Here is a 57,671-nt window from a genome sequence, read left to right as displayed (position 1 = left end):
CATGCCGCGGGCGCCGAACCGGTCGACCGGGCCCTTCAGGACGGTGAACACGCCGGACTCGATCACCTCCCGCCAGTCCAGGGGTTCGACGGCGAGGCAGAAGTGGTGGACGTTGGACCCGCTGCGCGGAGCGTCCAGCAGGTCGATGATCGTGGACTCGTTGATCCGGACGGACGGGAAGCCGACCTTCCCCGCCCGCCATTCCTCGACCCGCTCCGCCCGGAGGCCGAGCGGGCCCGCGTAGAACTCCAGTGCCCGCTCGACGTCCCGCACGTTGAGCACCAGGTGGTCGATGGCCGTGACGCGCATCATGTCTCCTCCTCCAGGAACCTTTCAACGTTGAAATCTTCAACACTGAGGACTGTAGAACGAGTGATACCTTGACGTCAAATACTTCAACGTTGAGGAGTTCAGGTGACGCGTGACGCCGTCGACCTCGTCATCGAGCAGTGGGCCCGCGCCCGCCCGGACCTGGACGCGTCCCCGATGGGCGTGCTCGGACGCCTGTCCCGGGTGACGCGGCTCGCCGAGCGCGAGCTCAAGGCCCTCTTCGCCGAGTTCGGGCTGGAGCGGGGCGAGTTCGACGTCCTCGCCACCCTGCGGCGCGCGGGCTCGCCGGGCGGCATGACCGCGGGCGCGCTGGCGCGCTCCTCGATGGTGACCTCGGGAGCCGTCACCAACCGGCTCGACCGGCTCGTCGCGAAGGGCTACGTCACCCGCGACGTCGACCCCGCCAACCGGCGCACCGTCGTCGTCGCGCTCAGCCCCGCCGGCCGCGAGCTGATCGACCGCGCCGTCACCGCGCACCTGGAGAACGAGCGGCGCATCCTCGCCTCACTCGGCCCCCGCGAGCAGGAGGCCCTCGCCGGGCTGCTGCGCGCCCTCCTGCTCGGCCTCGGCGACGACGCCCCGGCGGCGGACGAGACATGAAAAAGGACGGGCCCGGCGATCCGGGCCCGTCCTTCCGAGCAGGCGTCAGCGGCGGTAGAGGTTGAGCTTCTCCTCGCCGATCTTCTCGCGGAGCGCCGGGTCGTCCACGCCCAGGCCCTCCTTCTCGGCGCCGCACAGGACGGCGACCTTGCCGATGTGCTGGTTCGTCTGGACGGCGCGGGTCGCCTCCCCCGCCTCCTCCAGCGGGAACGACTTCGACAGCGTCGGGTGGATCATGCCGAGGCCGATCAGCCGGTTCATCTCGACGGCCTCGTGGTAGTTGAAGCCGTGCGAGCCGATGATGCTCTTCAGCCGCATCCACAGGAACCGGTTGTCGTACTCGTGCTTGAAGCCGGTCGACGAGCCGCAGGTGACGATCTTGCCGCCGCGCTTGGCGACGTAGACGGACGAGCCGAACGTCTCGCGGCCCAGGTACTCGAACACGATGCCGGGGTCCTCGCCGACGAGGCCGCGGATCGCCTCGCCGAGGATCCGGCCGGCCTTCGGGTGGCGCAGGCCCTGCTCGCCGAGGTTCAGCTCGTTGCGGTTGATGACGTGCTCGCAGCCCTGCGACCGGACGATGTCGGCCTTCTCCTCCGACGACACGACGCCGACCGGGATGCCGCCGCCGTTCTTGACGAGCTGCGTCGCGAACGAGCCGAGCCCGCCGGTCGCGCCCCAGATCAGGACGACGTCGCCCTGCTTCATCCGGGCGCCGTGGGTGCCGACGAGCATCCGGTAGGCGGTCGCGGCGCACAGGGTGTTGGAGCCCGCCTCCTCCCAGGTGAGGTGCGCGGGCTTGCGGATGAGCTGGTTCGCCTTGACGATGCAGTACTCGCCGAGCGACCCGAAGTTCGTCTCGAAGCCCCAGGCGAGCTGCGTCTCCGACATCATGCCGTCGTCGTAGGAGCCGTGGTCCTCCTCGTCCACGTAGGACGGGGACAGGACGACCTTGTCGCCGACCTTCCAGTGCTTCACGCCGGCGCCCGTGCGGACGACGACGCCGGAGCCGTCGGAGCCGAGGATGTGGTACGGCAGGTCGTGCCGGGCGCCGTACCAGCCCTGCCGGCCGAACTTCTCCAGGAACGCGAACGTCGGGACCGGCTCGAAGATCGCCGACCAGACGGTGTTGAAGTTGATCGCCGCGGACATGACCGCGACCACGCACTCGTCGGGGGCCAGCTCGGGCATCTCGACCTCGCCGACGTGCATGGAGCGGCGCACGTCCTTGTCGGTCTGGCCCTCGAAGATGCCGACCTCGTCCTTGCGGGTGAACGCGGCGCGGAAGCGGGTCGGCAGGTCGATCTCCCGCAGCTCGGGGCCGCTCGCGCCGGAGCGTACGGCGTCGAGCAGGGCATGGGACGAGCCGGACTGGGCCATGGGTCTCCTCCGTGGAACGACGGGGTTCGAGGTGAGTCGGCCCTCAGCGGGCCGTTGTTGACGTGAGGACGGCGTCGCGCTCCCGCCGTCCCGCCAGCCTGCCCTCCAGGTGCGCGGCGAGAACCTCCACACCGGGCGGGTCGAGCAGGTTGAGGTGGTGCACCCCGGGGATCGTGACGATCTCCAGGTCGGAGCAGAGCCCGCCGAAACCGTTGGTCCCGTCGAGCACATAACGGGCATCCCGGACGGCCCAAGGGGTCTCCTCGGGCGCGTAGTAGAGGATGACACGTCCGTCGTACGGCTCGGGCTGGTACGCCTCCAGGGAGCGGGTGTCCTGGTGCGACGTGAGCTGGTGGGTGAGGGCCGCCGGGGGGATGTAGTCCACGAGCGGGGCCGCGCGCTCCATGACGAGCGCGAACTGGGCCTCCTCGTCCAGGCCGGACAGCTCCTCGTAGGTGAGCGTGACGTCCAGGCCGTACGTCTCGTTGATGTAGTCGGCGAACGCGGAGAAGCGGCGGGCGAGCGTGTCGGACTCGTCGTCCACCGGGAGCGGCAGGCCCGCGTCGAACAGCGCGACGAACTCGACCTCGCGCCCGGCCGCCTTCAGCTGCCGGGCCGTCTCGTAGGCGAGGACGCCGCCGAACGACCAGCCGCCCAGCCGGAACGCGCCCTCGGGCTGCGCTTCGAGGAGGTGCTGGACGTAGCGGGCGGCGCGCTCCTCGACCGGCGGCGCGTCCTCGAACCGCTCCAGCCCGTACACCGGCTGGTCGGCGCCGAGCAGGTCGACGAGCTGGCGGTAGCAGGCGGTGGTGCCGCCCGCCGGGTGCGCGATGAAGATCGGCCGCCGGTCGCCGTCATTGTGGGGGGACGACCCCCCACTCCCCCCGGAACGGCCTGGCCTCAGCGGACGGACGGTCTGCCGCGCCGCCTCCTCGTCCGCCGCCCGGATGTACTCGGCGACGTTCTCCGCCGTCGGGACCTCGAACAGCTCGCCCCGGGTGACCGCGGCGCCGAGCTCGGTGGAGACGAGCGCCACGATCTGGTCGGCCTGGTGCTCCTGTCCGCCGAGGTCGGCGAAGAAGTCGGCGGTGACGCCGACGCGGTCGAGGCCGAGGATGTCCTCGAAGATGCGGACCGCGAGCCGCTCGGCGGCGTCGCGCGGCATGACGTACCCGGACTCGGCGTTCGAGACGGCCGCGGGCGCCGGGGCGCCGGACAGGCCCAGCTCGCCCGCCGCCCACTCCTCGAACACGTTGACGCTCGCGCCCTGGAGCAGGACCGACGCGGGGACGGTCAGCCCGAGGTCGTGCTCGACGCCGCTCTTGATCCGGACGGCGACGAGCGAGTCGAGGCCGAGGTCGGTGAGCGGGACGGACGGGTCGAGGCGCTGCGGGTCGAAGCCGAGGACGGCCGCGATCCGGTGCCGGATCTGCGCGGCGATCAGCTTGCGGGCGGCGGCCGGGTCGAGGTCCTTGAGCGCCGCGACGCCCGGCCAGTCGCCGGCGTCGTCCGCGCCCAGCTCGTCCGCCGCCTCGGTCAGCGCGGCGAAGTACGGCATGTCGCGGATCTCGGGGAACAGCCCGACCGCCGTGGCCGGGTCGAAGCGCAGCACGCCCGTCGCCGGCAGGTCGTGCACGAGCAGCGCTTCGAGCGCTTCGGCGCCCTCCGCCGGGCTGATCGGGTCGATGACGGTCACCGCCGCGTCGGCGGCCCCGCCGACCTGCGACCAGGTGCCCCAGTCGATGGTGGTCCCGGGCCGCCCCTGCGCCCGCCGGGCGGCCATCAGCGCGTCGACGGCGGCGTTCGCGGCGGCGTAGGCGCCCTGGCCGGGCGAGCCGAGCAGCGCGGCGGCCGACGAGTGCGTGACGAACCAGTCGAGGTCGAGATCCCAGGTGGCCTCGCTGAGCCTCCGCGCGCCCTCGACCTTCGCCGTCCACACCCTGTGGAGATCGTCCGGGCCGAGGTCGGCGATCAGCCGGTCGTCGATGGCGCCCGCGCCGTGCACGACGCCGCACAGCCGCTCGCCGTCCTCCCGGGCGACCCGGACGAGCCGCTCGGCGGTGCCGGGCCGGGCGATGTCGCCGAGCACGACCCCGACGTCCACGCCGCTCTCCCGGAGCCTGGCGATCACCTTCTCGGCGTCGGCGCCGGGCCCGCCGCGCCCGGACAGGACGATGCGCCCCGCCCCGCGCTCGGCCAGCAGCTGCGCGGTGACCAGGCCGATCCCGCCGTACCCGCCGGTGATGACGTAGGCGCCGCCGCGCCGGACGACGCGCTTGCGCTTCGCCGGCGCCGCCGGCAGGGCGGCCTGCGCGAGCCGCGCGGCGTACCGCGTCCCGCCGCGCCAGGCGACCTCGCGCGCGTCGGCGCCGGCGAGGAGCTCGGCGACGAGATCCGCCGGACGGTCGACGTCCACGTGGGTGGCGCGCTGGACGGTCCGCTCGAACGCCAGCACACGCGTGAGCGCGCTGACGAACCCGTGGCCCGGCAGCCCCTCCGCGCCGTGCAGCGGGAGGGCGTCGCGGGTCGCGACGTAGAGCCGCGGCCCGTCCGGCAGTGACCGGCTCACGCCGACGACGGCGAGCACGAGTTCCTCATCGACGAGATCGGCCGACGGAACGAGCACGACGCCCTCGACCGGCTCCTTCATCGCCGGGTGGTCGTCCGGCGGGCGGTTCGTCGCCCGATGCCGGATGACGGTCTTCCCGCGCTCCTCCAGACCCGCGGCGGTCGCGGTGGCGAGCGCGTCGTCCTCGTCGGACAGCACCAGCCAGGTGCCGCCGTCCGGGACCTCCGTGCCGGGCAGCGGGGCCTCGTCCCACACCAGCTCGACGAGCTTGTCGGCGAGGGGGACGGGGACGTCGGGCCGCCCGATCCGGCGCAGGACGATGCCGGTCGCTTCGGCGAGGAGGCCGCCGTCCGCGGACAGGAGGGCGACCGTGCCGGTCACGCCGTCGTCGTCCTGGACGACCGCCGCGCGGACGTGGCCGCCGCGATGCGTCGGTCCGTACACGCGGAGGCTGCCGATGGTCTCGGCGAGCCACACGCCGCCCTCGCCGCCGTCCACCGAGCCGGCGGCCTCGTCCGACAGCACGGACAGGCAGCGGTCGAAGACCTCGGGGTGCAGCCGGTAGTGCCGGCTGCCGCGCTCGGCGGCGGCGACCTCGGTGGCCGCGCCGGGCTCGGACGCCGCGGGGGCGCGGTGGTCCTCGCCGACGTCCGCGCTGGCCAGCCGCGCCCACGTGCCGGCGGGCGTCAGCGCGTGGATCTCCACCCGCTGCTCGGCCTCGGCGAACGTCGTGGTCACGGTCGTGTGGTCGGCGAGGGCGAGCGGACGCTCGATCCACAGCGTGTTGACGCGGACGTCGCCGGTGCCGAGCGCGGTCGCGCCCGCGGCGAGCGCCATCTCCGCGAACGCGGCGACCGGCAGGGCGTGCAGCCCGTGGACGGCCAGGCCCTTCAGCCACGGCTGGGCGGCGAGGCCGACGTCGGCGCGCCAGGCGTGCCGGTCCTCGCCGGGGAGCTCGACGTGCGCGCCGAGCAGCGGATGCTCGTCGTTCTTCGCCGCCGCGCGGGACGACAGGTCGACCCAGTGCCGCTCGTGCCGCCACGGCGACTGCGGGACGTCGACGATGCGCCCGTCCGAGGGGACGGCGACCCGGTGGCCGTGCGCGGCGAGGGTCGCGAGCTGCGCGTGGAACGTGAGCGTGTCGTCGGTCTCCTCGCCCTTCCGCGCGCGCTTGAGCGTGTGGGTGACGAGCGCGCCCGTCCCGTCGAGGGTCTCGCCGACCGCGTGGGCGAGGATCGGGTGCGCGTTGACCTCGACGAACGTCCGGAACCCGTCCTCGGACGCGGCCGAGACCGCGTCGGTGAGCCGCACCGCGTTGCGCAGGTTCGCGGCCCAGTGCTCGACGCCGAGCACCGCGTCCGAGCCGAGGTAGGCGCGCGGGTCGTCGAGGGCGGTCGTGTACAGCGCGATGCCGTCGGCGAGCGGGGTGCCGCGCTCGGCGCCGACGTCGGCGAGGAGTTCGCGCAGCTCGGGGAGCAGCGGGTCGACCTGCGGGGAGTGCCCGGCGCCCTCGGCCTGCACCATCCGGGCGAGCCGCCCCTCGGCCTCGGCGCGCTTCACCACTTCGGCGACCTGGTCGGCGTCGCCGGTCACCACCGTCTGCCTCGGGGAGGAGTGCACCGCCGCGTACACCTCGGGCAGCCCGTCCGCGAGGCGCGCGACCTCGTCGGCGGACGCGCCGAGCACGGCCATCGCGCCGCCGCCGACGAGCCGCGTCAGCAGGCGGGACCGGCGGCAGATGACGCGGACGCCGTCCTCGGCCGTGAGCGCGCCGGCGACGACGGCCGCCGCGACCTCGCCCATCGAGTGGCCGACGACCGCGCCGGGCGTGACGCCGTACGACTTCCACATGCGGGCCAGGCCGACCTGGATGGCGAACAGCACCGGCATGGCGTCGGCGGGGCCGTCCGGCTTGCGGCCCTCTTCGAGCAGCGCCCACAGCCCGGGGCCGCCCTCCTCGGCGAACAGGCCGTCCAGGTCGTCGATGGCCTCGGCGAAGGCGGGCTCCTCTTCGAGGAGGCGCTGCGCCATGCCCGCACGCTGGGCGCCGTACCCGGAGAAGACCCATACCGGACGGCCCGGAGCGCCGAGCGCGGAACCCGTCACCACACCCGGGTGGGGACGGCCTTCGGCGAGGGCGGTGAGCCCTTCCACGAACCCGGCACGGTCCCTGGCGGAGACGGCGGCGCGGGACCGCCCGCGGCCGGCGCGCCCGTGCAGGGTGCGGGCGACGTCGGCGAGCTTCACGTCGTCCTGGTTCGGGAGCCACTCCGCGAGAAGGGCCGCGTGGTCGCGGATGCGGTCGTCGCTCGTGTCGGACAGCGGGAACGTCCTGACGACGGTCGGCTTGACGGTCGTCTCCTGCGCCGGGGCCTCTTCCAGGACGACGTGCGCGTTGGTCCCGCCGAAGCCGAACCCGGACACGCCCGCACGCGCCGGGTGCCCCCGGTCGGGCCACGGGATCTCCTCCGCGACGACCGCGAGGTGCAGCTCCTCGAACGGGATGTGCGGGTTGGGTTCCTTGTAGTGCGCGCTGGGCGGGATTGCCCGGTGGTGCAGCGCGAGGACGGCCTTGATGAGACCGGCTATGCCCGCCGCCGACTCCATGTGGCCGAGGTTCGACTTCGCCGAGCCGAGCAGCAGGGGCGCGTCGTCGTCGCGTCCCGCGCCGAGGATCTCGCCGACCGCCTTGGCCTCGATCGGGTCGCCCAGGAACGTCCCCGTCCCGTGGGCCTCGACGTAGTCGACCTCGCGCGTGTCGATGCCCGCGGTCGCGTAGACGTCGCGGAGCAGGGCGCGCTGCGCGTCGGAGTTCGGGGCGACGAGCCCGTTCGAGCGGCCGTCGGAGTTGACGCCGGAGCCCTTGACGACGGCGAGGATCCGGTCGCCGTCGCGCTGCGCGTCCGACAGGCGCTTCAGGACGACGGCGCCGCAGCCCTCCGCGCGGACCATGCCGTCGGCGGACGCGTCGAACGCCTTGCAGTGCCCGTCCGCCGCCGTCCCGCCCGCGAGGTCGAACGTCATCGTGACGGTCGGCGACAGCAGCAGGTTCACGCCGCCCGCGAGCGCCACGTCGGCCTCGCCGCTGCGCAGCGCCTGGACGGCGAGGTGCGTGGACACCAGCGACGACGAGCACGCCGTGTCGACGATCATGCTGGGGCCGCGCAGGTCGAGCAGGTACGACAGGCGGTTCGCGATGATGCTGAGCGCGGCGCCGGTCGCCGTGAACGGCTCCAGGGACGCGAGGTCGGACGCGGTGAACGCCGCGTACTCCGGCGCCGACACGCCGACGAACACGCCGGTGCGGCTGCCGCGCAGCGACGCCGGGCCGATGCCGGCGTGCTCGAACGCCTGCCACGCCACTTCGAGGACGAGCCGCTGCTGCGGGTCCATCACCGCGGCCTCGCGCGGCGTGATGCCGAAGAACTGCGCGTCGAACGCGGCGACGTCCTCCAAGAACCCGCCGAGCCGCGTCGTCCTGCCGAGCAGGTCGCGGACCTCGGGGGAGCCGTCGTCGAACGGCTCCCAGCGGCCGTCCGGCACCTCGCGGACCGCGTCGCCGCGCCCGGTCAGGAAGCGCCAGTAGTCGGCGGGGCCGGTCAGGTCGCGGTCGCCGCCGGGGAAGCGGCAGCCGATGCCGACGACGGCGATCGGCTCGTCGTTCGCGGCCGCGCGGGCGGGCTCCGGCTCCGGCTGCTCGCGGGCGGCGGCGCCGCCGCCCGCCAGCGCGACGGAGAGCTTGTTGATCGTGGGGTGCTCCCAGACGAGCGTCGCGGGCAGGGAGCGTCCGAGCATCTGCTCCAGCTCGCCGGCGATCGCGACCGCGTCCCGGGAGGCGAGCCCGAACTCCTCCAGCGGACGGTCGGGGTCGACGTCGGCGGCGGTGGTCCTGGAGCGGCGCGCGATCTGCTCGATCAGGTGCCGACGGATCGAATCCTCAGAGATCCGAGTCTCGTCCCGCGGGGTGGACTCCCGCACGGCTCCGGAACGATCATTGCTCTGCATGCGCTGGGTTCCCCCCATGAAACCGGGATCGTTCATCGAAGCGGAGGGACCACTTTGTCCTACACTGACCGGCTCACGATGCGCATCCAGACCACTTTTCTCAGCGACGTCTTGTCACGGTGATGACAAGACTCGGCAGTAACCAATGTGGCCTGATGGGATAGTTGGGGCGGCCCTGCGAAGAGTCAGGGCTGAGTAACGAGACGCCAACCAATAGTAACAATAGCGACTACTGCTTTTAGGGGGAAGCGGCGGATTTCCCGGTGCGGGACCCTCGCCGTACGGACTCTTGACCCGGGGCCGATACCGATGGGCGCTGGCGGTCGTGGCCGTCAGCGCGTTCATGACCACCATGGACAACACGGTGGTCTTCACGGCCCTGCCCACGATCATGGCCGACCTCGACATGTCGTCCTCGGCCAAGGACTGGGTCGCCACCGGCTACATCCTGATGTTCTCCTGCCTGATGATCACGGGCGGGCGGCTCAGCGACGTCTACGGCTGCCGCGTCACCTTCACCACCGGCATGGTCGTGTTCACCGCGGCGTCCGCCGTCTGCGGGCTCGCGGAGACCTCCGAGGTGCTGATCGTCGCCCGCATCGTGCAGGGCGCCGGGTCCGCGCTCGTGCTCCCCGCCACGCAGGTGATGGTCACCGTCGGGCGCAACGACAAGCAGCGCTCGATCGGCAACATCGCCTTCATCGGCGCCGCGTCCGCCGCGACCGCGCTCGGCCCCGCCATCGGCGGGTTCATCGTCGAGCACTGGCACTGGGGCTGGATCTTCCTGATCAACATCCTGCCCGGCATCCTGGTGACCGTCCTCGGCCTGTTCGTCCTCACCTCGCGCGGCGAGAACAAGCACGCCCGCATCGACCTGCCCGGCGTGCTGATCTCCGCGACGATGCTGTTCGCGTTCATCTACGGGCTGGAGTCCGGCAACAAGCACGGCTGGGCCGACCCGTCGGTGCTCAGCGTCTTCGCCCTCGGCGTGATCGCGCTGGTCTGCTTCGTCGTGGTGGAGAACTGGGCCCCCGACCCGATGATCGACCTGCGGTTCTTCCGCAACCGGGTGTTCACCGGCGGGCTGCTGTCGCAGATGCTGTACGGCATCGGCTTCAACGGCATGATGTTCTACTCGCAGCCGTTCCTGCAGCGCTTCCTCGGCTTCTCGCCGTCCGAGGCGGGCCTGGTCATGCTGCCCCCGGCCATCGCGATCATCGTGCTGACCCCGGTGGCGTTCTTGATGGCCGCCAAGATCGGCCCCCGCCCGGCGATCGGCGCCGGGATGGCGCTGATGGGCCTCGGCATGGTGCTGTTCTCCATGCTGAAGGTCGGCGACGGCTACGCCGACCTCATGCCCGGCGTCATGCTCGTCGGCGTCGGCGCCGCCCTCGGCATGCCGCTGGTGATGTACGTGCTCAAGGCCGTCCCGGAGAAGCGGGCCGGGGTCGCGAGCGGCGTCATCAACGTGATCCGCGAGGCGTCCGGCGCGTTCGGCATCGCCATCGTCGGGCTGCTCATCCACCACATCCCGGACGACGGCGCGAGCACCGCCGAACTGGAGACGTTCCGCGCCGGCACCTCCTCCGGCCTCATCCTGGGCGCCGTCCTCGTCCTCATCGGCGGCCTGGTCAGCGGCATCACCCTGCCCAGCCGCCGGGGCTGGCTCGGCCCGAAGCACGGCAAGACGTCCCCCATCGTGCCGGACGCGCCGAAGTTCGACCCGTCCGCGACACCGCGCGACCCGATCCCGGTCCTGGTCGCGCCCGCCGCCGCGGCCGAGCCCGAACCCCTCGCCGCCCCCGTCGCCACGGCGAGCGCCGCACCGCCGAACGTGCCCCTCCCGCTTCCCCTCACCTGGGAGGACGAACCCATGCCGGACGAATCCGTCTCCGCCTCCACACCCGGGCCCCACTGGTGGACCGACGACCTCAAGCCCGCGGACGACGCCTACACCTGGCAGGACGACGGGCGCGTCGCCCCGACGCCGTGGCCCGCGCCCCCCGCCGAGCCGCCCGCGCCGCGCGACGGCGAGGAGGAGGGCGGCCCGGCTCCCGAGGACGGCCCGGCTCCCGAGGCCGCGCTTCCGACCGCTCCGATCCCGGTGGTCCCCCCGCACCCCGCCCCGGACGCCGCACTCCCGGGTGGCACGGACACCGCCCCGTCCGGCGGCGCTCAGCCGACCCCGGCCGCCGCGTGGAATTCCGGCACTTCAGAACCGGAGTCCACGCCTGACCAGAGCAGTTCCGTGCCAGAGCCGCGGACGCCGTCGCCCGCTGAGGCGACGCCGAACTCCGGCGACTCGGGGCAGGCCCCCGAGGCCGGTTCGGAAACTCGTCCGGAAAAGGGAGATGGCCCGGCCGTCCTGCGGGCTTCGTGGAATGCCGAGGCCGCGGAACGCGAAGCCGCGGTCAACCCGCCGGGCGGGCCCGGCGCGGGGGACACCGCGGGCGGGGCACTGCCCGCCGGAGAGGACGGGGAGCGCCCGACGCCGCCGGAGGGCTGGTACCAGCCCTATGTCCCGGAGGCGGAACCGGCGGAGGATCCGCAGGTCACCCCGCGCAGCGACGCCTGGTAGGAGGCACCCGTGAGCAGAATCGTGATCTTCGCGGCCGGGTCGCGGGGGGACATCCAGCCCTGCGTGGCGCTCGGGCTCGCGCTGCGGGCGCGCGGCGACGAGGTGCGGCTCGTGGCGAGCGCGCGGTACGCGCCGATGGCCGTCGCGGCGGGGCTGGAACTCGCGCCCCTGACGGCCGACCCGACCGAGATCCTCGAATCCGACGCCGGGCAGGAGCTGCTCGCGGGCGGGCGAAATCCGGTGAAGTTCCTCGGCGGATTCCGGCGCATCCTCGGCCCGATGGCAGAACGGCTGCTGGCCGAGTGTTTCGACGCCTGTAAGGGCGCGGACCTCATCTTGGGACCGACACTCGGATTCCTTCCCGTGCACATTGGTGAACATCTCGGAGTTCCGTGGGCGCTGATTCATTTTCAGCCGAGCGAGCCTACGGGCGCGTTCCCGCATCCGTTCGTCCCGCAGGCGCGGGCGCTCGGGCCGTGGGCGCGGCGGGCGAGCTTCCGGGCCGTCGACCAGATCGCGTGGCAGCTGTCGCGCCCCTTCATCAACCCCTGGCGGGACGAGACGCTGCGGCTGCCGCGCCTCCCGCTGCGGGGGCGGCGGCCGGACGGCCCGGTGCTGGCGTGCTTCAGCCCGGTGGTCGTCCCGCGCCCGGCCGACTGGGGCCGCAACGTCCACCTCACCGGGTACTGGTTCCTCGACGAGCCGGAGTGGCAGCCGCCCGCCGAGCTCGCGGAGTTCCTCGCGGCGGGCCCCGCGCCGGTCTACGTCGGGTTCGGGAGCATGGTCCCGAAGGATTCCGAGATGACCGACCTGACCGTGCGGACGGCGTTGAAGCTCGCCGGGGTGCGCGGCATCGTGCAGGGCGACCCGGGCAGTTCGGACGAGCAGGTCCTCGCGGTCCGGGACGTCCCGCACGCGTGGCTGTTCCCGCGGACGGCGGCGGTCGTCCACCACGGCGGCGCCGGGACGACCGCCGCCGGGCTGCGGGCCGGCGTGCCGACCGTCGTGTGCCCGTTCTTCGGCGACCAGCCCTACTGGGGCGAGCGCGTGGCGGCGCTGGGCGCGGGACCGGCCCCGCTGCCGTTCCGCGCGATGACGGCGCCGCGGCTCGCGTCGAAGATCCGGCAGGCCGTCGAGGACCCGGAGACCGCCGACCGCGCGGACGCCCTCGGGCGGCGGATCCGCGCCGAGGACGGCGCCGGCCGCGCCCGGGAGATCATCGACTCGCTGCTGCGCTGAACGCGCCGCTCAGCGATCGTCCGCCACGTCGCTCCAGCGCCAGCCGGACCCGTCCGGGGCGGGGACGATCGCCCGCCGGGTGCGCGGGTCGCGCCGCGGCCTCGGCTGCGGCGGGCCGTCCGCCCAGGGCTGCCACGGCGCGCCGCCTGCGGGGGCGTGCCCGTTGTCCGCCTCGGCGCCGTCCGGCGTCCGGAAGACGAGCCGGGGCGGCTCGGTCGGCCCCGGCAGCGGCGCGGCGGGCCGGAACCCGTCCTGCGACTGCGGTACGGCCGACCTCTCGTGCGCGAGCGGCGGCTCCGCCGGCCGGAACGCCGCCCGGCCGCCGCGCGGAGCGGCGGCACGCGACGGAACAGGCGGTACTGGCGGAACGGGCGGAACAGGCGGAACGGGCGCGGGCGGCGGGGGCGGCGGCGCCTGGAAGGCTTCGCCGGCGGCCACGCGCTGCGGAGCGGAGGGCTCCGTGCCCGCCTCCTCCCAGTGCAGCGCGTACGGGTACGGCTGCTCGTCCGGGAGGCGCGGCGGCGCGGCGGTCGCGCCCGCCGGGACCATGGCGGTGTGCTCGCGCAGGTCCATGCGGGCGTGCAGGCCCGCGAGGAAGGGCGGCAGCCACCAGTTCGCCGCGCCCATGAACCGCATCGTCGCCGGGACGAGCAGCGAGCGGACGAGGGCCGCGTCCACCACGACCGCGACGAACATGCCGACGCCGATCAGCTTGACGACCGTGATGCCCGCCATGCTGAACGCCGCGACGACGACGAGGAACAGCAGCGCGGCGCTCGTGATGATGCCGCCGGTGTGCTGCATGCCGGACGCGACCGCGACGCGGTTGTCATGGGTGCGGTCCCATTCCTCCCGGATGCGGCTGAGCAGGAAGACCTCGTAGTCCATCGAGAGGCCGAACACGACGGCGAGGATGAGGATCATGCTGGTGGCCTCGACGCCGCCGGTCGGGGTGAAGTCGAGGACGCCGGCGAGATGCCCGTACTGGAAGCCCCACACGATCGCGCCGAACGACGCGCCGATCGACAGGACGTTCATCACGATCGCCTTCAGCGGCAGCACGATCGACCCGAAGAACATGAAGAGCAGGATGAACGTGGCGACGCCGACGAACAGCGCCATCTTCGGCAGGGTGCGCATCAGGCTGGACATCAGGTCCATCTGCGCGGCCGTGCTGCCGCCGACGTCGATGTGCATCGGGTAGCCGTCCTTGGACAGACTCATCCCGCGGATCCGGGTCACGAGGTCCTGGGCGTGCTCGTCCATCGGCTCGTACTTGTGCGTGACGGAGATGCGCACGCCCCCGTACGAGCCCGAGTAGCCGGTGAACTGGGCCTCCGTGACGCCGGGGAGCTTGCCCAGGCGCTGCCGGAACTCCTCCAGGTACGGCGGGATGGGGTCGTCCTTCTTGGCGGGCTTCCAGTCGCGGGGGATGAGGTCACCGGAGATGACCACGTCGATGGGTTCGACGGAACCGTTCGGGAAGTCCTTCTTGATGGTCTCGACCACGGCGCGGGTGGGGCTGTCCTTGGGCAGGACGCGTGCGTCCACACTGCCGAACTGGACGTTCAGGAACGGCACGAACATCACGCCCAGGATGGCGAGCACGACCGCGAAGTACGGCAGCGGGTGCTTCATCACGCTGTGGCCCAGGCGGTACCAGAAGCCGCTCTCCGGGTCGCGCTGCGCGCGCTTGGCCGTGGGCCGCCGCCACGGCATGCGTCCGAGTTCGACGCGCGGCCCCAGGAGCGCCAGGAGCGTCGGCAGGAGCACCGTGGCGCCGAAGACCGCGACCATGACGGTGGCTATGCCGGCGAGCCCGATCGTCCGGAGGAACATCTGCGGGAACAGCAGCAGGCCCGCCAGAGCGGCCGACACGGTGATGCCGCTGACCAGGATGGTGCGGCCCGCGGTCGCCATGGTGGCGGCCAGGGCCGACTCCCGCAGCGGCTTCAGGTCCGCCTTGTACGCCTTCTTGGCGGCCTTGCGCGAAGCCTTGTCCCGCTCACGCTTCCAGGGTTTGCCCGGTGGCACCCCTTGCGCGGACATACCTCGCTCCAGTTCCTCACGGAACCGGCTGATGATGAACAGCGAGTAGTCGATCGACAGGCCGACGCCCATCATCGTGACGACTTCCAAGGCGAACGACGTCACGTCCGCCGCGTACGTCACCACGTGCAGGACGGCCAGGCCGCCGATCGTCGAGAAGATCGCCACGATCATCGGCAGCTGGGCCGCCATCCACGCGCCGAAGAGGATCATCAGCAGGATGAACAGCGGCAGCGCCGTGATCAGCTCGGCGCGCACGATGTCGGTGACGACCTGCTGGCCGAACTCCTCGCCCAGCGGGATGGCGCCGCCGTACTGGACGCGGAGCCCCGGCGCCACCAGCCCGTCCTTGACCGCGTGGTAGTTCTCGGTCATGGTCGCGCCGGTCTCGCCCCGCAGCTTCACCGCGACGAACGTCGAGCGCCGGTCGTGGGACGTGAACGACTCCGCCGCCTTACCGTCGAACGACCAGTAGGAGATGATCTCCTCGACCTGCGCCTTCGGGAGCCGCGCCACGGTCGACACGACGCTCGCCTCGTAGCGCGGGTCGTCCACCGTCATCGTGTCGCTCGTGTAGAGGACGAGGACGTCGGGGTTGGTGCTGCCGAAGTAGGTCGCGCCCAGCTTCGCGACGAGCGTCGAGGACGCGTCCGGGTCCTCGAAGCCGCCCTCCTTGAACTTGGCGAACACGCCGAGGCCCCAGCCGCCCGCGACCACGGTCATCAGCAGGATCAGCACAAGGCTGGTCCACCGTCGCCGGTGGATGAGACGCCCCAGCCCCGAAAGCATGATCCTCCTGTTTCGCCGCGGGCGGCGGGCCGCCCCGGATCCGAGCTACTCGCGCGAAGCCCTACCTGCGGGACGCGAGGCGCGCCGCCGTCGTCGGCAGTCCGCCGTCAAGGTAGCGCTGCCGCGTCGCCGCACGTGCGATCTTTCCGCTGGACGTGCGCGACACGCCACCCGGTTCGATCAACACGAAGTCGTGGACGCTCATCTCGTGCTCGACGTTGACGGCGCCGCGCACCGCCGCCTCGACCTCGTCGAGGTCCAGCCGTCCGAGGGGGACCCGGCGGTTGCGCTCGGCGACGATCACCAGCCGCTCGGTCTCGTCCCCGGTGAGGGCGAACGCCGCGACGTAGTCGGGACGGATCGCGGGGTGCGCCTCCTGCGTCGTGACCTCGATGTCCTGCGGGTAGTGGTTGCGGCCGTCCACGATGATGAGGTCCTTGATGCGGCCCGTGACGTACAGCTCGCCCTCGTGGACGACACCGTAGTCGCCGGTCTTCATCCAAGGCCCGGCGGGCAGCTCGCCGGGTTCGCTCAGCTCGCCGCCGAACGTGTCCTGGCTCCGCTCGGAGTTGCGCCAGTAGCCGGGCGCCGTGTTGGGCCCGTGCACCCAGATCTCGCCGACCCGGCCGTCCGGCTGCTCCACGCGGGTGTCCGGGTCGACGATCGCGACGAGCTGCCCGCACGGGCGGCCGCACGACACGAGCTCGGACCCGCCCTCGCCCAGCCGCAGGTCGCCCCGGGTGAGGGCCTCCCGGTCCACCGAGATGATCTTCGGCGGGACGTCCTCGGCGGCCGCGGTCACGAACACCGTCGCCTCCGCCAGCCCGTAGCCCGGCGCCTGCGCGCCCGGCCGCAGCCCCGCCGGCGCCAGCGCCTCCGCGAACGTCGCCAGCGTCGACGTGCGGATCGGCTCCGCGCCGTTCAGGCAGGTCGTCAGCCCGGACAGGTCCAGGCCGGCGAGCTTCTCCGGCGACGCCGTCGACGCGACGTACTCGTAGGCGAAGTTCGGCCCCGCCGTGTAGACGTTCTTGCCCGGCCGGTCCGCGATCAGCCGCAGCCAGCGCATCGGGTTCATGATGAACGAGACCGGGTCGGTGTAGATGGCGTGGTCGCCGTTCACCAGCGGCAGCGCCATCGTCGCGATCAGGCCCATGTCGTGGAACAGCGGCAGCCAGCTGACCAGCTCGGGGTTCGGCTTCTCCGGCGCCCACCCGGCCCACAGCTGCGCCGCGTTCGCCGTGACGTTCCCGTGCGTGATCTCGACGCCCGCCGGGCGCCGCGTCGACCCCGAGGTGTACTGCAGGTACGCGAGGTCGTCGAACGCGATGGGCTCGTCCTCCCACCTGTCCGCGAGCGCGAGGTCGACCTCCTCGGCGAAGAGGATCTCCTTCGGCTGCGGGACGTCGTGGTCGGCGAGGAACTTCTCCACGTGCGGCAGCGCGTTCCGCGTCGTGACGATCACCGCGGGCTCGGCGTCGGTGTAGGCGCCGATCAGCCGGTCGGCGTGCCCCGGAAGGTCGGGCGAGAACAGCGGCACCGCGATGACGTGCGCGTACATGGCGCCGAGCATGGTCATCATGTATTCGAGCGTCTGCGGCAGCAGCAGCGCCGCCCGCTCTCCCGGCCCGGTGACCTGCCGCAGCGTCGTCGCGACCGCACGGGCGCGCCGGTCGGCCTCGGCCCAGTCCACCGTGATGTGCGCGCCCGCCGGGTCGGCCGAGTAGTCGACGAAGGTGAAGGCCGGGGCGTCCGGCTTCTCCTCCGCCCACCTCGCGACGCGTTCGATCAGCGGTGTGCGGCCGGAGCCGCCGGGCAGCAGATCGGGAAGCAGCGAGCCCAATGCCATGGATCATTCTCCCGGGAGGACGGGCCGGACGGGCCCGGTGCGGTACGGGTGGGCGCCATCGGCGGGGTGTGGCCGCGTCGGCCGGACGGCGGTGTCTGGACGCCCTCGGCGACCGGCGATGATCGTCAAGCTACCGGATGGTAGTCAGTGCGCGATATTAGCTCGCGGTCACATTCGCCGCAGGCCGGTTTGTCACCGCCGTGACAACGGGATTCGCCTGGGCGTCCGCACGGTCACCGACCGTGCCGGAGCCCGCTCACCCGCCTGAGAAGATCCGCTCCACGATGCCCCGGCGGTGCCGCCCCTGGTAGGCCGTCTCCGGGTTCACCTCGTCCGGGAGCTCCGCGAGGTAGCGGCTCTCGGCGTCGATCAGCTGCTCCAGTTCGCCGCGGTCGAGGAACACGCCCTTGCACCCCGGGCACTCCTCGATCACCACCCCGTGGCGCTCGTGGGTGTCGAGCTCGGAATCGCACTTCGGACATCGCAGCGTCGCGTCTGACATACCGGATCCCCTGTCCGTCACGACAGCGTTTACTATCAGCCGGTCAGCCTACTGTCACCGGTCCCGATTTGGGATGCAATGCCCTTCAATACGTCTGTCGCAGAGCGGCCGGTGGTCACCCGTCGCCACCGCGGTCACCCGTCGGACGCCGCCCGGTCCAGCGCCAGCCGCCTCCTCAGCAACCCGACGCAGGCGATCCCCCACAGCAGCCCGATCTCGGCCACGAGCGCGATCCCGATGACGACCGCCCAGTCGGTCTCGTCCGCCTCCTCCATCCCGGCGGGCGACATCAACGTCATCCGGCTCTGCCCGAGCGCCACCTGCGGCGCCGCCGGCGCGTTCACCGGCGGCAGCACCACCGCCCCGGGCGGCGAGACGGTGGGCAGGTCCGGCACGGCGAACGTCCCCGCCGACGGCTCCCCCACCACAGCGGGCCCCCCTCCCGGCGAGTGGCCCCCCGCAGAGGCCCCCGCCCCGGGCTCGTCGTCCGAAGGCGGCTCGGCCACAGAGGGCTCCACGCCGGGGCACGACACCCCATCGGCACTCGCCGCACCGCCCCCGCACTGACCAGATTTAGGCGCCGTCCCTCCACTGCCGGACGGTCGCGGCTCAACGCCCGACGGCTTCACCGTGAAGCACGGCCTCCCGGCAACGCTCGCCTTGCCACCCGTACACGGCGCGCCCGACGACGAGTGTCCGCCACCCGCAGTCGGCTTCACACCCGAGGAATGCACGGACGGGCTCGGCTTATCGCCGGACGGCTTCACCGTGGAGCAGGGCCTGCCTGCGACGCTCGCCTTGCTGCTCGCACAGGGCGTCCTTGGCGGCGCGTGGCCGTCACCTGCGGACGGCTTCACCGTGGAACAGGGCCTGCCTGCGACGCTCGCCTTGCTGCTCGCACACGGCGTCCTTGGCGGCGCGTGGCCGTCACCCGCAGTCGGCTTCACCGTGGAACACGGCCTGCCTGCGACGCTCGCCTTGCTGCTCGCACACGGCGTCCTTGGCGGCGCGTGGCCGTCACCTGCGGACGGCTTCACCGTGGAACAGGGCCTGCCTGCGACGCTCGCCTTGCTGCTCGCACACGGCGTCCTTGGCGGCGCGTGGCCGTCTTCTGGGGGCGGGCACGGCTCGGTGTTGTCGCTTGTCGTGCGGGGCGGGCAGTGGCCGGTCGCAGGGCCGCTCGGACGTGTGGGGTGCGGGGACGGGCACGGTTTGCTGGTCGTCCCACCGGAGGTGCAGGGCGCGGGAGTCGTCGAACCGGGGTCGTTGCTTGGAGGCGGCTTCGGGGCGGGGAGGGCGAATACCGCGCGGGTCGAGCGGCTGGGGGCGTTCGCGGCCCTCGCCACCGCGAGGACGGTCAGGTTCGCGGACGTCGCCGAGGCCGGGATCCGGACGGTGGCCGTCCGTTCACTCGGCGCCTCGGCCAGGTCGCCCAAGGCGCAGCGGAGTTCGCGGTGACCGGACGGGACGCAGCCGGCGGAATGGCGCGTCCACGAGAGGGGGCGGTCCGCGGTGAGGCGCAGGGTGGCGTCGTGGGCGACGCCGCCTTCCGCGTGGACGCGGACCGTGTAGGTCAGGGCGTGAACGCGTCCGGTGGTGACGCCCCGTGAGGTCGTCATGTCCATGATCAGGCGGGCCGCGGGCTGGGCCGCGTCCGGCACGGCCCCGGCGGAAGGGCTCGCCGCCATCGCCACGGCCAGCGTCGTGCCGGCCGTGACCGCGCCCCAGCGTGTCCCTCGGCGCACCGTTCCCCCCAGCGGTCTCCTTGCATGGCTGCCAGGGGGGCGGCGCCGAGGCGCCGGGCACAGACAGTTATTGCCATATCGCCGGGACGAGTAACGTGCATCACTGCGGCAACCGCTTCTCTTTCGCACAGCGAAATCGATTCTCCGTAGAATCGGGTGGGTTGCGAGGGAGAGGAGACCCGGGTGGCGGAGGCCGTTCGGTCGCTGGAGCGCGCGTTCGACCTGCTGGAGCATCTGGCGGACGCCGGGGGCGAGATGGCGCTGTCGGAGCTGACGGAGGTCTCCGGGCTGCCGATGCCGACGATCTACCGGCTGATGCGGACGCTGGTGAACCACGGCTACGTGCGGCAGGAGCCGTCCAAGCGCTACGCCCTGGGCCCGCGGCTCGTCCGGCTGGGCGAGGGCGCCGGCCGCCTGCTCGGGACGTGGGCGCGGCCGGTGCTGGCACGGCTGGTGGACGAGGTCGGCGAGACGGCCAACATGGCGGTGCTGGAGGGCGACGAGGCCGTCTACGTCGCGCAGGCGCCGTCCAAGCACTCGATGCGCATGTTCACCGAGGTGGGACGGCGCGTCCAGCCGCACTGCACCGGCGTGGGGAAGGCGCTGCTGTCGCAGCTGCCCGACCAGAAGGTGCGCGAGATCCTGGCCCGGACGGGCATGGAGGCGCACACGCCCAAGACCTTCACCGACCCTGACGCGCTCCTCGCGGAACTGGAGCGGGTCCGCGCGCAGGGCTACGCGCTGGACGACGAGGAGCAGGAGATCGGCGTCCGCTGCGTCGCGGTGCCGCTGCCGGGGGCGCCGGCGTTGACGGCGATCTCGGTGTCGGGGCCGTCCGGGCGCATGACGCGCGAGGCCGTCCCGGACGTCGTGCCCATCATGCGCGACGCCGCCGAACGGTTCGCGAAAGAGCTGAGCCCCTCCTGACGCCGCGGGGGAGGCCGGGATGCTCCGGCAGGTCCCCGATCGGGACCTGCCGGCGACCGCGCTAGCGCGTCAGCAGCTTCTTCCTCAGGTTCACGATGGTCGGCTGGTCCAGGCCCAGCCCGTCCCGCAGGTAGCGGTCGAAGCTTCCGTACTCGGCGCGCACCCCGTCGAAGAACGCCTCAAGGTAGGCGGGCCGCTGCTCCAGGAGCGGGCGGATGAGTTCGACGTCGATGCCCTGGCTCGCCAGGTAGGTGTAGGTCCGCTCGTGCGACCGCGCGAGGTAGGTGTTGGAGAGCATGAAGTCGTCGACGACGGCCTTCTCCGGGACGCCGAGCAGGCGCAGGACGACCGCGGACATCACTCCGGTCCGGTCCTTGCCCGCGGTGCAGTTGAAGAGCAGCGGCGTCCGGGCGTCGTCGCCGAGGTGCAGGAGGACCTGCCGGAAACCGGCCCGCGCCGCCTCGCTGGTGGCCTGGGCGCGGTAGCCGTCGACGACGATCCGCTCCCCCTTCCCGTCGCCGAGCAGGTCGTCGACCACCCCGGGGTCACCGGTCCTCAGCGCCTCCTGGATCGCGACGGAGAGCGCGTTGCTGGACTCGTCGAGCAGCGGCAGGTGGACGGCCGCGGTACCCGGCGGCAGCCGGTCGGGGCCCGATCTGTCGATCTCCGGCCGGCCGCGGAAGTCGACGGCGGTGGCGAGGCCGAGGGACGCCAGCGTCGTCATGTCCGCGTCCGTCAGCGCGGCCAGGGCGTCCGAGCGGTAGACGAGGCCCCAGCGCACCGTGCGGCCGTTCGCCGTCTCGTAGCCGCCGAGGTCGCGCAGGTTGTCGGCGCCGGCCAGCGCGACGTGCCGGTCCGCGGCGATCGCGCCGTGCGCCCGCTCCGACCGCCGGGGGGCGATCTCGAAGTACCAGCGGCGGGCCGGGTCGAGGCCGGTGATCCGCGCGTCGCCCGAGGACGTCACCGTGACCAGCTCGCCGTCCCGGGAGGGGTCGCGCGAGTCGGCGGCGGCGTAGACGTAGACCGCGCCGGGGCGGCGCTTCTCCCAGTGGAGCCGGTACGTGCCGTCCGTGTCGCGGGTGACCGACGGCGCCGTGATCAGCGGATTCCCGTGGCCCCCCTCGTCGGCGGACGCTGCGGGGACGGCCAGCGACAGGGCGGTGACGGCCCCCATCGCGGCGCACGCCGCTCGGATCCCTGCGGACGCACGTGACATGGGGGCTCCCTGCTGCCGATCGGCCCGGACGGCTGGCAGGTTCGCACCGCCGCATGCCGCCGCCGGTGACGGATCCCGCTGAACGGGACGTCACCGGCGGTGGATACGCAGGTCAGTCGACGGGCTCGCCGACGATGACGGTGGGCCGTCCGCCGCGCTCCCAGGTGACGAAGTCGCCCGCGGACCGGACGAGGACGGCGGCCAGCCACAGGGCGAGGCCCGTGTCGTCGGCGATGCCCACGACGGGGATCACGTCGGGGATGGCGTCGATCGGGGACACGATGTAGACGACGCCCAGGGCGAGCAGTCCGAGCGTCCGGAAGGACATGCCCTTGTACTGCCCGCGCAGGACCGACTTGAGCATCCGGGGGACGGCGCGTACCCGCGTCCAGAGCCCCGGGGCGTCGGGCTGAAGGGTCTCGCTGTAGATCTGCCAGGCCTGCCCGGCGGCGGCCGCACTCCGCTTGCTGTCCACGAGCACTCCTCGTCCGAGGTCCAGGTGGGCGCGCCCCCGCGGCGCCCACGCATAGCTAGGACGCGACGATTGCCGGAAATGTTCCATCGGTCCGGTCATGAGGCGGAAGTCACGGGCGCTCCGCCGCCGGGGCCCCGGAGGTCCCGGCGCACGTCGCGCGGCGGTTCCATCGAGTTGCCTCGCAGGTGAGGTCTTCATCACTCTCAGGGCGGACGCGCGGCGGTTCACGGCGTGTTGCCTGGTGCGCACTGCGAGCATGTCCCCACGGGCGCCTCCCCCAGCACGACCGGCCTGGCCCGTCGAGCATGGCAGGAGCTGACGAACGGATATGAGCGGCGACCCTTCGAACCGTCCCGTCCACGGCACCGCGGCAGGCGACCCCTATGTCGCGCTGCCCCCGACCGCGGTGGACGCGACCGCCTCCGGCCCGGTCCGGCTGATCGTGGCCTGGCCCGGCTTCGACCCGCCCCGCACGGCCGCCGCGCTCGCCGCGGCGGTCCCGATGACCGGCGTGCCGGTGTGGCGGGTCTTCCTCGACCTGCCGGGCCGCTCGCCGGGCGGGCTCGGCTCCGGCGCGATCCTGGAGAGCGCGGCCATCGAGGCGTACTGCGCGGCGGTCGAGAGCGCCGCCGAGGGGCTGCCCGGCGCGCTCGCGGAGATCCGCCGCGACCTCGCGCTGGAGGACGGCCCCATCGCCGTGGCCGGCTTCAGCGCGGGCGCCGCCGCCGCGCTGCTCGCCGTGCTGCGCGGCGCCGTGCCGGTGACCACCGCGGCGCTCGTGGCGCCCGTCGTCGCCCCGGCACGGGCCGCGCGGGCGGTGGAGAAGCGCTCCGGCCGCGACCGGGACTGGTCGCCCCAGGCCGCCGACCTCGCCGACCGCCTCGACCTCGGCGCCCTCGCCGACGGCCTGGCCGGACGGGACGTCCCCACGCTGCTCATCGGCGGCGCCCGCGACCGCGTCGTCCCCGCCCGGGAGATCTCCGGCCTGCGCGACCTGCTGCGCCGGCACGGCACCGGACCGGTCGAGTCCACGACGTTCCGCATGGGCCACGCGCTCGCCGCCGAACCCGGCACCGAGCCCCGCCCGCCGATCACCGAGGCCGTCCAGGTCGACACCGCCCTCACCGACTGGTTCCGCGACCACCTGGCCCGCCCGCTGGACGGGCCGGGCGAGGCCGGCCGCCCGGACGCCCGGCCCGAGACCGGCGACCTCCCGGAGGACGTCCGGCACGGCGCCTGGACGACCGGCGACCAGGACGCTCCCCAGCCGCTCTTCGCGGGTCAGCCGCGGGAGAGCACCTCGTAGCGGACGGGGATCACCCCTGAGCCGGTGCCGCCGACCTTCTTCATCGCCGCCCTGGACAGGTCCAGGCAGCGGCCGCCCGCGTACGGGCCGCGGTCGTTGATGCGGACGGTGACCGAACGGCCGTTGTTCTTGTTCGTCACCCGGACCTTGGAGCCCATCGGCAGCGTCTTGTGCGCGGCCGTCAGCTCGTCCGGGTCGAAGGACTCACCGCTGGCGGTCATCTGGCCCTGCCAGTAGTAGGAGGCTTCGCAGGAGCCGGAGGCGACGACCTTGCGCTTCTTCTCGGGCTTCGCCAGGTGCGCGGCCTCGCTGTCGGACTTGGCCCGCTTCTTCTTCGGCGACTTCGCCGGTGACGGTTCCGGTGTGCGCGGCTTGCCGCGGCTCGCCCGCGGCGGGTCCGCGCCCGGCCGTCCCGCGAGCGGATCGCCGGACGGGTCGGCGGGTGGGTCGGCGGGCGGTGGCGCGGTCTGCGCGGCCTGCGCCGATCTGCTGGATCCGTTGCCGTTGACCAGGGCGAACGCGCCCACGGTGAGGACGGCGACGGCGGCTCCGGAGACGATCAGGACGGTTCGTAGGCGCGCTCGAAGAAGACGCCTGACAGGGCTACCCACAGAGGAGTCCTTTGTTAGGGGACAGGACCCCGGACGCCCGGCTCATCTCACGGCGCGCTCAGGCGACCTCGCTCGTCCCCCGAGTCCTCCGCCGCCCGCGGGCTCGCTGGCCCGTCTCTCCGCGCTCTCTCAAGGCGCGTCCGCGTTCATCGCGGTCCGGCGTCCGGCAGGTGCGGCTGGAAAGGCATCTTTACTTTTGATCTCTAAAGTGCCGCACAAGTCCTTGACCGTACGTTGCGTATCGCGTGAATCAAGACACAGGCCCCTGATTTGTGGGCTTTGTCACCCTAGTCTTTGCGCTGGGCAGTTGATCGACTTCGCGCGGTAACTGCCTGTGTAGATCGTTTTTACTCGCCATAGACGTGCGATCTCGGGCAAATAACAATCGCTCCCCGCCAACGGAACGCCCCGGGAAGTGTTGAGCGAGTAGCTAAATATCACCCGATGCCGGGCAGAGCCGGCAGGCCGAGCGCGGACGCGTCCGGCATGCTCAGCGGGCCGTTCGACAGCGGGCCGTCCGCGCGCCGCGCGCCCCGGTCCCTGGTCTTCAGCACGTCCACGACCTGGCCGACGCCGTCCTCGGTCTGGTCGATGCTCGCGCCGGCCTTGTTCACGGCGCCGTTCGCCTGGCCGAGGACTTCGTCGGACGGCACCGGCGTGCCCGATCCGGCGCGCCGCTCGCGCGGCGGGAAGAGCACGGCGCCGACCGGCAGCCCGCCGGGCTGCGCGGCGGCGAGCGCGGCCGGCACGTTCGGCAGGTCGACGGGCAGCCCGCCCGGCAGCGCGTCCGGCAGCGCCATGCTCACCGGCATGGCGGCGCGCCGGCCCGCCGGGAGGGCGGACGGCGCGTTCGCGATCTGGCCGATCGTGCTGCCGCGGACCGCGCCGCCGACGTTCGAGAGCGCCCGGCCCGCGGTGCCGACCGGGCCGGCCAGCGCGTCCGTGCCGGAGGTGCGGTCCCGGGCGCCGGCGCGCGTCGCGTCCAGGCAGGCGCCCTTCGGGAGACCGCCGAGCGGCTTCTGCCCGGCCGCGTCCAGCGGCGTCTCCGGCAGGCTCGTCCCGGCGTGGGAGTTGACCGCCTTGCCCGGGTTCAGCGTGCAGTGGTCGGTTCCGCGGCGGAGTCCGGACGCGCCCGGCATGGCGCGCAGGGCGCCGTCGGCGGCGCCGGTGGCCGCCTCGGCGGTCCGCCCTCCGGTCCGGACGACCGGCTCCGGCAGCGTCCGGACGGCCGGGTTGGCCGCGGCGGCGGCGTCGTAGAGGAGCGCGGTGGACGGGCCCGGCGCGGCGTCCGCGTCCGCGGGCGCGGCGCTCGCGGGCACGGCGGCGACGGCGAGCGCCGCGGCGAACGGGGCGACGACGGCGGCGCCCACCAGGCTGCTGGCTGAGAACTTCATTTCTTTCCCCCGGGGATTTCGGCTTTGACCCTGCATGTTCGAAGACTGCACGTTTGGAAGCCGCACGTTTTGAACCTGCACGTTTGAACCTGCACGTGTGATGTGCGCCCACGCGGCTGGCGAGAACGGCGCACCGTCGAGCGGGGACGCTAGTACAACCCGGGACCCGGCGCGGCGAATTGAAAAACCAATGGGTAAACAACAGCAAGATCTTCGGAATTGGTCGGCGGCATCGCGCGCGGCGGGCGGAAAGCGGAAAGTTCCGATAAAAGCCGAAGCGGGGGCGTCCCGGTGGACGCCCCCGCCTGACGGGTGCCGGTCTACTCGGCGGTGCCGAGGGAGATGGCCTGGTCGACCTCGTCCTTGCGCGCCGCCAGCTCGGCCGCGTACTTCTCCTCGTCGACCTTCTCGGCGATCTCCTCGTCCTGCTTCATCAGCGCCTCCAGGTCGGCCTTGGCATTGTCGAGGACGCCCATGTCCTGGTAGGCGGCCTGCACCTTGTCGCCCCAGAGGCCGACGTCCCGGACACAGGGCACGATGCGGCTGAACAGCAGCGACTGATAGAGGGTGTACATGTCGGAGTTGTCGACGAACTCCATGCATTTGTCGACGGGCATGTCGAGCTGTTCGAAGATCTCGCGGCCCTTGAACCGGTCGCGCATGAGATAGCAGCCCTCGACGACGAACTCCTCGCGCTCGGCCCGCTCCTTGTCGGTGAGCTCGGCGTAGTAGTCCTTGAGCGCGAGCCGCCCGAACGCGACGTGCCGGGCCTCGTCCTGCATGACGTACGCGAGCAGCTGCTTGACCAGCGGGTTCGTCGACATGTCGCGGTAGAGCCCGAACGCGGCGAGCGCGAGGCCCTCGATGAGGACCTGCATGCCGAGGTAGGGCAGGTCCCAGCGGCTGTCCTCCAGCGACTCGGCGAGCAGCTTCGCCAGGTCCTGGTTGATCGGGTAGTACATCCCGATCTTCTCGTGCACGAACTTCGTGTACAGCTCGACGTGCCGCGCCTCGTCCATGGTCTGGGTCGCGGCGTAGAACTTCGAGTCCAGGTCGGGGACGGACTGGACGATGCGCGCCGACACGTTCAGCGCGCCCTGCTCGCCGTGCAGGAACTGGCTGAACAGCCACGAGCCCTGGTGGCGGCCGAACTCGTCCCGCTCCTTCTGCGACATCTTCTCCCAGATGTCGGACCCGAAGAGCGGGTTGAAGTTCTCCGGCAGCCCGGCGACGTTGAGGGGGTCGACCTCAAGGCTCCAGTCGATGCGCTTCTGCGCGTCCCACTGCTTGTCCTTGCCCTTCTGGTACAGGTTCAGCAGCCGGTCGCGGCCGTCGTCGTACTCCCAGGTGAAGCGGGTGTCGCCCGCCATGGGGACGTTCCAGGTCTCCGTCGGGACAGGGGTGGAGTAGAGGTCGAACGAACTCACGGGGGGATCCTCCTCCTGGCGTTGCGCCGCGCCGTCGCGACGCCGGTGTGCAACCGCCCACAGCTTTACATACCTTCGTAACATGTAAAGCGCGGGGAAACCAGGGTCATGCGAATAACCACGGGCGAGAGGGCCACGGGCAAGAGGACCACCGGGCAAGAGGGCCACGGGCGAGAGGGCCACGGGGAAAAGCCGTCGCCCGCGCCCCGGACGGGGACGCGGGCGACGGCCGGCGCGGATCGGCGGAGGTCAGCGGGACTGCAGGGCGTCCAGGCCGACGGCCTGGGCGATGACCAGGCGGCGGTCGAGCCGCGGGTCCTTGATCTCGACGATGTAGCGGTCGCGGAAGCCGAACTTCTTCTCCACCGAGAAGACGACCTGGTCGCCGGCGTAGAAGTCGAAGTGGTACGGCCAGGCGAAGGGCAGGCTGTCCACGTACGGGATGATCTGCCAGACGCGGCGCAGCACCGCCACGAACTTGTTGCGCTCGGTGCCCGTCGACACGCCGAGGCCCGGCTGCTCCATGTGCCAGGTCGAGGCCAGCAGCGACTTCTTGAAGTCCTTGCGGAAGACGCCGATGGGCTGGCCGTGCGCGTCCGTGATGTCGTAGGCGGAGGCCAGGTCGATGCGCTTGCGCGCCTTGAAGCCGAGGATCGGACGCGTCTTGGAGTCGTCCGAGTACAGGGTGACCTGCTCCTTGAACGCGAGCCGCTTCTGCTGCGCGAAGGCGAGCAGCTCCCCCTCGCCGCCGTCCGGCGTCTCGGCGTGCACCTCGTACTGGTTCACCATCAGGCGCACCCGCTGCCGGATCAGCAGCCTGTTCTGCGCCTGCAGTCTCTCTTCGTCCAGCGGACTCACCCGTTCTGTCGCGTTGTGCGGTGGGAGTCTGCCACAGCGAGTCCTTTTCCTCCCGGCTTTTCGGGAGCACGGCGCCGGCCGCCGCGTCGGGGACGCGGGACCTCGGGCGTTCCGGCCGGTCAGCGCTGCTGGATGTGGGCGGCGAGGTAGCCGTGTATCAGCCGCTCCGCCTCGGCGACGATCTCGGGATCGCCGTCCGGGTCGCGGCGGAAGGCCATCTTGAGCACGGCGTCGCCGGCCTCGACGGAGATGGCGAGCGCGGTGGCGAGACCGGGGCTGTCCTGGATGCCGAACGTGCCGACGATCATCGTGCGCAGCCGGTCGGCGACCACCGCGTTGTTGTCGGCGTCGGAGTCGAGCAGGTTGACGTCGGCGACGTCGCCGAAGCGCAGCACCCGGAAACCGGGGACGGTGCGGTGCATCTCCACGAAGATCTCGATGATCGCGCCGACCGTGTCGGACCAGGCGCCGAAGCCGCCCTCGGCCAGCCGCGCGGAGATCCGCTCGCCGAACTCCTCCAGGTTGCGCAGCGCGAGGGCCTGCGCCACCGCGCGCTTGTCGGGGAAGAACTGGTAGACCGAGCCGATCGCCACCTCGGCGCGCTGCGCGATGCGGGTGGTGGTGAGGCCGTCGTAGCCGTCCTCGTCGAGGATCTCCGCGCAGGCGTCGAGCATCCGCTGGACGCGTTCGGCGCTGCGGCGCTGGGCGGGACGGCGGCGGAGCGGGGTCCGGATCTCGGTCACCCCGCCATTGTCCCCCGAACGCGGGGGTGCCCGGCATGGACGGACCCCGTTCACCACCCCGGGGCCACCGGAGTCTTCCGCCCGCACCACCCCGGCACTAATATCCGAAGGCTATTCGCATTTTGCACCGGGCATGTCGGGGAGGGGAACGCGATGGGGCTGCCAGAAGGCTTCCGATGGGGCGTCGCCACCGCCGCCTACCAGATCGAGGGCGCGGTGGACGAGGACGGGCGGGGCCCGTCCACCTGGGACACCTTCTCCCACACGCCCGGCCGCGTCCGGGACGGGCACACCGGCGACGTCGCCTGCGACCACTACCACCGGTGGCCGGAGGACGTCGCGCTGATGTCGGGCCTCGGCGTCGACTCCTACCGGTTCTCGATCGCGTGGCCGCGCGTACAGCCGTCCGGGAACGGCCCGGTCAACGTGAAGGGCCTCGACTTCTACGACCGGCTCGTCGACGGACTGCTCGCGGCCGGGATCTCCCCCGCCGCCACCCTGTACCACTGGGACCTCCCGCAGCCGCTCGAAGACGCAGGCGGGTGGATGGAACGTGACACCGCCTACCGGTTCGCTGAATTCTCCTACCTGGCGGCCGAGCGCCTCTCCGACCGCGTGGACATGTGGATAACTCTGAACGAGCCCGTGGTCGTCATGGCCTACGGCTACGCGTTCGGCGTCTACGCGCCCGGCCGGGCCCTCATGATGGACGCGCTCCCCACCGCGCACCACCAGCTCCTCGGGCACGGCCTCGCCGTCAACGCCCTGCGCAGCCGGGGCGCCCGCGCCGTCGGGCTGACGAACCACTACTCCCCGGCGTGGGCCGCGACCCCCGCCGACCAGCCGGCCGCCGACGCCTTCGACGCGTTCATGAACCGGCTGTTCACCGACCCCGTGCTGCTCGGCCGCTACCCCGACCTGGTCGGGGACGCGCCGTACATCCGCTCTGAGGACATGTCGGTCATCGCCTCGCCCATCGACTTCCTGGGCGTGAACTACTACCACCCGACGCGGCTGGCGACGGCGACCGAGGGGCCGCTGCCCTTCGACATCGTGGACATCACCGAGTACCCGACCACCGGGATGGGCTGGCCGATCGTCCCGGACGCCTTCCTGTCGCTGCTCCGTACGCTCGACACCCGCTACGACCTGCCGCCGCTCTACATCACGGAGAACGGGTGCTCGTTCGCCGACGAGATCGGCCCGGACGGCGTGGTGGACGACTCGTCCCGCATCGAGTTCCTGAACGCCCACATCAAGGCCGTGCGCGCGGCCGTCGACGAGGGCATCGACATCCGCGGCTACTTCACGTGGTCGCTGCTGGACAACTTCGAATGGTCGGAGGGCTACCACCCTCGGTTCGGGCTCGTCCACGTCGACTACGAGACCCAGGAGCGCACGCCCAAGAAGTCCTATGCCTGGTACAGGGACCTCATAGCGTCGTCGTAGCCGGTTCTAGGCTGGATGTATGCCCGTCGAAGGACAAGTCCTGGCAAGAGCCGTCAAGCAGGCCCAGTACCGGCAGCACCGGTCGCTGGACAGCGGGCTCGCTGGTGTCGGCACCACGCCGTCGCAGTGGGACGCGCTGCGGGCGATCGGCCGCTCCCCGGGGGCGTCCGCCCGCGCGCTGGCGGCGGAGACGTACCAGAGCGAGCAGGCGTTCGGGACGCTCGCCGCGCGGCTGGTCGCGCAGAACCTCGTCGACCGGCGGCCGGGGCGCGGCCGGAGCATCGAGCACCACCTCACGCCCGCCGGGGAGAAGGTCCTCGCGGCCGGGAACGCGGTCGCCGACGACGTCCTCGCCGAGTTCTTCGCCCCGCTGTCGGACGCCGAGCGGGCGACCCTGCTCGACCTGCTCCTGCGCATCGGCCGGACGAAGTGACCCCGTCCCGGGCCGGTGGATAGTCTTCGCGGATGCCTGCAACTCGTCCGCTGCGCACCAATGACCCCCGCGAGGTGGGCGGCTTCCGGCTGACGGGCCGGATCGGCGAAGGCGCCCAGGGCACCGTCTTCCTCGGCGAGTCGGACGCCGGGCAGCGCGTCGCGGTGAAGCTCCTGCACGCCGACTTCGGACGGGACGCGCGGGCCCGCACCGCCTTCGAGCGGGAACTGGCGGCGGCCCGGCGCGTGGCCCCGTTCTGCACCGCCCGCGTCCTCACGGCCACGGCCGACGGCGATCTCCCGTACATCGTCACCGAGTACGTCGACGGCCCCTCGCTCAAGGACCTGATCGCCGAGCGGGGCGTCGCGTCGCCCGACGAGCAGGTCAGGCTGGCCATCGGCACCGCCACCGCGCTGGCCGCGATCCACGAGGCGGGCGTCGTCCACCGCGACTTCAAGCCGGCCAACGTGCTGCTCGGCCCGGACGGCCCGAAGGTCATCGACTTCGGCATCGCCCGGCCGCTCGACGCGACCTCCGCCACCATGACCGGGGCGGTCGGCACGCCCGCCTACATGGCGCCCGAGCAGGTCTCGGGGTCGGCCGGCGGCGCGCCGGTGGACATGTTCGCGTGGGCCTGCACGATGGTGTTCGCCGCGGGCGGGACGCCGCCGTTCGGGGCCGACTCCGTCCCGGCGATCATGCAGCGCATCCTGTACGGGGAGCCGGAGCTCGGCGCGCTGACCGGGCGGCTGCGCGACCTGGCGGCGTCCTGCCTGGCCAAGGAGCCGGCGGGGCGGCTCACCGCCACCCAGGTCCTGCAGCGCCTCCTCGGCATCGGCCCGGACGCGAACCTCCTCGCCGAGGGCACCTCGGCCGCCGCCGCGCGGCCCGCCCCCGCGCCGCCCGGCCCCGTCGGCGCACCCCCGTCCTGGACGCCCCCGGCGGCGGACGTTCCGGCGGCGGCGCCATCGAACGGGCCGTCCCCGGCGTGGCCGCCCCACGCGGGGACGGTGCCCAGCACAGGAGCCCCGCCGGGAGGCGCCGGGACGCCGCCGGGCGCAGGCGGGCCGCCGGGCGGGCCGCCGCCGCTTCCGGCGGGGTTCCCCCAGGCGGGGAGCGCGCCGCCGGGAGGGAACGGGCGTTCGCTGCTGGTCGCGGCTGCGGCGGCGGCCGGTGTGCTGCTCGTCGCGGGCGGGGTCTCCGCCGTGCTCCTGCTGAACGACGACCCTCCGGCGAAGGCCCGCGAGCCCGTCGCGCGGACGACGGCCGCAGGCGGGCAGACATGCGGCTACCCGGCCGCGGACGGTTCCGGCGCCAGGAGCGTCGGGACGCCGCCGGTCCGCGTTCCGGACGGTCAGCCGAACGAGGCGATGATCAAGTTGAACACGGGCACGCTGAAGCTGCGGCTGAACCCGGCGTTGGCGCCCTGCACGGTGAACTCGCTGGCCTTCCTCGCGGGCAAGGGCTTCTACGACGGCACGTCATGCCACCGCCTGACGACGACCTCGAGCCTGAAGGTCCTCCAGTGCGGCGACCCGACCGGCACCGGAACGGGCGGCCCGTCCTACCGGTTCGCGGACGAGAACACCCGTGCGACCTACTCCAGGGGCACCGTGGCCATGGCCAACTCGGGGCCGAACACCAACGGCAGCCAGTTCTTCATCCTGTACGGGGACGCGCCCGTTCTGCCGCCCAGCTACTCGGTGTTCGGGCAGATCACGTCCGGCATGGGCGTCATCGACGAGATCGCCGAGCGGGGCACGGACGGCGGCCTCGACGACGGCAGGCCCAAGGAGAAGGTGACGATCACCCAATTCACCACTTCCGTGGCATAGGCCCCGGCATGGGATGATCAGCGCATGGAGTCACTGGCCGAGGTGCGGGCCCGGATCGACGGCATCGACGGCGAGCTGATCCGGCTGCTGGCCGAGCGGCAGGGGCTGGTGCGCTCCGCCGCCGCGTTCAAGGCCGACGAGCAGGCCGTCCGCGCGCCCGGCCGGGTGGCGGAGGTCGTCGCGCTGGCGCGGCGGCGCGCGGCGGAGGCGGGCCTGGCCCCCGAGGTCGCGGAGGCGGTGTGGCGCGCGATGATCGGCGCGTTCATCGAGCTGGAGCTGGCCGAGCACGCGGGCGGACGCCCGTCCTGACCTCGCCCGGTCCCCGGCGGGTTCGCCGGACGGTCGCGTCGAATATGACATCGACGCCGCTTATGCGTCTGACGACCTACCACGTGCGGCACCGGTCCGATTTAATCTGAAAGATCATCCGGACTTGGGCGGGCGGGCCCGGGACAACGGAACAGCGAGGCGCTGCTGTGGACCAACTGCGACCTGGGGATCCTCGGACGGTCGGTCGATACGCGCTTTCGGGACGCCTCGGCGCCGGCGGAATGGGGCAGGTGTTCCTCGGCTCGTCCCCCGGCGGACGGCCGGTGGCGGTCAAAGTCGTCCATCCGGGGCTGGCCGCCGACGCCGAGTTCCGCCGCCGTTTCAAACGCGAAGTCGAGGCGGCGCGCCAGGTCGGCGGCTTTCACACCGCTCCCGTCGTGGACGCCGATCCGGACGCCGAAATCCCATGGCTGGTCACGGCATATGTCGCCGGGCCGTCACTCGCCGCCGCGGTCGCCGAGCACGGGCCCTTTCCGCTCGAATCGGCCCTCGTGCTGGGCGCCGGATTAGCGGAGGCGCTGGAGGCCATTCACCGCGTCGGCGTCGTGCACCGCGACCTCAAACCGTCCAACGTGCTGCTCGCGGCCGACGGCCCGCGCGTCATCGACTTCGGCATCGCCCGCGCCGTCGACGCGTCCGGCGTCACCGCGCACGTCGGAACGCCCGGGTTCATGGCGCCCGAACTGCTGGCCGAGGGCACCGTCGCCCCGGCCTGCGACGTGTTCGCGCTCGGCGCCGTCCTCGCGCACGTGATGGGCGTCCGGCCTTTCGGCGAAGGACCGTCCGAAGCGCTGACCTACCGCGTCGTCCACAAGGAACCCGTGCTGGACGGCCTGCCCGCGCCGCTGCACGGAATCGTCCAGCGTTGCCTCGCCAAAGATCCCGAGGCGCGGCCGGACCCGGCACAATTACTGGAATCCCTGTCGAGCGCCAGGCAGAACAGCGCCTGGCTTCCGCAGCCCGTCCAGGAAATGCTGACCCGGTATCCCATTCCGGGAACCGGGCCAGGCCCCGTTCAGGGAAGCGGCCCCACCGCCGACAATTCCGGGTGGACGGCCGTGGCCCCGGGACCGCCGAATCCCGGCACGGTCCTCCAGCCCGGTCCGCCCGGCCCCCAGCAGCTTCCCCCGGTGCTGTTCAAAGGCAGCATCGCGCCCGTCGCTATCGCGCTCGTGGGACATTCGCTCCGCCTTCTGCTCGGTCTCCTCCTCGGCATCTTCACGGTGGTCAGCGCGACCGACTCCGGAGACTTGAGCGACAGCACGGAAGTCGCGCTCGTACACGCGGCGCTCTTCGCGATCGCCGTCTGGCTCGTCCGCGTACCGGCGATGTGGATGATCCCGCTCACCAGGGATCTGCTGAGACCCTGCGAACTGGAGGTCGGCCAGAACGGCATCCAGCTCCAGCACGGCGGCCGCCGCGTCCGCTACCCGTGGCACGGGATCGCCCGGGTCGTGGTCCGCCGCGCGGATTCGCCCGCCGGGTGGGCGGTGTGCGTGGCCCCGGCGGCCGGCACCGGCTATCCGCCGCCCCGGGGGCCGCGTACACCGCTGTGCTACCTGGAGAGGAAGACGGGCTGGATCATCGTCGTGCCCGTGCACCGGATCAGGGGGTCCCGCAAGGAGGTCGAAGGGGTCCTCATGCGGTACGGCGGCCCGCGCTGGGGCGGGAACGGCTGACCGCGCGGGCCCGCGCTACGGGCGGTTCGGGCCCTCCGCGCCGAGGACGCCCAGCGGGTCGGCCAGCAGCGCGGCGAAGCCCAGCTCGGCGGCGCCCGCCAGCGTCGAGTCGTAGCCGAGCGCGGCGGTGCGGAGCGCGACGCGCTCCCGCGACACCGGCAGGCCGCCGGTCGTCACGCGCGCCCGGACCCGGGACGCCGAGCCCCGGTAGATCTCGCTCAGCATGCCGCCGAACACGACGACGCCCGGGTTGAACAGGTTGATCAGGTTGACGACGCCGATGCCGAGCCAGCCGCCGACCCGGTCCAGGGCTTCGCGGGCCGCCGCGTCCCCGTCCTCCGCCGCCCGGACGACCGCCCGCACGCCGTCCCGGCCGACCGGGCCGCCGGCCCGCCCGGCCGCCTCCAGCAGCGCCGCCTCACCCACCTCCGCCTCCAGGCAGCCGCGCGAACCGCAGTTGCAGGGACGCCCCTCGTAGGGGTTGACGATCATGTGGCCGAGTTCGGCGGCGTAGCCCTCGTCGCCGTCCAGCAGCCGGTCGCCGACGATGATGCCGCCGCCCACGCCGACGTCCCCGTGCAGGTAGACGAGGTTTCGGCTGCCGGCGCCCGCGCCGCGCACCTGTTCGGCCAGCGCGCCCAGATGGGCCTCGTTCCCGACGGCCACGGGCAGCCCGAGCCCGAGGCGCCGGGCGAGTTCCGGACCGACGTCGAGGTCCGTCCAGCCCATGGTGGGCGCGAGCCGCACCTTGCCGTCGACCGCCCTGATCAGGCCGCAGTACGACACGCCGACGCCCACGCAGCCCGCCTCCGGGGGCGCCGCGGCGACGAGCGCGGCGCCGAATCCGGCGAGGACGCCGATGACCTCGTCGAGGTCGTCCTGGCCCCGGCGGCGCGGCGCCTCCCGGCGCTCCAGGACCGTCCCGCCGAGCCCGACCCTGGCGGCGGCCACTCGGTCCACCGCGACGTCGAAGGCCAGCACGTAGGCCCGGCCGCTCTCGGCGCGGACGACCAGCGACGGCCGCCCCGCCCGTCCCGTCGCCGCCGACGGCTCCTCCCGCACCAGGCCGGCGGCGGCCAGCTTCGCGATCAGCGTGAGGATCGTGCTCCGGTTGACGCCCATCCGGTCGGCGAGTTCGGTGCGCGAGACCGCGCCGTCCCGGTGCACCTCCCGCAGCACCGCGCCGAGGTTGCGGCGCCGTGTCGACTGCGAGACCTGCCGCGCGGGGCCGGTGACACCCGACAGGAGAGAGGACGACATGCCCTCAAAGCTACCCAAGGTGCGCCTCCCGGCCCGTGCACTGCCGGAAGAGAACCATGCTCCCGCGACGTTGACAAAGGTGTAACCGTTGTCCTGACCAGGAAGGACGTTGACCGATGGCCCTGAGGCGACCGTCCTTCCTGCCGTCGCTGGACGAACTCGAACAGCAGGCCGAGGCGCGCTCGACGCAGCGCGGCCGTCCCGGCTCCCATTTCGATCACCCGACGGCGAAGAACGTCTTCATCGCCGTCCTGGTCATCACCGTCCTCGCGCACGTCGTCGGCGGGATCATCTTCCTCCTGCTCGGCTTCTAGCGGGGGCTTCCGCGGCCGTCCGGCTAAAACGGGATGCCGCGGGGCGGCGGAAAGCGCCATGGTTGAGCATGCTGGTCGATCACTTTCCGCTCCTCGGGCTGCGGCTGACGACGCCCCGCCTCGAACTGCGGCTGCCGTTTCCCGAAGAACTCGCCGCCCTGGCCGACGTCGCCGCGGGCGGCATCCACGCGCCGGACACGATGCCGTTCATGGTGCCGTGGACGGACCGTCCGCCCGCCGAGGTGGCCCGCGGCGTCGTCCAGCACCACTGGGAGACGCTCGGGCGGTGGACGCCGGACGACTGGCAGCTCGACTTCACCGTCTTCCACGCCGGAGAGGTCGTCGGGCAGCAGGACCTCGGAGCCCGCGACCTGGCCGTCCTCCGCCAGGTGAGCACCGGTTCATGGCTCGGAATGCGCCACCACGGTCAGGGCATCGGCACCGAGATGAGAGCCGCCGTCCTGCATCTGGCCTTCGCCGGTCTCGGCGCCGACGAGGCCCTCTCCAGCGCGTTCGCCGACAGCCGCGCCTCGGCGGCGGTGTCGCGCAAGCTCGGCTACCAGGACAACGGCGTCGCGCGCCGGGTCGTCCGCGGCGCCATGACCACCGAACAGCGGATGCGGCTCACCCGGACCGAGTGGGAACGCCACGCCACCATCCCCGTCACGATCGAGGGCCTCCCCCCGTGCCTCCCCATGTTCGGAGCCCCGGCCTGACGACACGCACTAGCGGCTGCCGTTCGTGTCGGCGGGCGGGACGGCGATGACGAATGTGCCCCGTCCGCGGGTCGCGCGCGTGAGGCCCTCCCGCCGTAGTACGCGGACGGCCGCCTCTGCCGTTGTCTGTGACACTCGGAACTCATCCGCGATGTCCCGGACGCTCGGAATACGGCGCCCCACGAGGTACGTCCCGACCACGATGCGTTCACGCAAAACGCCCGCTACCTGCTCAAAGAGCGGCTCTGGCCCGTCAAGGTCGATCTCTCCCACACAAGACACGTTAAGGCTGACCAGGGCATGGCAGGACAGAGGACCGTTAGGGACAGCTAAAGACACAGAGGGACACTTGTGGTTACGGTTGGTGTTCAAGGACACGACGGCCCGCCCGACGTTCGCACCGCCGGACGGACGACCGCGACGGCGCGCGGAGGCGACTTCGCTACCTGGCGGGAGGTGCGCTGTGACGCTGCTCGCCGCCGTCCTGGGCATACCGGGCGTGGCCCTGCTGACCTGGACGGCCACCACGTACGCCGCGTCCCGGCGGTACGGCTACGTCGGACGGCATCGCGCGACGTGGTGACGTCCCCCGTGCGACCCTTTGGCCTGGGGTTCACACCGCTGAGCAGGGGGACTGTCGATGATGCACTTCCAGGACGCCGCCGAATGGGACGCGTGGCTGGCCGTGCACCACGACACCGAGGACGGCGCCTGGTTGAAGATCGCCAAGAAGGGTGCGCCCGCCGCGTCGCTCAGGATCGACGAGGCGGGCGAGGTCGCGTTGTGCCACGGCTGGATCGACAGTCAGCGCAAGGCACATGACGAGCACTTCTACCTGCAGCGTTACTCGCGGCGCCGCAAGGGGAGCCCCTGGTCGCGGGTCAACGTCGAGCGCGCGGAGGCGCTGATCGCCGCCGGCCGGATGCGGCCGTCCGGCATGGCCGAAATCGACGCCGCCCGCGCGGACGGCCGCTGGGCGGCGGCCTACGCCGCGCAGCGCGACGCCGTCATCCCACCCGACCTGGCCGCCGCCCTCGCCGCCCGCCCGGAGGCCGCCGCGCGCTTCGCGGAACTGGGCAAGACCGACCGCTACCTGCTCATCCTCCCGCTCCTCAAGGCCCGCACCCCGGCCGCCCGCACATCCCGGCTGGATAGCGCGATCGCCACTCTGCTGGACCAGTAGCCGATGCCGGGCTCCGGTGCCTGCTATGGGCGGGCGCGGACGGTTGCTGACGGGACGGGGCTGCGGTCGGGCGGCTGGACGGCGGGACGGCCCGGCAGGGCGAGGGCGAGTAGTGCGGCCACCCCGGCGAAGGCGGTGGCCCACCAGAAGGAGCGCTGGAACGCGGCGGCCGGGTCGCCGTCGGTGAAGGCATTCGCCAGGACGACCGCCAGGACGGCGGTGCCGAAGGAGCCGCCTATCTGCTGCGCTACGCGGATCAAGACGCTGGCGTGGGCGACCTCCGCGCGGTCCAGGCCCAGGTAGGCGACGGCCATGACGGGTACCGTGACGGCGCCGAGGCCGATGCCCCGCAGGAGCAGCCAGGCGGCCAGCGTCCACGTGTTCGTGTGGGCGTCGGCGGAGGCGAAGGGGACGGTGGCGGCGCCGACCACGAGGAAGCCCGCGACGGTGATCGAACGGGCGCCGAGGCGGTCGGTCAGGCTGCCGGCGAGGGGGCGGCTGAGCAGCGCCCCGACGCCCTGCGGGACGAGCGCCAACCCGGCGCCGAGGGCCGACGCGCCGCGGACCTGCTGGTAGAACAGCGGCAGCAGCAGGACGGCCCCGTAGAGGGTGAAGCCGGAGAAGAACAGCACGGACGAGGCCGAAGCGGTCGGCCGGTGGGCGAACAGCCGGACGTCCACGAGCGGGTCGGCGCGGCGCAGCGCGTAACCGGCGAACCCCGCCACGAGGACGACGCCGGTGATCAGCGGGATCAGCGCGCCGGGCCGTAGGAAGCCGCCGGTCGTGGCCTCGGACAGGCCGAGGATCGTCGCGGCGATGCCGGGGGCCAGCATCGCCAGCCCGGCGACGTCGAGGCGGGGGCGGGCGGCGGTGTCGTCGTCGCGGTCGAGGAGGCGTGCGGCCAGCCAGAGGCCCGCGACGCAGAACGGGACGTTCACCCAGAACATCCACCGCCAGCTGAGGTGCGTGAGGATCAGGCCGCCCAGCAGCGGGCCGAGGATCGGGCCCAGCAGCGCGGGCAGGGCGACGAGCGCCGTCGTGCGTCCGAGCAGCCTGCCGCCGGCGGCCCGCACGATCAGGGTGGTCATGACCGGCAGCATCAGCCCGCCGCCGATGCCCTGGACGACCCGTCCGGCGATCAGCGCGGGGGCGTTCCAGGCGGCGCTGGAGGCGAGCGACCCGGCGAGGAACACCGCCAGGGAGAACATCCAGACCCGCTTGCCGCCGAACCGGGCCATCGCCCACGTGCTGAGCGGGACGGTGATGCCGAGCGCGAGCAGGTAGGCGGTGGTGACCCACTGGATGGTGGCGACGGTGGCGTGCAGGTCGGCGGCCAGCGAGTGCAGCGCCACCCCGACGATCGTGGTGTCGAAGACGACCGCGAGGACCCCGGCCATCAGCACGCCGGCGGTTCGCAGCACCTTCGGGTCGAGACGGTTCTCGGCGGTCATGCCGCACCACATTAAGAGTCACGAGTGTTTCTTATGACAGACGGTAGGCTGCCGGACTAAGAAACGCAAGTGACTCTTAATGGAGGACGCCGTGGCCGAGCAGCCGAGCCGCCGCCGACGCGGCAAGGCGCTGGAGGACGCGCTGCTGGCCGCCGCCTGGGACGAACTGGTCGACACCGGCTTCGCCGCGCTGACGATGGAGCGCGTGGCCCTGCGGGCGGGCACCAGCAGGGCGGTCCTCTACCGCCGCTGGCCGGGGAAGACCGACCTGGTCGTCGCCGCCATCCGGCACCGCAGGGAGACCGATCCGGTCGTCGCCCCGGACACCGGCGGCCTGCGCGGCGACCTGATCGCGCTGATGCGCTCCTCGACCCGGCGGCGCATCGACCTCGCCACCATGATCGGCGCGCAGCTCGGCGGCCTGTTCGCCGAGGCCCGGACCACCCCCGCCGAGTTGCGCGACCACGTCCTCGGCGGGAGCCCGCTCCGGTCGCGGGACGTCTACCGGCGCGCGGCCGAACGGGGTGAGCTCGACCTCGGCCGCGTCCCGGAGTCGGTGCTCGCGATGCCGTTCGACCTGCTGCGCCACGACATGCTCATGACCTTCGAACCCGTCCCGGACGAACGCGTCATCGCCATCGTGGACGAACTGTTCCTCCCCCTCCTGGCCCGCTACCAGGACGGCTAGGCGGTACGGCTAGGCGGTGAGGCGGTACGCGGTGCCGCTGCTGCCCTGCACCCAGGCGTCCGGCAGGGTGGCGGCCAGGGCGTGCTGGGCGCGCCAGCCGGTGCAGTGGCCCGGCACGACGAGGCTCGGCGCCAGCTCGGTCAGCGCGGCGACGGTCGGCGGGATGACCGGTTCGAAGGCCGCGCCGCCCAGGTGCAGGCCGCCGACCAGCGCGTGCAGCCGGTCGACCCCGGTCAGCCGCCGCGCGTGCCGGACGATGTTGACCGCGCCCGCGTGCCCGCAGCCCGTCAGCACGACCAGGCCCCGTCCGCGCACGTGGACGACGAGGGCCTGGTCGTCGGCCACGAGCGGATCGTGCGCCCAGCCGGACCCCGTCCACGCCTGATGCGGCGGCGGCATGCCGTGCTCGAACTCGGTGGTGCGGTCGACCTCGCCGGTGATCAGCACGCTGCCGTCCACCAGGAGGGAGGGCTCGCGGCGCTCGACGACCTGGAAGCCCTCCGCGTCCAGTGCCCGCCTGCTCAGCGTGGGCAGTTCCTCCGGCTCGCGGCCGGGCACCGCGAACCGGCGCCGCGTCCACGCCAGCGGGTGCAGCACCATCGGCAGCGCCCGGACGCCGCGCCGGCCCGCCAGCCCGGCCAGCCCGCCCGTGTGGTCGAAATGGCCGTGGCTCAGCACGACGCCCTGGATGTCGCCGAGGTCGACGCCGAGCCGGTCGGCGTTGACGACCATCGCGTCCGGGGACCGGCCGGTGTCGAACAGCAGCGTCGTGGAGCGGCCGTCCCGGCGCACCGTGACCAGCGCGGCGAAGCCGTGCTCGGCGATCATCCCGGTGAAGGTCCGGCCCTCGGCGTACAGCGGCGCCGCCACCGCGCCCGCGCCGGATCCGGCCCGGCGGGTGCGCTCGTCGCTCGTCAGCAGGGCGTCGTAGACGTTGTCGACCAGCGTGACGATCTCGACCTCGTCCACCGGCTCCAACGCGATCGGGTCGACCGCCGCCCCCGGCGCCGGCCGCGGCATGGACGCCGGCGCCTCGGCGGGCGCACCCCCCGGCTCACACATACGGGCAGCCTAACCCCGGCCGCCGCCCTCCGTCTGGACGACGTCAGCCCAGTCGCCGCAGCCCCGCCATGAGGATCTCGACCAGCCGGCGCGCGTCGTAGCCGGGATCGTTCTCCGCGCCTATGCAGAGGTTGCCGACACCGCGCATGAGCTGGATGGCCTCCAGGTCGGACCGGATCTCGCCCGCGGCGGCCGCGGCGTCGAGCAGCCGGGCGCACACGGGCACGAGGCGGTCGAGGAAGTAGGCGTGCAGGGCCTCGAAGCCGGCCTCGTCGGACCGCAGCACGGCGGCGAGCCCGTGCTTGGTGACCAGGAAGTCCACGAAGAGGTCGATCCACCGTCCGAGCGCGGCGTAGGGGGTCGCGCTGCTCGCCAGCAGCGCCGGGCCCGCCTCGGCGCACGCCTCGACCTGGTGCCGGTAGACGCCGATGATCAGGTCCGCCCGCGTCGGGAAGTGGCGGTAGATCGTGGCCGTCCCGACGCCGGCCTGGGCCGCGATGTCGCGGACCGGGGCGTCGACGCCCGACGTGACGAAGACGGCGGCGGCCGCGTCGAGCAGGGTCCGCTCGTTGCGCCGGGCGTCCGCCCGCTTGGGCCGCGCGTCCGCCCGCTTGGGCCGCGCGTCCGCCCGCTTGGGCCGGGCCGCGCGCTCCGCGCCCCGGTCGCCGTCCTGCACCACATCCGCTCCCTTCGCCGCCGCGGTTGCTAAACGGGACAACGTTCCGTATCTTATGAAGCGGGACGTTGTTCCGGTTCTCATGATGCCAGAGCGACAAGCCCGCGACCAACCCCTGCGACGAATCAGGCGTGCGCCGAGCGCGCACACGTCGCCACCACCTTGCAACCCGCATTGGAGAACACGTCATGCAGTACCGCACCTTGGGCCGCACCGGTGTGCAGGTCAGCTCCCTCGCGCTCGGCGCGATGAACTTCGGCCGGATCGGACGCACCCCCCAGGACGAGGCCACGGCCATCGTCGACGCCGCGCTCGAAGCCGGGATCAACGTCGTCGACACCGCCGACATGTACGGCGAGGGCGAATCGGAGGAGATGGTCGGCAAGGCCATCGCCGGGCGGCGCGACGACATCGTGCTCGCCACGAAGGCGAACATGCCGATGGGCGACGAGCGGAACCACCGGGGCAGCTCGCGCCGCTGGCTGGTCACCGCGCTGGACGACAGCCTGCGCCGGCTCGGCGTCGACCACGTCGACCTCTACCAGATCCACCGGTGGGACCCCGAGACCAGCGACGAGGAGACATTGTCGGCGCTGACCGACCTGCAGCGCGCGGGGAAGATCCGCTACTTCGGCTCCTCGACCTTCCCGGCCTACCGCATCGTGCAGGCCCAGTGGACGGCCCGCGAGCGGCACCTGAGCCGCTACGTCACCGAGCAGCCGAGCTACTCGATCCTGCAGCGCGGCATCGAGTCGCACGTCCTGCCCGTGACCGAGCAGTACGGGATGGGCGTGCTGGTGTGGAGCCCGCTGGCCTCGGGCTGGCTGTCGGGCGCGGTCCGCGAGGGCCGGGACGTCGCCACCCACCGCTCGGCGGTCATGCCGGAGCGCTTCGACACCGCCGTCCCGGCCAACCGGGCCAGGCTGGACGCCGTCGAGCGGCTGGCCGGGGTCGCCGACGAGGCCGGGCTGACGATGATCGAGCTCGCGCTCGGGTTCGTGACCGCGCACCCCGCCGTGACCAGCGCGCTCATCGGCCCCCGCACGCTCGACCACCTGCGCTCGCAACTCGCCGCCGCCGACACCGTGCTCACCGCCGACGTCCTCGACGCCGTCGACGCGATCGTCGCCCCCGGCACCGACCTGGCCGCGCACGAGAAGTTCGACACCCCGCCCGCGCTGCTCGACCCGGCGCTGCGGCGCCGCTGACCGTCCGCGCGGGACACCCTCCGCCGCGCCTCCGGCGAGAAAGGACCGACGACTCCATGCCGCACACGCCCCGGACCAGTTTCGGGATCATGACCGCCCCCATGCAGGTCGGCTACCACGACGTCCTGCGGGTCTGGCGGGACGCGGACACGATCCCCGAGATCGAGCACGCCTGGCTCTTCGACCACCTCATGCCGATCGGCGGCGACCCCGGCGGGCCGGTCCACGAGGGCTGGACGCTGCTCTCGGCGCTCGCCGCGCAGACCCGGCGGCTGCGCCTCGGCCTGCTCGTGACCAGCAACCGCTTCCGGCCGCCCGCGATGCTGGCGCGGATCGCCGCGACCGTCGACATCGTCTCCGGCGGGCGCCTCGACTTCGGGATCGGCGCGGGCTCGCGCCCCGGCCATCCGCTGGCCCGGCGCGAGTACGCGGCGCACGGCCTGCCCTTCCACGACTTCGCCCACTCCGTGGGGAGCCTCGCCGAGGCGTGCACGGTCATCCGGCGGTTGTGGACCGAACCCGAACCGTTCGACTTCCACGGCACCTACCACGACCTCACCGGGGCGTTCTGCAACCCGAAACCCGTCCAGAGCCCTCATCCGCCCGTCCTCGTCGGCGGGCGCTCGTCCGCGACGCTGCGCGTGGCCGCCGAGCACGCCGACCTGTGGAACGTCCCCGGCGGCGACATCGAGGACATGATCGGGCGCAGCGCGCTGCTGGACGGCTACTGCGCCGAGATCGGCCGCGACCCCGCGTCGATCACCCGCTCCGTCCACCTGCCCGTCTCCTACGACCGGCCCGGCATGACCCGGGACGCGATCGGCGAAGCGGTCGGCGCCGGCTTCCGGCACATCGTCCTCGGACTGTCGGCGCCCTACCCCGTGGACGTCGCCCAATGGGTCGCCGACGAACTCATCGTCACGTCGGCCTAGCCAGGCGACGCGGAGAGGGTCGCCTCGATGCCGTAGTGGTCGGAGAGGTGGACGCGGTCGCCGCCGGGGAGTCGGACCGCGTCCTTGAAGACCACGCGGGTCTCCGCCTTCAGGCCCGGCCTGTGGAGGAGCTGGTCTATCGCCCCGATGTCGGCGGATTCGGGGCGGTAGGTGGGCTCCGTGCTGCCCGCCATGGCGTCCTGGAGACCCGCGGCGGACGCGAACGCCGCGAAGTACGGCGAGTCGCGGGGGACGTTGAAGTCGCCCATCGCCACCAGCGGTTCCGCCGGGTCGATCCTGGTGACGGCCGCCGCGAGCCGGCCCAGTTCGGCCTGCTCCACTTTCGTGTACGCGTTGTCCGGCGACCAGTCCATGTCCATGTTCGCGGAGAGGTGCGTGTTCACCACCGTCAGATGTCCGCCGGGCAATTGCACGCGGGCGAACAGCGCGCCTTTGCTCAGCAGCCATTCTGGCCGGACCGGACGGGCCAGTGCGAACGGCTGGAAATGGCTTCGGACGATCGACCGCCGGGAAAGGGTGACCAAGCCGCCGCGGACGAGCGGAAATGCCCGGCCGGGAAATGCCCGCGCCCGCGCCATGTGCGGATAGGAGGTCGTCACACGGCGGAACCGGGCCAGGATCAGCGGCGATATCACCTCTTGCAGGCAGACGACGTCGTAGTCCGATTCCTCGATGAGCCGCGCCAGCGCGTCCATGCGGTCTCGGGCGCGGCCCCTGAACAGCGTGTTGAAGGTGAGAACGCGGATCATGCCCGTCACCCTACGTCGCCGGACCTCGGTCCGTCGGGGGATTTATTCGGATAAAGGCGCATTTGGCGTTGGTTGTGGACTAGCTCAGGTGCGCGGTGGACTATCTCGTTCGCGTTGAAGAGTCGCGCGGCGTGGGCCATGATGGAGGCGGCCCGTCCGCTTGCCCGCCCGACTTCGCGACGTCGAAAGCGCCCTTGATGCAGAGCTCTCCCCACAACGGCGAACAATCCTGCTCGATGCCTCACTGCGGCCGCCTGTCGTGTTTCCATGTCCGGCTGGACGCGGCCGTCTCCGGAGAGCACGGCCGGGATTCCTGCGGAGCCCATCTCGCCGAGGTCGTGCAGCAATTGGCGCTGCGCGCACGCGAGCACGGAGAACGTCCCACCAGCGTCATCGTGTACGCGACGGTGGACGGGCGGCGCGCGAATGAGACGGGGCCTTTCGACCGGCTCGCCCTCGGCACCATCCCGGTGTGACCCCGGGCCGGCCGCCGCGGGCGGCTCCGGCCATTGCCGATCGTCCGGCGGCTTCCGATACTGGGCGGGCAATGCCGAACCCGGCCGGACCGAAAAAGGGGTCGTCATGGGATTCCAGCTTGGCCTGTTCTCCCCCAACACCGAATCGGGACTAGCGATCACGACCGCGCCGGAAAGGTGGCATGCGACCTGGGAGAACAATCTCCGCCTGGCCCGCCTCGCGGACGAGGCGGGCATCGACTTCCTGCTCCCCGTCGCCCGCTGGACCGACTGGGGGGAGGGCACCGACTTCCACCGGAGCGCCCTCGACCCGCTCGTATGGGCGTCCGGGCTGCTCGCCCGCACCGACCGGCTCCGCGTGTTCAGCACCGTCCACACGGCGTTCCACCATCCGGTCGTCGCGGCCAAGCAGCTCGCGACCGCCGACCACCTCAGCGAGGGGCGCGTCGGGCTGAACATCGTGGCGGGCTGGCACGCCCCCGAGTACGAGATGTTCGGCCTCACGCTGCCCGGCGACCACGACACCCGCTACGCGCTCGCGCAGGAGTGGTGGGACGTCGTGAAGCGCATCTGGTCCGCCGACGAGCCCTTCGACCACGACGGGCGCTTCTTCCAGTTGCAGCACGTCGTGGGGCGGCCGAAGCCGTTCAACGGGCACAGCCTGCCGGTCATCAACGCCGGGTCGTCCCAGCAGGGGCGCTCGTTCGCGGCGCGCAACGCCGACCGCGCGTTCACCGTCGTGGCCGGCCCCGCGGACGGCGCGGACATCGTGAAGGCCATCCGCGCCGAGGCCGCGTCCCATGGGCGGACGGTCGGCGTCTTCACGCTCGGCCACGTCGTGTGCCGTCCGACCAGGGCCGAGGCAGAGGAGTTCCTGCACTACTACGCCGACGAGCACGCCGACTGGCCGGCGGTGGACGAGGTCATGCGGCTGCAAGGGCTGCACGCGCAGTCGTTCACGCCGGAGATGCTCCAGATATACCGGGACAGGTTCGCGGCCGGCCACGGCAGCTGCCCGCTGATCGGCGACCCCGACGACGTCGCGGACGGGCTCGCGGAGTTCGCGCGTGCTGGATTCGACGGTATCGCTCTGTCGTTCCTCAATTACGCTGATGAACTGGGCTACTTCGCCGCCGAGGTCATGCCGCGGCTGCGGGCCCGGGGTGTGCTGTCCATCGAACGTCCAGAAACGGCTCCGCCTACACGAACATGACTCCCGCCGAGACCTCGCCGCCTCTGTCGGCCTACGAGCGCGTCGTCAGCACGGACATCGACGTCCTGCACGACACGGTCGAACCGTTCGCCGTGGGGCACGACCTCCAGGCCCGTAGGCCCGGCGACCCGCTGGACGGTCTGGTCAACGCCCTCGGTGTAGGCGCCGTCAACCTGGTCTGGGTGCGGTACGGGGGCGGCGGGGTCATCGTCGACACACCGCCGACGGAAGGGCACTTCGCCATGTGCGCGCCCATGGCGCCCATGGGCGTCGAGTACCGCGCCACCCACGACCGGGACACCGCCGGCGGCAGCCTCGTCCTGTCCCACGACGAGCCGATGCGGATGACGCCGCACCCGGAGCTGGGCTGCCTCGTCATCGCCACGAGCACCGGACGCCTCGCCGACCATCTCGCCGGTCACCTCGGGCGGGACTGCACCACCCCGCTGCGCTTCCACCGAGTCGAGGCGCCCGCCATCGCGCCCGCGTCGATCATCGAACGCACGTGGCGGCACGTGTGCGGCGTCCTCGACCACGCGACCGCCCGGGGCGGGCTCCACCCGCTGGCGGCGCGCAGCCTGGAGGAGTCGCTGCTCACCGCCATCCTGCTCGGCCTGCCGCACACCGCCACCGAGAGCCTCGCCGAGGAACCGGCACGCTGCCCGCACCATCTCGCCGCGGCCATCCGCGAGTGGGTGGAGGCCAACCATCAGCGTCCGATCGGCGTCACCGACATCGCGGCGGCGGTCGGCATCAGCGTCCGGCAGCTTCAGGCGATCTGCCAGGACCAGTGGAACCTGACCCCCACGCAGCTCTTGCGCGGGGTAAGGCTCGACCACGCGCGCGCGGCGCTCACCGTGGCGCCGGTGGGGCCGGGCACGGTCACGGACATCGCCGGCGCGGCCGGATACCTCCACATGAGCCGTTTCGCCGCCCACTACCGTCAGCGCTTCGGCGAGACCCCCACGCAGACGCTCCGGCAGGCCCTCAGAGCGGCTAGATGAGCCGTTCGACGTCCGCCCGGATGCGGTCGCCCGCACGGCGTCCGAGACGGGCGAGCGCCCTGTTGGCGGTGGGCGACACGCGAGAGAGCGCGCGGCCGAAGCGCGCTTCGGCGGCGACGAGGGCGACCGGCCTGTCCTGCCGGACGGCCCGCAGGATCGCCCGCGCCACCTTCTCCGGCCGGAACCCGCGGCGCTCCACCGCGCGCCCCATCCGCTCCCGCAGCTCGCTGTCGACACTGGGCGGCAGACCCACGAAACGGGTGCTCCCCGTGATGGGCGTGTCGACCGCCCCGGGGCAGACGGCGGAGACACCGATGCCGTAGCGGTCCAGGTCGAGGCGGAGGCATTCCGTCATCTGGAGCACGGCGGCCTTGGTCGCGCTGTACGCGGGCAGCTCCGGACTGGGCATGAACGCGGCCATCGACGCGACGTTGACGATGTGGCCCCATTCGCCGCGATCCACCATCTGGCGTCCGAACAGGCGCGAACCCCGGTACATGCCGTCCAGGTTGATCGAGCGGATGCGCGCCCACTCCTCCTCGGACGTGTCGAGCAGGGAGCCCGCGATGGCGACGCCCGCGTTGTTCACCACGATGTCGGGGACGCCCAGGTTGTCGCGGACGTACTGGGCGAACGTCTCCATGGTCTCGGCGTCGGCGACGTCGACCCCGTAGATGTGGGCTTCGCCTCCAGTCGCCTCTATCTCGTCCATGGTGCGCTTGGCCGCGCCTTCGTCGATGTCAGCGATCACCACACGGGCCCCTGCGGCGGCGAAGGCACGGGCGGTGGCGCGTCCGATGCCGCTGCCCGCGCCCGTGATGACGACGAGATCGCCGCCGAAGTCCAGGCCCGGTTGTCCTGCCGCGCGCGCGTGGGCGAGGCCCGGCGTCTCTGGGCCGCCCTCAATGTGGTCGACGAATTCCGTGATCCAGCGGGCGACGAGGTCGGGATGGCTACGCGCCACCCAATGCCCTGCCGGAGCACGACGCACATACAGGCGTGACACGGGCCCGCGTGCGGACAGCAGGAGCGACTGCGAGCCGTACCGGTCCTTGACAGGGACGATGAGCTGGACGGGCACGTCCGTCCGTCCATCGCCTGGCGTGCCCGCGCCGCGCCCCATGTTGGCGCGGTACAGGCCGAGCCCGTTGCGGGCGTCCGCCCGCAACGTCTCCGCCGGGTGCCCTGGCCGGGGCTCCGCGCCCTCGCGCAGCCGCATCACGCGCCCGAAGCCCGCGGCGAGCACACGAGCCGCGGCCTCGCCCACCCTGGGCGCCATGAAGACCGGCATGTACACGCTGCGCCGCGCCTGGCCGAGCACCTCCGCGACGCCGCGCGGCCCGGACCGGACGGCCTCCCGCACCCAGCGCGCCATGTGCCGCCGGTCCGGCCCCGAGATCGAGGTGAAGGACGCGATGCGGCCGCGCAGCCGGTCCCCGATGACCGCCTCCCAGCCCTGCACGGACCCCCAGTCGTGCCCGACCAGGTGGACGGGCCCCGCCGCGCCCACACCGTCCAGGACGGCCTCCAGGTCGCCCATGAGCGCGTCCAGCCGGTAGTCCAGCGGGTAGGACGGGGCGCCGGACGAGCCGGCGCCCCGCACGTCGTAGACGACGACGCGGAACCGCCCGGCGAGGCGCTCGGCCACGTCGTCCCACATCGCGCCCGTGTCGGGATAGCCGTGCACGAGGACGACCGTCGGCCGGCCGTCCGCACCGCGCACCCGCACGCCCAGCTCGATCTCGCCCGCCGTCACCCGCTGGTCTCGCATCAGCCTGCCGCCCGGTCCGTAGGGAGCCCGTTTCCCGTGAAACTACGCCCCTGCGGCGAACTGTCCAGGGGCCCCTACCGGACGGGCTGGCGCAGGATCGTGCGCATCTTCGCCGGGTCGGTCTCCCTCGTGTCGGACAGGTAGATCTCGTGGTGCAGCCCGTTCACCACGAGTCCCTCGGCCTCCATCAGCGCGTCCATGCGCGCGAGGGACGCGGGCTCGTCCGCGTAGGCGCCGCGGTGCAGCATCTGCACGCACAGGCCGTCGTTGTAGGAGACGTGCTGGACGCGCGCGGCGGCGGGCGTCCCGGCCCCCGCCTCCGCACGGGCGCGGCCGATCGAGACGATGTCGTCCGGGAGCCGGATGAACAGGTGCCACCGCCACTGGTCGCGCGGCACGTCGAACGGCGAACGCTCGTCCTCGACCCACCAGCGTCCCTCCAGCGGCGCCATCGGCGCGTCCAGCGCGCCCAGGACCGCGTACAGCGCACCCACGCTCTCGCCGTACGCGCCGCCGCCGGGCTCGCCGCGACCGGTGACGGCCAAGCCGCACACGGCCCCGTGCTCCACCGTCTCCGGCTCTTCCGAAGCCTCGTACCAACTCACTGGTCTTCACCCACTCGAACCATCACCCGGGTCTCCAGGTGTTCGGGCGGCGTGGTCGCGGGGTCGTTGAGGTACACCTCGCGGACGGGCCCGGCGGGCGTATGCCCGAAGTCGCCGAACCACGCGAGCACGCCATGGACAGTGAGCGGAATCTCCTCGTAGGGGCCGACATGGACGGCCGCCGCGAACGGGCCGCCCGGCAGGACGTCGTCACCGTCCGCCGCCTGAACCGCCACCCGCACGTCGAACTCGTCCGCCATGTCCAGCGGGAACAGCCCGACCAGCAGGACGTCCGGCGACATCTGGGGCAGCAGCCGGCGCACGCACGCCGATGTCGCGTCCGAGATCGTCAGCGGCGTCGCGGCCTCCCGCACGGCGAACACGCGCCGGGCCGGCTCCCGGACGATCGACACCTCCGCCGCCGGCAGCCCCTCCGCGAGGACGCGGTCGAGGAGCCGCAGGCCGCGCCGCCGCCGGTCGATGTCGGCCTCGATCCTGTCCCGCGCCCGCTTCAGCGCGCCGCCCCCGTCCCCGGACAGCACGCGCGCCACCACCGGCAGCGGAACGTCCATCGCCCGCAGCAGACCCACCGTCAGCGCGTCCCGCGCCTGGTCGCGCCGGTAGTACCGGTAGCCGGACGCCGGGTCCGTCCACGCCGGGGACAGAACGCCGAGGTCGTCGTAGTGCCGCAACTGCTTGACGTTCAGGCGGCACAGCCGCGCGAACCGTCCGATCGGCAGGAGATCGTCGCTCACAGGCCCCACCCTGATCCCTCCCACAGTGGGAGAGTCCAGCCTAGGAGGGGCGTGCCGACAGGCCCGTGCAGCCGCGCAGCCCGTTCCAGCGCTTGAGCTCCGCCTTCGCGGCCGCGCCCTTCATCGGGATGGGGAGGCCGCCGCTGATGAGCGCCGGGCTCCACTTGTCCTTGGTGACCTTGCCGTTCTCCACCTTCAGGAACAGCACGCCGGACTTCGCCGTCTGGCCGTTGGCGGAGTAGAACACGAAATTGCTCATGCCGTAGTGGACGTAGGCGTTGTTCATGTAGCCGCCGCCCAGCGGGATGTGCGCGTGGCCCCCGACGATGATGTCGGCGCCCGCCTCGACGAGCTGCTGGGCGAGTTCCTTCTGACGCGGCAGCGGGCAAGGCTGAAGCTCGGCGCCCCAGTGCAGGTGGACGATGACGACGTCCGACCCCTTGCGCGCCTCCTTCACCGCCTGCACCATCCGCGGGACGTCCTTGGCCGACGCAAGGCCGCCCTTGGTGTCGGTGGCCGTCCACGCCTGGATCAGGTTGTCGTCCAATACCTGCGTGGCACCGACGATGGCGAGCTTGTTGCCCTTCACCGTGACGCGGTACGGCTTGAAGGCGGCGTCGGCGTTCTTGCCGATGCCGACGATCGGGAACCCCGTCTTCCTGATCGCGGCCAGGGAGTCGCGGAGGCCGCCTTCCATGTAGTCCATGCCGTGGTTGTTGGCCATGGACGCGACGTCCACCCCGGCCGCCTTCAGCGCCTTCAGCGCGGTCGCCGGGGCGCGGAAGGCGAACTCCTTGCCGGGCGCCTGCGTGCCCCCGGTCGTGATGGCCGTCTCCAGGTTGACCATGGCGAGGTCGGCGGCGCGCAACTGCTTCGCGACCGGGCCGAGCGCCGTGGACGGGTCGCCGAGCCGCGCCCGCAGCTGCCCCTCGAAGTGCGTGTCGCCCCCGAACGCCAGGACGATCGGCTCCTTGGCGGGCGGCGCCGAGGTCCGGCCCCCGCCCTTCGCGGCGGACGCCGGCGGCGGCGTCGCCCCCTTGGCGTCGGAGTCGCCCGAGCCCCCGCACGCCGCCGCGGTCAGCACCATCCCGGCCACGGTCGCGACCGCCATCCCCCGCCTGCTCATAGCACGCCTCCGTCCGCCCCCATGGACCCATCGGACGGCCAAGCATGCCATGTCCCCCCAGGGGGGCGACCCCCTGGAACCCCCGTCACGAGGCGGTCGATCCTCACGCCACGGTGCGGGTGTGAGGCGACCGTGCGGGTCGGCGTCGTGTCGCTGCGGTCGCCCGCCTCGGCGGGCCGTGCGGCCTCCGGGCGCTAGAGCGCCCTCCGGCCGCCCGACCCGTGACCAGGGCCGAGGTTAGAGCCCGGGTACGTGAAACGGAGTCGGCCCGGCGCAGCACAGATAAGCTCAGGTCGGATGACGGATCGACCCTGGGAGCCCGAGCATGCCCCTGCCCGCATGGGCGACGGACCCCTCGAGCCTCCTCATCACCGAGGAGCAGTACGAGGCCCTGCCAGAAGAGGTGTGCAAGTCCATCGAAGTGGTGGACGGCAGTGTCATCTTCTGTGAATCACCGTCTCCCCGGCACCAGCGCGTCCTTCGGAACCTCGCCCGCGCCTTGGCGGACGCCCGACCGGCAGATGGTCCCTGCATCGACGTGCTACCGGACACCGACATGCACTACGTCGAGCGCAACGCCCATGCCACCGACAAGGGGCACCGGTTCACCATGCGCCGTCCGGACATCAGCGTCCTTCACTGCCTTGAGGGAAACGTCAAGCTGACGAGCGCCAGCGTCTTCACCGCCGTGGAGATCGCCGGCTTCGACAGCAGGCAGCGAGACTTTCAGGACAAGAAGGCGGAATACGCGGGCCAGCGCATCCCCATGTACCTCATCGTCGTTCTGGACGCCGACGAGACGGTCCACTCCGTGGAGGAGCACCGGCTCGACTGGTCGGGCCGCAGCTATCAACTCGCCGCTGTCCACCGCGACGTGCTGGACACCGAACTTCCCGAAGGCATGAAGCTGAGCGTGAGCTTCAAGGAGCTAGAGAGCGTCTGAGGGGCCGGGCCGGTCGGCTGGGTCTTCCTTGCCGTTGGGCTTTGCGGTGGTCAGTTCGAAGGGGACTTCCGGTTGGGTGGGCCTGGGGGCGTCCTGGGTGGGGCCGAAGGCTTGGCTTACGGCCGGCCGAGAGCCGCTGTGAGGGTGCGCAGCTCGGCGATCCCGAGCAGCGCGGCGACCAGCAGCCAGGCGGCCCACGGCTCCGTAGCAGCTCCCTAGCGCTGCCGAAAGTCCTCCTCAAAGCAACTCTCAAAGTGGCGTTACGGCCATGCCGTGGGGGGCGGTCATGGTGCAGGCCGGGCCAACCGGTCAAAATGGGGCCACGGTCCCGTACACAAGGAGTGTCCCGATGGGCGACCGCACGGCGTTCCGCACCTGTCCCCTCTGCGAAGCCCTGTGCGGGCTCGAACTGACCCTCGACGACGCGGGAACGGTCACCCGCGTCCGCGGCGACGCGAAGGATCCGTTCAGCAAGGGCTTCATCTGCCCGAAGGGCGCGACCCTCGGGAGCCTCGACGGCGACCCCGACCGGCTGGCCGAGCCGCTGGTCGCAGGCGAGCCGACCGGGTGGGACGAGGCGTTCGACGCCGTCCTCCAGGGCCTCTCCGGCGTCATCGAGCGGCACGGCCGCGACGCCGTCGCCGTCTACATCGGCAACCCGACCGCGCACTCGATCGCCGGGCCGCTGTACGCGGGCGCGATCGTGAAGGCGCTCGGCACCCGCAACCTGTTCACTGCCAGCACCGCCGACCAGATGCCGAAGCACGTCGCGTGCGGGCACATGTTCGGCGATCCCCTCGCGATCCCCGTCCCGGACCTCGACCGGACGGATCATCTGCTCATGCTGGGCGCGAACCCGCTGGAGTCCAACGGGAGCCTCGCGTCGGCGCCCGACTTCCCGGGGCGGCTCAAGGCGATCCAGGCGCGCGGCGGCAAGGTCGCGGTCGTCGACCCGCGCCGCACGCGGACGGCCGCGCTCGCCGACGAGCACCTGTTCATCCGTCCCGGCACGGACGCGTTCTTCCTCATGGCGCTCGTCCACACCCTGTTCGCCGAGGACCTCGTCGAAGACCGCCTGCCGGGACGCGTCAACGGGCTGGACGACCTGCGCGCCATCGCCGTCGACTTCGCGCCCGAGCGCGTCGCGTCCGCCACCGGCATCCCGGCGGACACGATCCGGCGGACGGCCCGCGAGCTGGCCGCCGCCGACCGCGCCGCCGTCTACGGCCGCATCGGGACGTGCACGCAGGCGTACGGGACGCTCAACAGCTGGCTCGTGGACGCCCTGAACGTCCTCACCGGGAACCTCGACCGGGAGGGCGGCGCGATGTTCCCGCGTCCCGCGCACGCCCCCGTGTACCGCCGCAAGAAGCCGTTCACGACCGGGCGCTGGCGCAGCCGCGTCCGGGACCTGCCCGAGGTCAACGGCGAGCTTCCGGTCGCGACGCTCGCGGACGAGATCGAGACGCCCGGCGAGGGCCAGGTCAAGGCGCTGATCACGATCGGCGGGAACCCGGCGCTGTCGGCGCCGAACGCCGCCCGGCTCGACCGCGCGCTCGCCGGCCTGGAGTTCATGGTGAGCGTCGACCCGTACCTGAACGAGACGACCCGGCACGCGCACGCGGTCCTGCCGCCGCCGCGCCCCGCGCAGACGCCGCACTACGACATCGCGCTGACCGGGCTCGCCGTCCGCGACTACGCGCGCTACTCGCCGCCGGTCGTCCCGCTGCCGGACGGCCGCCCGAGCGAGGCCGCCATCCTGGCCCGGCTCGCCATGATCGCCTCCGGGACGGACGGCGACCCGGCCGCCCTCGACGAAATGATCATCACCTCGACGCTGGCGAAGGCGACCGCCCTCGCGGGCTCCCCCGTGCACGGCCGCGAAGCGGACGAGCTGCGCAAGACGCTCGACTCCGGCACGCTCACCGAGCAGCGGATCGACATGATGCTGCGCCTCGGCCCCTACGGCGACGCCTTCGGCGCCGACCCGTCCGGCCTCACCCTCACCCGGCTGCGCACCGAGCACCCGCACGGGCTCGACCTCGGCGCGCTCAAGCCCCGCCTGGACGAGGTGCTCTGCACGACGTCGGGACGCGTAGAACTGTGCCCGTCCACTTTCGCCGCCGACGTCGACCGGCTGCACGCCGCCCTGCGCGAAGCCCCGGCCGACGGGATCGTGCTGATCGGACGCCGCCACCTGCGCTCCAACAACAGCTGGCTGCACAACGTCCCCGAACTGGTGCGCGGCTCCAACACCTGCACCCTCCAGCTCAACCCCGCCGACGCCGACCGGCTGGGCGTCGCCGCGGGCGAGACGATCCGCGTCACGTCCCGGACGGGCGCCGTCGACGCCGTCGCCGAGCCCACCGACACCGTCATGCCCGGCGTCGTCAGCCTGCCGCACGGATGGGGCCACGACCGCCCCGGGACGCGTACCGCCGTCGCACGCGAGCACGCGGGCGTCAACGTCAACGCCGTGACCGACGAACTGGAGATCGACCCCCTGTCCGGCAACGCCGTCTTCAACGGCGTGCCCGTCACGCTGACCGTCCCGGCGCGCTGACCCCGTGGTTTAGCCCCTCCGGCCGCAGGTAGGGGTATGACTGGCCGCAGGAGAACGCGGGCGACTAATGTCGCACCAGGCGTCTCATCGACCGCGGAGGAGGGACATGCCCCGACGGGTGAACATATTCCGGCGCGGGACCCGGCCCCAGACGTCCGCGCGGTTCGCGGACGCCACCGAGGCCCTGGAGCAGGCGACCGGCCTGGACCGCACGATCCGCGTGCTGGCCACGGCCGTGCGGCGGACACTGCGCCCCGGCCCGGTCAAGGACGCCCTGCACGGCGTCCCGGTCGGCCACCCCGCCCATCCGCCGCTCACCGACGTCCCCGTCGGCATGTGGCTCTCCGCCGCCGTCCTGGACCTCATGCCCGGGACGCGCCGCGCCGCGCAGACGCTGGTCGCGGCCGGGCTCGCGGGCGCCGTCCCGGCCGTCCTCACCGGCCTCGCCGACTGGGGGTCGCTGCACCGCGAGCAGCAGCGCGTCGGCCTCGTCCACGCCGCCGGGATGGCCACCAGCAGCGTGCTGTACTCGGCGTCCCTCGTGGCCCGCCACCAGGGACGGGACGGCGCGGGCCGCGCGTTCGGGTTCGCCGGGCTGTCCGTCCTCTTCGCGGGCGCCTACCTCGGCGGGCACCTGGCGTTCCGGCAGGCCGCCGGCGCCAGCCACGCCGAGAAGGTCGGCCATCTCGTCCCGCTCGGCTGGCACGACCTGTGCAGCGCCGCCGACCTGCCGGACGGCTGGCCGGTCACCCGGCGGCTCGGCTACATCAACCTGTTCGTGCTGCGCACCGGCGACGAGGTGCACGTCCTCACCGACCGCTGCAGCCACCTGGCCGGTCCCCTCCACCAGGGCCGCATCGTCACCGACGACAACGCCGACGTCTGCGTCGTCTGCCCCTGGCACGGCAGCACCTTCCGGGTGGCGGACGGCTCGGTCGTCCACGGCCCCGCCACGGCCCGCCAGCCCGCCTTCGAAACCCGGGTGACCGAAGACGACGTCCTCCAGGTCCGCCCCCTAGGCTGACCCGCCCGACCCGGAGGACGGCGACTCCTGCCGAGCCACCTCCAGATTGGCCCGCACCGCCCTGGTCCTCGGATGATCGGCCCCCAGGACCCGCTCGCAGTCGGCGAGGGCCCGCTGCAACAGCGACACCGCACGCCCCTGGTCACCGGCCGCCCAATAGGCGGAAGCCAGATTGTTGCGCGACGTCAGAGTGTCCGGATGATCAGCGCCCAGCACCCGCTCCCGGTCGGCCAGCGTCGCCTCGTACAGCCGAATCGCACGCCCGAGGTCACCAGCCGATTCGTAGGCGGAGGCCAGATTGTTGCGCGACGTCAGGATGTCCGGGTGGTCACCGCCCAGCACCCGCTCCCGGCGGGCGAGCGTCGCCTCGAACAGCGGAATCGCACGTCCCAGGTCACCGACCGTCTGGTAGGCATAGGCGAGATTGCTGCGCGACGTCAGAGTGTCCGGATGATCAGCGCCCGACACCCGCTCCCGGTCGGCCAGCGTCACCTCGAACAGCCGAATCGCCCGCCCGAGGTCACCGGCCGCCCAATAGGCGGAGGCCAGATTGTTGCGCGACGCCAGGGTGTCCGGGTGATCATCGCCCGACACCCGTCCGTAGTCGGCCAGCGTCGCCTCGAACAGCGGGACCGCGCGCTCCAGATCACCGACCGTCCGGTAGGCGTAGGCGAGATTGTTGCGCAGCATCAGGGTGTCCCGGTGATCAGCGCCCAGCAGCCGCTCGCAGCCGGTCAGAGCGCGCTGGTTGAACGTGATGGCGCGGTCCATCGCTCCTTGGCCGTGCAGGAAGGCCGCGGTTTCGCCGAGCAGCAGCACGGTGTCGATCGTGTCGGTGCCGGGGGCGGCATGGTCGGCCAGGGCGGTGATGTGAGGGACCAGAACCCGCCAGGCCGGCCACTGCGCCGGGTCCTCTTCAGTGGCGGGGCGGGCCCGGTTGAGCAGGTCGGTGGCCTGGGCGCGGGCGCGGTCGATGTCGCCCAGGCAGCGGTGAGGGTCGCCGTCGTCCTGGACCGGACGGGGGTCGGGAGTGCGTGCGACCGCTTGGACCAGGCGATGGACGGCGATGGTCTCGGCGTCCAAGGCGATCATGTTGTAGGCGGACAGGTCGCCCAGCGCGGTGGCGATCTCGGCCGGGCCGCCGAGCGGGGCGAGCAGGGCGCGGGGGACGTCCTCGGGGGCCCACCACGCCAGCACGCGCAGCACGTCCCCGGCCAGCGGTCCGGTGGCGGCGAGGTGGTCGAGGGTAAGACGCCAGGTCCGGGCGATGGTGCGCTCACCGTCGGCGCCGCGTGCCGCCTGGTCGTACATCACCGCCGGGTCGGCGCGCAGCAACTCCAGGTAGGACGTCGGGGAGAGGTGCGTCTGACGCAGGTAGGCACCAGCCTGCTTGACGGCCAGCGGCAGATGACCTAGCTCAGCGCACAGCTCGGACGCACCGGCCAGGTCGGCGGCCGGCCGTCCGGCGGTGAGGATGCGTGTCAGCAGTTCCTCCGCCTCGGTCGCACTGAGCACGTCCAGCTCGATCAACGCCGGGACGAGGTCGTTCCACCCCTCACGCAGGCGGCTGGTGATCAGGAACCGGCCCCCGGGAGCGCCGCTCACCAACTCGGCCA

At 72.5% G+C, this 57,671-nt stretch carries 48 protein-coding genes (2 of these 48 cut by a window edge); 23 read left to right on the top strand and 25 right to left on the bottom strand.

Translation table 11 applies throughout. The features are described 5' to 3' along the window. Nucleotides 1-312 carry the 5' portion of a VOC family protein gene (locus ACA511_RS03715; RefSeq protein ID WP_375022600.1) on the bottom strand. It extends 78 nt beyond the left edge of the window, so 312 of the gene's 390 nt are visible here — the first part of the coding sequence; the start codon lies at nt 310-312; the stop codon falls past the left edge of the window. A 102-nt stretch (nt 313-414) separates the two neighbouring features. On the opposite strand from ACA511_RS03715, the gene ACA511_RS03710 reads away from it, so the two are divergent. Beyond that, entirely contained in the window at nt 415-930 is a 516-nt protein-coding gene (locus ACA511_RS03710) for a MarR family winged helix-turn-helix transcriptional regulator (protein ID WP_375022599.1), read from the top strand. Nucleotides 931-975: 45 nt separating this feature from the next. On the opposite strand, the gene ccrA is transcribed toward ACA511_RS03710, so the two are convergent. Both ccrA and ACA511_RS03700 read right to left on the bottom strand, forming a co-directional pair. Then, nucleotides 976-2,310, bottom strand: coding sequence for a crotonyl-CoA carboxylase/reductase (gene ccrA, locus ACA511_RS03705; RefSeq protein WP_375022598.1), 1,335 nt, complete (start codon nt 2,308-2,310; stop codon nt 976-978). 43 nt (nt 2,311-2,353) lie between these two features. After that, the gene (locus tag ACA511_RS03700; protein ID WP_375022597.1) at nt 2,354-8,884 is read right to left on the bottom strand and encodes an SDR family NAD(P)-dependent oxidoreductase; all 6,531 of its coding nucleotides are present in this window, start codon (nt 8,882-8,884) and stop codon (nt 2,354-2,356) included. Nucleotides 8,885-9,173: 289 nt separating this feature from the next. On the opposite strand from ACA511_RS03700, the gene ACA511_RS03695 reads away from it, so the two are divergent. Next, a complete protein-coding gene (locus ACA511_RS03695; RefSeq protein ID WP_375022596.1) occupies nt 9,174-11,462 on the top strand; it encodes a DHA2 family efflux MFS transporter permease subunit in 2,289 nt (762 codons plus the stop codon). Nucleotides 11,463-11,471: 9 nt separating this feature from the next. Then, on the top strand, nt 11,472-12,701 hold the full coding sequence (locus ACA511_RS03690) for a glycosyltransferase (RefSeq protein ID WP_375022595.1): 1,230 nt from the start codon (nt 11,472-11,474) through the stop codon (nt 12,699-12,701). Between the two features lie 9 nt (nt 12,702-12,710). Here the strand turns inward: ACA511_RS03690 and ACA511_RS03685 are convergent, their stop codons facing one another. From ACA511_RS03685 to ACA511_RS03670, 4 genes are all read right to left on the bottom strand, one after another. Next, a complete protein-coding gene (locus ACA511_RS03685; protein WP_375022594.1) occupies nt 12,711-15,488 on the bottom strand; it encodes an MMPL family transporter in 2,778 nt (925 codons plus the stop codon). 112 nt (nt 15,489-15,600) lie between these two features. Beyond that, entirely contained in the window at nt 15,601-17,385 is a 1,785-nt protein-coding gene (locus ACA511_RS03680; protein WP_375022593.1) for a fatty acyl-AMP ligase, read from the bottom strand. Between the two features lie 256 nt (nt 17,386-17,641). Beyond that, entirely contained in the window at nt 17,642-17,887 is a 246-nt protein-coding gene (locus tag ACA511_RS03675) for a zf-TFIIB domain-containing protein (RefSeq protein WP_375022592.1), read from the bottom strand. A gap of 134 nt (nt 17,888-18,021) precedes the next feature. Beyond that, nucleotides 18,022-18,312, bottom strand: coding sequence for a hypothetical protein (locus ACA511_RS03670; protein ID WP_375022591.1), 291 nt, complete (start codon nt 18,310-18,312; stop codon nt 18,022-18,024). Nucleotides 18,313-18,517: 205 nt separating this feature from the next. On the opposite strand from ACA511_RS03670, the gene ACA511_RS03665 reads away from it, so the two are divergent. Continuing rightward, nucleotides 18,518-19,345, top strand: coding sequence for a hypothetical protein (locus ACA511_RS03665; RefSeq protein ID WP_375022590.1), 828 nt, complete (start codon nt 18,518-18,520; stop codon nt 19,343-19,345). A gap of 470 nt (nt 19,346-19,815) precedes the next feature. Further along, nucleotides 19,816-20,559, top strand: a complete 744-nt coding sequence (locus tag ACA511_RS03660) for an IclR family transcriptional regulator (protein ID WP_375022589.1) — start codon at nt 19,816-19,818, stop codon at nt 20,557-20,559. Between the two features lie 61 nt (nt 20,560-20,620). Here ACA511_RS03660 and ACA511_RS03655 read toward each other — a convergent pair whose 3' ends face one another. Next, nucleotides 20,621-21,775 (bottom strand): tyrosine-protein phosphatase, encoded by a 1,155-nt coding sequence (locus ACA511_RS03655; RefSeq protein WP_375022588.1) that lies wholly within the window; start codon nt 21,773-21,775, stop codon nt 20,621-20,623. Nucleotides 21,776-21,887: 112 nt separating this feature from the next. Next, nucleotides 21,888-22,250 carry a YkvA family protein gene (locus ACA511_RS03650; RefSeq protein ID WP_375022587.1) on the bottom strand — a complete coding sequence of 121 codons (363 nt, stop codon included), beginning with the start codon at nt 22,248-22,250 and terminating at the stop codon, nt 21,888-21,890. Nucleotides 22,251-22,578: 328 nt separating this feature from the next. On the opposite strand from ACA511_RS03650, the gene ACA511_RS03645 reads away from it, so the two are divergent. After that, the gene (locus tag ACA511_RS03645; protein WP_375022586.1) at nt 22,579-23,556 is read left to right on the top strand and encodes a hypothetical protein; all 978 of its coding nucleotides are present in this window, start codon (nt 22,579-22,581) and stop codon (nt 23,554-23,556) included. On the opposite strand, the gene ACA511_RS03640 is transcribed toward ACA511_RS03645, so the two are convergent. The 5 genes from ACA511_RS03640 to ACA511_RS03620 all read right to left on the bottom strand — a co-directional run bounded on the left by ACA511_RS03640 (nt 23,532) and on the right by ACA511_RS03620 (nt 28,589). After that, nucleotides 23,532-24,167 (bottom strand): septal ring lytic transglycosylase RlpA family protein, encoded by a 636-nt coding sequence (locus tag ACA511_RS03640; RefSeq protein ID WP_375022585.1) that lies wholly within the window; start codon nt 24,165-24,167, stop codon nt 23,532-23,534. The two genes, ACA511_RS03645 and ACA511_RS03640, sit on opposite strands and share 25 nt — an antisense overlap. 437 nt (nt 24,168-24,604) lie before the next feature. Further along, on the bottom strand, nt 24,605-25,561 hold the full coding sequence (locus ACA511_RS03635; RefSeq protein ID WP_375022584.1) for a hypothetical protein: 957 nt from the start codon (nt 25,559-25,561) through the stop codon (nt 24,605-24,607). A gap of 320 nt (nt 25,562-25,881) precedes the next feature. Continuing rightward, a complete protein-coding gene (locus tag ACA511_RS03630) occupies nt 25,882-26,988 on the bottom strand; it encodes a ferritin-like domain-containing protein (protein WP_375022583.1) in 1,107 nt (368 codons plus the stop codon). A 249-nt stretch (nt 26,989-27,237) separates the two neighbouring features. Then, nucleotides 27,238-27,846: a hypothetical protein gene (locus ACA511_RS03625; protein WP_375022582.1), complete on the bottom strand. Its 609-nt coding sequence runs from the start codon at nt 27,844-27,846 to the stop codon at nt 27,238-27,240. Between the two features lie 119 nt (nt 27,847-27,965). Continuing rightward, on the bottom strand, nt 27,966-28,589 hold the full coding sequence (locus ACA511_RS03620) for a TetR family transcriptional regulator (protein ID WP_375022580.1): 624 nt from the start codon (nt 28,587-28,589) through the stop codon (nt 27,966-27,968). A 153-nt stretch (nt 28,590-28,742) separates the two neighbouring features. On the opposite strand from ACA511_RS03620, the gene ACA511_RS03615 reads away from it, so the two are divergent. The 5 genes from ACA511_RS03615 (at nt 28,743) to ACA511_RS03595 (ending at nt 34,315) form a co-directional block, all read left to right on the top strand. Next, nucleotides 28,743-30,038 carry a GH1 family beta-glucosidase gene (locus tag ACA511_RS03615; RefSeq protein ID WP_375022579.1) on the top strand — a complete coding sequence of 432 codons (1,296 nt, stop codon included), beginning with the start codon at nt 28,743-28,745 and terminating at the stop codon, nt 30,036-30,038. A gap of 19 nt (nt 30,039-30,057) precedes the next feature. Then, nucleotides 30,058-30,471 (top strand): MarR family winged helix-turn-helix transcriptional regulator, encoded by a 414-nt coding sequence (locus tag ACA511_RS03610; RefSeq protein WP_375022578.1) that lies wholly within the window; start codon nt 30,058-30,060, stop codon nt 30,469-30,471. A gap of 32 nt (nt 30,472-30,503) precedes the next feature. Then, entirely contained in the window at nt 30,504-32,306 is a 1,803-nt protein-coding gene (locus ACA511_RS03605) for a peptidylprolyl isomerase (RefSeq protein ID WP_375022577.1), read from the top strand. A 24-nt stretch (nt 32,307-32,330) separates the two neighbouring features. After that, nucleotides 32,331-32,615, top strand: a complete 285-nt coding sequence (locus tag ACA511_RS03600) for a chorismate mutase (RefSeq protein WP_375022576.1) — start codon at nt 32,331-32,333, stop codon at nt 32,613-32,615. Between the two features lie 167 nt (nt 32,616-32,782). Continuing rightward, nucleotides 32,783-34,315: a serine/threonine-protein kinase gene (locus tag ACA511_RS03595; protein WP_375022575.1), complete on the top strand. Its 1,533-nt coding sequence runs from the start codon at nt 32,783-32,785 to the stop codon at nt 34,313-34,315. Nucleotides 34,316-34,330: 15 nt separating this feature from the next. Here the strand turns inward: ACA511_RS03595 and ACA511_RS03590 are convergent, their stop codons facing one another. Next, a complete protein-coding gene (locus tag ACA511_RS03590; RefSeq protein WP_375022574.1) occupies nt 34,331-35,575 on the bottom strand; it encodes an ROK family protein in 1,245 nt (414 codons plus the stop codon). A 116-nt stretch (nt 35,576-35,691) separates the two neighbouring features. Between ACA511_RS03590 and ACA511_RS03585 the strand changes: the two genes are divergently transcribed. Together ACA511_RS03585 and ACA511_RS03580 are read left to right on the top strand one after the other, a co-directional pair. Beyond that, a complete protein-coding gene (locus tag ACA511_RS03585; RefSeq protein ID WP_375022573.1) occupies nt 35,692-35,889 on the top strand; it encodes a hypothetical protein in 198 nt (65 codons plus the stop codon). A 68-nt stretch (nt 35,890-35,957) separates the two neighbouring features. After that, nucleotides 35,958-36,605 carry a GNAT family N-acetyltransferase gene (locus tag ACA511_RS03580; RefSeq protein ID WP_375022572.1) on the top strand — a complete coding sequence of 216 codons (648 nt, stop codon included), beginning with the start codon at nt 35,958-35,960 and terminating at the stop codon, nt 36,603-36,605. Between the two features lie 9 nt (nt 36,606-36,614). Here the strand turns inward: ACA511_RS03580 and ACA511_RS03575 are convergent, their stop codons facing one another. Continuing rightward, nucleotides 36,615-36,878: a GntR family transcriptional regulator gene (locus tag ACA511_RS03575; RefSeq protein ID WP_375022571.1), complete on the bottom strand. Its 264-nt coding sequence runs from the start codon at nt 36,876-36,878 to the stop codon at nt 36,615-36,617. A gap of 367 nt (nt 36,879-37,245) precedes the next feature. On the opposite strand from ACA511_RS03575, the gene ACA511_RS03570 reads away from it, so the two are divergent. Beyond that, nucleotides 37,246-37,788: a YdeI family protein gene (locus ACA511_RS03570; RefSeq protein ID WP_375022570.1), complete on the top strand. Its 543-nt coding sequence runs from the start codon at nt 37,246-37,248 to the stop codon at nt 37,786-37,788. Nucleotides 37,789-37,811: 23 nt separating this feature from the next. Here ACA511_RS03570 and ACA511_RS03565 read toward each other — a convergent pair whose 3' ends face one another. Next, the gene (locus ACA511_RS03565; RefSeq protein ID WP_375022569.1) at nt 37,812-39,239 is read right to left on the bottom strand and encodes an MDR family MFS transporter; all 1,428 of its coding nucleotides are present in this window, start codon (nt 39,237-39,239) and stop codon (nt 37,812-37,814) included. Between the two features lie 91 nt (nt 39,240-39,330). Between ACA511_RS03565 and ACA511_RS03560 the strand changes: the two genes are divergently transcribed. Further along, nucleotides 39,331-39,927, top strand: a complete 597-nt coding sequence (locus ACA511_RS03560) for a TetR/AcrR family transcriptional regulator (protein ID WP_375022568.1) — start codon at nt 39,331-39,333, stop codon at nt 39,925-39,927. A 9-nt stretch (nt 39,928-39,936) separates the two neighbouring features. Here ACA511_RS03560 and ACA511_RS03555 read toward each other — a convergent pair whose 3' ends face one another. Together ACA511_RS03555 and ACA511_RS03550 are read right to left on the bottom strand one after the other, a co-directional pair. Beyond that, on the bottom strand, nt 39,937-40,989 hold the full coding sequence (locus tag ACA511_RS03555) for an MBL fold metallo-hydrolase (RefSeq protein WP_375022567.1): 1,053 nt from the start codon (nt 40,987-40,989) through the stop codon (nt 39,937-39,939). A gap of 43 nt (nt 40,990-41,032) precedes the next feature. Then, a complete protein-coding gene (locus tag ACA511_RS03550; protein ID WP_375024674.1) occupies nt 41,033-41,548 on the bottom strand; it encodes a TetR/AcrR family transcriptional regulator in 516 nt (171 codons plus the stop codon). 305 nt (nt 41,549-41,853) lie between these two features. On the opposite strand from ACA511_RS03550, the gene ACA511_RS03545 reads away from it, so the two are divergent. Together ACA511_RS03545 and ACA511_RS03540 are read left to right on the top strand one after the other, a co-directional pair. After that, the gene (locus tag ACA511_RS03545) at nt 41,854-42,873 is read left to right on the top strand and encodes an aldo/keto reductase (protein ID WP_375022566.1); all 1,020 of its coding nucleotides are present in this window, start codon (nt 41,854-41,856) and stop codon (nt 42,871-42,873) included. A gap of 89 nt (nt 42,874-42,962) precedes the next feature. Then, nucleotides 42,963-43,805, top strand: coding sequence for an LLM class flavin-dependent oxidoreductase (locus ACA511_RS03540; protein ID WP_375022565.1), 843 nt, complete (start codon nt 42,963-42,965; stop codon nt 43,803-43,805). On the opposite strand, the gene ACA511_RS03535 is transcribed toward ACA511_RS03540, so the two are convergent. Then, nucleotides 43,802-44,575 (bottom strand): endonuclease/exonuclease/phosphatase family protein, encoded by a 774-nt coding sequence (locus ACA511_RS03535; protein WP_375022564.1) that lies wholly within the window; start codon nt 44,573-44,575, stop codon nt 43,802-43,804. The genes ACA511_RS03540 and ACA511_RS03535 overlap by 4 nt on opposite strands. Before the next feature lie 95 nt (nt 44,576-44,670). On the opposite strand from ACA511_RS03535, the gene ACA511_RS03530 reads away from it, so the two are divergent. From ACA511_RS03530 to ACA511_RS03520, 3 genes are all read left to right on the top strand, one after another. Next, nucleotides 44,671-45,051 (top strand): hypothetical protein, encoded by a 381-nt coding sequence (locus ACA511_RS03530; protein ID WP_375022563.1) that lies wholly within the window; start codon nt 44,671-44,673, stop codon nt 45,049-45,051. Between the two features lie 106 nt (nt 45,052-45,157). Then, the gene (locus ACA511_RS03525) at nt 45,158-46,264 is read left to right on the top strand and encodes an LLM class flavin-dependent oxidoreductase (protein ID WP_375022562.1); all 1,107 of its coding nucleotides are present in this window, start codon (nt 45,158-45,160) and stop codon (nt 46,262-46,264) included. Beyond that, on the top strand, nt 46,261-47,268 hold the full coding sequence (locus tag ACA511_RS03520; RefSeq protein ID WP_375022561.1) for a helix-turn-helix transcriptional regulator: 1,008 nt from the start codon (nt 46,261-46,263) through the stop codon (nt 47,266-47,268). Before ACA511_RS03525 ends, ACA511_RS03520 begins: the two co-directional genes overlap by 4 nt. Here the strand turns inward: ACA511_RS03520 and ACA511_RS03515 are convergent. The 4 genes from ACA511_RS03515 to ACA511_RS03500 form a co-directional block, all read right to left on the bottom strand. Continuing rightward, a complete protein-coding gene (locus ACA511_RS03515) occupies nt 47,261-49,039 on the bottom strand; it encodes an SDR family oxidoreductase (protein WP_375022560.1) in 1,779 nt (592 codons plus the stop codon). The two genes, ACA511_RS03520 and ACA511_RS03515, sit on opposite strands and share 8 nt — an antisense overlap. 74 nt (nt 49,040-49,113) lie before the next feature. Further along, a complete protein-coding gene (locus ACA511_RS03510) occupies nt 49,114-49,644 on the bottom strand; it encodes a GyrI-like domain-containing protein (RefSeq protein ID WP_375022559.1) in 531 nt (176 codons plus the stop codon). Beyond that, a complete protein-coding gene (locus ACA511_RS03505) occupies nt 49,641-50,399 on the bottom strand; it encodes a GyrI-like domain-containing protein (RefSeq protein ID WP_375022558.1) in 759 nt (252 codons plus the stop codon). The genes ACA511_RS03510 and ACA511_RS03505 overlap by 4 nt, the downstream gene beginning before the upstream one ends. A 40-nt stretch (nt 50,400-50,439) precedes the next feature. After that, nucleotides 50,440-51,525, bottom strand: a complete 1,086-nt coding sequence (locus ACA511_RS03500; protein WP_375022557.1) for a CapA family protein — start codon at nt 51,523-51,525, stop codon at nt 50,440-50,442. 325 nt (nt 51,526-51,850) lie between these two features. Here ACA511_RS03500 and ACA511_RS03495 point away from each other — a divergent pair, with 325 nt between their 5' ends. The 3 genes from ACA511_RS03495 to ACA511_RS03485 all read left to right on the top strand — a co-directional run bounded on the left by ACA511_RS03495 (nt 51,851) and on the right by ACA511_RS03485 (nt 56,055). Next, nucleotides 51,851-52,468, top strand: a complete 618-nt coding sequence (locus ACA511_RS03495) for a Uma2 family endonuclease (protein WP_375022556.1) — start codon at nt 51,851-51,853, stop codon at nt 52,466-52,468. A gap of 349 nt (nt 52,469-52,817) precedes the next feature. Continuing rightward, nucleotides 52,818-55,031, top strand: a complete 2,214-nt coding sequence (locus ACA511_RS03490; protein ID WP_375022555.1) for a molybdopterin oxidoreductase family protein — start codon at nt 52,818-52,820, stop codon at nt 55,029-55,031. 106 nt (nt 55,032-55,137) lie between these two features. Continuing rightward, the gene (locus ACA511_RS03485; RefSeq protein ID WP_375022554.1) at nt 55,138-56,055 is read left to right on the top strand and encodes a Rieske 2Fe-2S domain-containing protein; all 918 of its coding nucleotides are present in this window, start codon (nt 55,138-55,140) and stop codon (nt 56,053-56,055) included. On the opposite strand, the gene ACA511_RS03480 is transcribed toward ACA511_RS03485, so the two are convergent. After that, on the bottom strand, nt 56,047-57,671 hold the 3' portion of the coding sequence (locus ACA511_RS03480) for a tetratricopeptide repeat protein (protein ID WP_375022553.1). Its footprint extends 487 nt past the window's final position; 1,625 of the gene's 2,112 nt are visible here — the last part of the coding sequence; its start codon lies off the right edge, out of view — the gene reads right to left on this strand; the stop codon is at nt 56,047-56,049. The two genes, ACA511_RS03485 and ACA511_RS03480, sit on opposite strands and share 9 nt — an antisense overlap.

It is taken from the genome of Actinomadura sp. GTD37 (genome assembly GCF_041951365.1).
GTDB lineage: Bacteria > Actinomycetota > Actinomycetes > Streptosporangiales > Streptosporangiaceae > Spirillospora.
This window is presented reverse-complemented; position numbering and strand designations above follow the sequence as displayed.

Bases quoted from the DNA above. Each gene is read 5' to 3' on its own strand.
- ACA511_RS03555 (WP_375022567.1), bottom strand. From the start codon at position 40,989: ATGTGTGAGCCGGGGGGTGCGCCCGCCGAGGCGCCGGCGTCCATGCCG.
- ACA511_RS03580 (WP_375022572.1), top strand. From the start codon at position 35,958: ATGCTGGTCGATCACTTTCCGCTCCTCGGGCTGCGGCTGACGACGCCC.
- ACA511_RS03680 (WP_375022593.1), bottom strand. From the start codon at position 17,385: ATGGCATTGGGCTCGCTGCTTCCCGATCTGCTGCCCGGCGGCTCCGGC.
- ACA511_RS03500 (WP_375022557.1), bottom strand. From the start codon at position 51,525: ATGAGCAGGCGGGGGATGGCGGTCGCGACCGTGGCCGGGATGGTGCTG.
- ACA511_RS03490 (WP_375022555.1), top strand. From the start codon at position 52,818: ATGGGCGACCGCACGGCGTTCCGCACCTGTCCCCTCTGCGAAGCCCTG.
- ACA511_RS03605 (WP_375022577.1), top strand. From the start codon at position 30,504: ATGCCTGCAACTCGTCCGCTGCGCACCAATGACCCCCGCGAGGTGGGC.
- ACA511_RS03585 (WP_375022573.1), top strand. From the start codon at position 35,692: ATGGCCCTGAGGCGACCGTCCTTCCTGCCGTCGCTGGACGAACTCGAA.
- ACA511_RS03615 (WP_375022579.1), top strand. From the start codon at position 28,743: ATGGGGCTGCCAGAAGGCTTCCGATGGGGCGTCGCCACCGCCGCCTAC.
- ACA511_RS03495 (WP_375022556.1), top strand. From the start codon at position 51,851: ATGCCCCTGCCCGCATGGGCGACGGACCCCTCGAGCCTCCTCATCACC.
- ACA511_RS03565 (WP_375022569.1), bottom strand. From the start codon at position 39,239: ATGACCGCCGAGAACCGTCTCGACCCGAAGGTGCTGCGAACCGCCGGC.
- ACA511_RS03485 (WP_375022554.1), top strand. From the start codon at position 55,138: ATGCCCCGACGGGTGAACATATTCCGGCGCGGGACCCGGCCCCAGACG.
- ACA511_RS03520 (WP_375022561.1), top strand. From the start codon at position 46,261: ATGACTCCCGCCGAGACCTCGCCGCCTCTGTCGGCCTACGAGCGCGTC.
- ACA511_RS03645 (WP_375022586.1), top strand. From the start codon at position 22,579: ATGAGCGGCGACCCTTCGAACCGTCCCGTCCACGGCACCGCGGCAGGC.
- ACA511_RS03535 (WP_375022564.1), bottom strand. From the start codon at position 44,575: ATGATCCGCGTTCTCACCTTCAACACGCTGTTCAGGGGCCGCGCCCGA.
- ccrA (WP_375022598.1), bottom strand. From the start codon at position 2,310: ATGGCCCAGTCCGGCTCGTCCCATGCCCTGCTCGACGCCGTACGCTCC.
- ACA511_RS03540 (WP_375022565.1), top strand. From the start codon at position 42,963: ATGACCGCCCCCATGCAGGTCGGCTACCACGACGTCCTGCGGGTCTGG.
- ACA511_RS03590 (WP_375022574.1), bottom strand. From the start codon at position 35,575: ATGTCGTCCTCTCTCCTGTCGGGTGTCACCGGCCCCGCGCGGCAGGTC.
- ACA511_RS03570 (WP_375022570.1), top strand. From the start codon at position 37,246: ATGATGCACTTCCAGGACGCCGCCGAATGGGACGCGTGGCTGGCCGTG.
- ACA511_RS03545 (WP_375022566.1), top strand. From the start codon at position 41,854: ATGCAGTACCGCACCTTGGGCCGCACCGGTGTGCAGGTCAGCTCCCTC.
- ACA511_RS03515 (WP_375022560.1), bottom strand. From the start codon at position 49,039: ATGCGAGACCAGCGGGTGACGGCGGGCGAGATCGAGCTGGGCGTGCGG.
- ACA511_RS03525 (WP_375022562.1), top strand. From the start codon at position 45,158: ATGGGATTCCAGCTTGGCCTGTTCTCCCCCAACACCGAATCGGGACTA.
- ACA511_RS03655 (WP_375022588.1), bottom strand. From the start codon at position 21,775: ATGTCACGTGCGTCCGCAGGGATCCGAGCGGCGTGCGCCGCGATGGGG.
- ACA511_RS03700 (WP_375022597.1), bottom strand. From the start codon at position 8,884: ATGCAGAGCAATGATCGTTCCGGAGCCGTGCGGGAGTCCACCCCGCGG.
- ACA511_RS03635 (WP_375022584.1), bottom strand. From the start codon at position 25,561: ATGAAGTTCTCAGCCAGCAGCCTGGTGGGCGCCGCCGTCGTCGCCCCG.
- ACA511_RS03675 (WP_375022592.1), bottom strand. From the start codon at position 17,887: ATGTCAGACGCGACGCTGCGATGTCCGAAGTGCGATTCCGAGCTCGAC.
- ACA511_RS03610 (WP_375022578.1), top strand. From the start codon at position 30,058: ATGCCCGTCGAAGGACAAGTCCTGGCAAGAGCCGTCAAGCAGGCCCAG.
- ACA511_RS03600 (WP_375022576.1), top strand. From the start codon at position 32,331: ATGGAGTCACTGGCCGAGGTGCGGGCCCGGATCGACGGCATCGACGGC.